This window comes from Arthrobacter sp. ISL-48, from assembly GCF_018613805.1.
In the GTDB taxonomy this organism is placed as follows: domain Bacteria; phylum Actinomycetota; class Actinomycetes; order Actinomycetales; family Micrococcaceae; genus Arthrobacter.
In genome coordinates this window covers 1-56,777 of the sequence record NZ_JAGGPL010000002.1, presented here as the reverse complement: position 1 = coordinate 56,777, position 56,777 = coordinate 1, and the positions used below count along the sequence as shown (strand labels likewise).

The window sequence follows — 56,777 nt, the reverse complement described above, 5'->3', positions numbered from 1 at the left end:
TCATGGCCTTGGCCATCTCTATTTTTGGGTCGGGGATGTGGGCTGTTGCCATGGTCTACCAGGTGATCCATCTCGGCGGAGGTCCGCTGGAGCTGTCCCTCGTGGCGACGGCGGGCAGCGCCGGCCTGGTGGCTTTTGTCCTCGCGGGCGGCATCGCCGCTGACCGGGTTCCGCAGCGGCTTCTGATCATCGCCGTGGAAGGCGCCAACCTGGCGGTGATTGCCAGCATCAGCGGGCTGGCCATGGCCGGGTGGCTACAGCTGTGGCATGTTGCCGTGGGCGCCTTTGTCCTCGGCGTCGGGGCAGCCTTCTTCTTCCCCGCTTACTCGGCGATCCTGCCACGCATCCTCCCGTCGGAGGATCTGCTGGCGGCCAACGGCATGGAAGGGACCATGCGCCCCATCCTCCAGCAGGCAGCCGGACCCGCCGTCGCCGGAATCCTGGTAGCCGCACTGTCGCCGTCTCATGCCGTGACCGGAGTAGCGGTCTGTCACCTGACGGCGTTCATCATCCTGAATTTCCTTGGCCGGCATTCACTGGAAGCCCCCGCTAATGGCGCCGAACAGGCCGGCCCAGCAAGGGTCGGAGAACCCGGCGAACAAGTCATCAGAGCCTCCTTGCTCCACGACCTCCGCGAAGGCATCAGCTACACGCTTCGCACACCCTGGCTCCTCTGGACCCTCGTGTGGGCCTGCATCTCGGTGCTGTTCCTGATCGGGCCCATTGAAGTGCTGCTGCCATTCGTGGTCCGCGACCAGCTGGCCGGCGATTCCCGCATGTTCGGCTTCCTACTGGCCATCATGGGTGTGGGCGGGGCCGTGGGATCGCTGGTGACCGCCTCCCTGAGGCTGCCGCGCCGGTACCTCACGGTGATGATGGTGTCCTGGGGTGTTGGCACCGTGCCGCTGGCCGCTGTCGGCATCATGGACAGCTTCTGGGCCGTCGCCGCCGCGCTATTTGTCTTCGGGGCCACCGGCAGTGTCGGCATGGTCATTTGGGGCACGCTGCTTCAGCGGCGCGTTCCCGCCCACCTCTTGGGCCGCGTTTCCAGCCTGGACTTCTTCGTGTCCCTCGCGCTCATGCCCGTCTCGATGGCGCTGGCAGGCCCGGCGGCCGAGGTACTCCCCGTCTGGCTGATTTTCCTGGTGGCGGGCGGGGTTTGCCCGGTCATGGCCGTGATCGCCATGATCGTCGCCCGGATGCCCGACGACGAATTGGCCCACCCCCTGGACAGGGCACCTGACGTAGAACGCGCGACGGCGGGAGGAGACTGACGCACCGTCGGGCCAGGCCACAGGGGGTCCTGAAACGGCTGAGGTCGGACCGCGGTCGGAACAGTCGATCCGCGGATCGAATTACTTGGGCGTTCAGCCCGGACTGCCGCGCGGCGTCTACTAAGGCGATGGGCGCGTCCGGCTCGAGCCGTTTTTCACATCCGAAACTCGAATTCGTCTGCAATCATCCGGGCAGTTTTTTCGGCTCGCAAATTCGTGTTGTCGATCTTCAGGAAGTTATCCCCAAGAAAAGAATCACCGTCCGAGTTCAGTTGGTATTTCTCATCGTTCTCCAACAAGAGCGCCCGAGAACCCTTGATGTCCCGCTTGGAAGCCTTGTGCGACAACCTGAATTCGGACTCGTTCCGCCTCAGCCGCTCCTCCAGATCGGCTTCCAGCTCAACGAAGTACACGTCCGCGCCCTTACCAGTGAATATGTCACAACTACGCTCTACGAATTCCCGATCGGAGTCGTGGTCGAGCGCCCAAACGTACGTGAAAATAAGTCCCGGAAGATCGCTCGCTGCAACTTCTTCGAACACGCGTTGGCGAAACTCGGAGACCAGGGTCTGGAACTGAGGGTCCCCGAAATCGAAGAAGTTCAGGACCAGCTCAATCGTCATATGGTTATGGAAAAGCCTAAAGCCCGTAATTTTCGAAAGTTCGTGCCCGACGCTCATTTTGCCTACAGCGGGCGGCCCAAATATGACTACGAACTTCATGATTTTTCTCTCGGCCTGACTCCGGGCGCCAGCGCGCTTACGCCCGGGCGCGTACTACGGGGATGCTCGCCGTCGGCGGGCCGCTGGGGAAGACAGTAGGCTCCGGAACCTGAACCGGGTCCAGTGCCACCTGGACGGCGTCCCCGCCCACACTGATCAGTTGCCCGCGGACGTCCACATCCAGCGGTTCACCGTTGCGGACGGTGAGGATGATGGAGCCGGCGTCGAGTTCGACGAGGAGCAGCCGGCCCTGGATCTTGAGGTGGAAGGACAACCCCTCCCACTCGGATGGCAGCCGCGGGTCGAAGAACGGGACCGGGCCCTGGTCGCGGAGACCTGCGAAGCCGCACACCAGCGAGCTCCACACACCCCCAGTGGAGGCGATATGCACGCCGTCGATGGTGTTCCCGTGAGTGTCATCCAGGTCGATGAACACGGCGTTGGTGAAGTGTTCCAGCGCCGCCTTGGGGTACCCCACCTCGGCGGCCATGATCCCCTGCACGCAAGCGGACAGGGTGGAGTCGCCGGTGGTGATGGGATCGTAGAAATCAAACGCCCGGCGCTTTTCCTCGGCCGTGAAGTCCTGCCACTGCAGGAACATGGCCAGCACGGTGTCGGCCTGCTTCAGGACCTGGTGCCGGTAGATCACCAGCGGGTGGTAGTGCAGCAGCAGGGGATACTTGGACCGGGGTGTGGTCCAGTCCCAGGGTTCCAGCGTCATGAAGTCGTTGTCCTGGGAGTGCACCTGCATGCGGTCGTCGAACGGAAGCTGCATCCGGGCGGCGGCGGCTTCCCACAGCTGCCGCTCGTCGTCGCTGATTTCAGCATGGTCCAGGGCAGCGGCCGCGCGCAGATTAAAGCGGGCCATGACGTTGGTGTACAGATTGTCATTGACGACGGCCGTGTACTCATCGGGCCCCGTGACGCCATGGATATGGAAAAGCCCATCCTTGCCGAAGAATCCCAGGGATATCCACATTCGCGCGGTTTCGATCAGCAGTTCCGCGCCCATGCCCTCGCTGAAGTCCCCGTCCCCGGTGGCCCACAAGTACCTGTTAGTGGCGAACGCGATGGCAGCGGCAATGTGGAACTGCGCGGTGCCGGCAGCGTAATAGGCACTCGCCTCCAGGCCGTTTATGGTGCGCCACGGGAAAAGCGCGCCGTTCACGCTGAGTTCCTTGGCACGGATCTTGGCGGCAGGGAGCATCTCGTGGCGGAACTCCAGGACCTGACGGGCGCCGTCCGGGTTGGTGTACGTCAGGTACGGCAGGAGATAGACCTCCTGGTCCCAGAAGTAGTGCCCCTCATAGCCCGAGCCACTCACACCCTTCGCAGGGATGCCGGCAACGTCCGCCCGTGCTGTCGCCTGGGCCAACTGGAACAGATTCCATCGAATGGCCTGCTGGAGTTCGGGGTGGCCGCCCACCACGATGTCCGACGTTGCCCAGTACTCGCGGTAGTGCGCCTCGCTTTCGGCAAAGACGTCCTGGACGGGACGGAGTCCGGCCGCGGCGGCTTCCGCAGCATCGTGGCCGGAGTCCTGCACGCCCCGGCCCGCGGCGTAGCTGACACTCTTTTCCAGCAGGAAGGGCTGGTCCGCCCCGACAGCCAGGACATAGCGGACGCTGCTGTCATCCTGGTCCACCAGGGTATCGAACGGCTGGAGCCCGGCTGACGTCCAGTGGTCCACAGCGAGTCCCACCATCTGCCTGGATTCCGCCGCTTCCCACGAAAGCCGAAGCGACCCGTCCCCGCCGTCGAGCCTCAACGGCAGCAGGACACGGCCGGCGTGGCGGCCGGCGCGGCGGGGATCATGCGAGGAGTGGTCCTCGACAGGCTGGTCCTGGCGGTTGATGACGGAGGATGTAACGTCGGCGGAGACATCCCGGTCCGCTGACACCTCGAGGGAAATGCCCAGGCTGCCGCGCGACGCGAAGCCTACGGCACGGCGCTCGGTAGTGGTCACCGTCGCGCCGGAACGGCACTGCCATGTGATGCGGCATTCATAGATCCCGGTCGAGAAATCAACAGAGCGCCGGTAGTCCAGCACCGCGGATTCCGCCAGGCTGAGCGTCTCGCCGTCGATGATCACTGTGAAGTTGTTCGCGTCGGGGACGTAGATGATCCGCTGTCCGGTGCGGGCGAAGCCGAAGGCGTTCTCGGCATGCTTGATGTCCCAGATTTCGTGCAACCCATTGATGAAGCTGCCTGGGAGGTCGGCGTCGGCAGCGGCCCAGTGCGCGCCACGGATGCCGAAGTGCCCGTTGCCCAGGGCAAACAGGGTCTCCAGGGTGCCGGCAGTGTCCGGCTCGTGGCGTGTTTCCACGAGCTGCCAAGGTGAGTTGGGGAACCGATCGCGGTCCGCGGTGATGAGAGCCATGGTGTTGGGGTCCTTTGGCATTGTGCTGTACAGCTGTGGGTAAGGCAGCTTGGGTGAGGCTGGAGAGATGAGGCTGGGCGTAACGAGGTTTCTGGGCTAGCGAGGGGTGGAGCGGATAAAGCGAACAGCCGGGGAGCTGGCGCTAGAGGAGTTCGTCGAGGTCCTTGACCACCAGCGTGGCTCCGGCATTCAGCAGCGTCTGCCTGCCGGCGCCGCGGTCCACCCCGATCACGGAGTGGAACTGGCCCGAATGTCCGGCCTGGACGCCGGATACGGCGTCCTCAACGACGATGCACTCCTCGGTGGGCAGATCCAGCAGCTGCGCGGCGTAGTCGTAGGTGGCCGGGCTGGGTTTGCCGGGCAGGCCTTCCGCGGCGGCCACCACGCCGTCCACCACGACGGGGAAATGTGCGCTCAGGCCGGCAGCCTTGAGCACCGCCGGCGCGTTCCGCGAGGAGGAGACGACGGCGACCTTCAGTCCCCTCGCCAGCGCTGCTTCGAGGAACCGCACAGAGCCCTCGAAAGGCTCCACGCCGGCGCTTACTATGTCATTGAAGATGCGGTTCTTCCGGTTGCCGAGCCCCTGCACCGTGGTGTTGGCGGGATCGTCGTCCACCGGGCCCTCATTGAGCACGATGCCGCGGGAAGCCAGGAAGTCCCGGACGCCGTCGAACCGCGGCTTGCCGTCGATGTGGTCGAAGTAGTCGCTTTCGCTGTACCGGGCCACCCCGGGATGGGATGAAAGGTAGCCCTCAAAGAGTTCCTGCCAGGCCTGCTCATGGACAGTCGCTGTGGGGGTCAGCACCCCGTCCAGGTCAAAAAGGATGGCAGAGGCGCCGTTCAAGGACGGGCTGGATGTTTCCAGAAGGTCAGTCATACGCGGTGCGTGTCCTTTCAGACGGGGGCAGCCTTGAGGGAAGGGTGCATGGAGGGGGCGGCTACGGCGTCCGCAGGATCAGCAAGCGCGGCGGGTGGGCGTGGGCGGAAATACCACGGCAGGCCAGAGGGCTGCTGATGAAAGTCTTCTTCCATCATGGGCGCCATCCCGTGCGCTGACAACCCGCCTGAACGGAAGCGGCGGCGCTGTGCGGACAGCAGCATGGGACCTCTGCACGCTTCCAGCCTTCCTTTCTGCCCAGCTCAAAGGCCGGTGGACCGGCCGAGGTTGAGTGTAAGCGCTTGCAAATTAGGCGCGCAACTGTTTTTTCAACCGGCGCGAGTGTGACGTAATTCTCGACATCAGACGAGGTTCGCCGACCAGCGCGGAAGAGGCCTCAGCCGAGAACGTAGTGGCGAAGGAAGGCGCTGACATCCACCATTTCGGCCTTGCACATGGCGTGTCCCATTCCCGGGTACGTCCTGGCCGTGAGCCGGGTATTCGCGTTTAGCCACTCCTCGGTGTACGCGATGGCCTCATCATTGATCACCATGTCTGCCTTGTCCCTTCCCCAGAAGAAGGGTGGCGGGGTTTCAAAGGATTCACTCAGGGCCAGCAGGTCATTCTCCAGCACGAAGCCGGACAAGCCCACAGTCGCTTCATAGTTCTTGGGATGCAGCCGCAGCAAGGTGCTGGCCATGGCCATCCCTTGCGAATATCCGAGCAGGCTTACACTGCTGTGCTGCCCCTTCACCGAACCGATCCAGGTATGGACTGCGTTGGTGGCAGTGATGACGTCCGCAAAATCGTTCACGAGGAAGTAGTCCAGCAGGAACCAGCCATAGTGGTCCCCGATGACCATGGGGGCACGCAGCGCCGCGCAGGTGAATTCTGAAGGCAGGTGGTCAAAAAGCCGCACCATCCGGGATTCGTCCGTGCCGTAGCCGTGCATCATGACCAGCAGGGGGGTCCCCGCACGTTCGTTCTCCGGTTTGGACCAGACCACAGTCTCCATCGGAACAGCCTATCCAGACCCCAGCCGCCCCGCCGCCGCCTGCTGGACCGCAGCCGCCTTCGAGGAGAAATCAGCGATGGTCCGCAGCTGCTCGTCGCTATAGCCCTCCAGCAGGGCTGCCAGTCCAGTCATGAAATCCGCAAAGTAGGGCGCCGCTGCGGCACCTTGGTCGCCCACCAGTTCGATCACGACCTTGCGCTTGTCCTCCCCATGCCGGACCCGGCGGGCCACGCCCTTGGCCTCCAGCCGCTGCATCAGGCCGGTCACCGACGCCGGGGCCAGGCCGGAATGCTCGCCGAACTCCCCGGCCGTCATCGGACCGAAGCGCATCAGAATATCGATCGCCTTACCCTCGGTGGCAGACAGACCCCGCAACTCGGAGAGCTTCGTGTGGAACATGACCGCCGCCGTTGACAATTCCCGTCCGGATTCATAGACGGCCTGAAGCAAGTCCTCACGCTGTTTCCGCATGCTCCGAGGCTAACAAACTATTTCGTGAAGCCGAAAGGATTGCGCTAGCGGCTTCTCCTGCATATATTTCTTTTAACCGAACGAAATATATATGGAAGCGAGAAGACCATGCTGCAATGCCTCGTCATCGGGTCCGGAGTATCCGGTCTGGCCACGGCCCTGTCGCTGCATAAGGCAGGGCACGCCGCCGTCGTTTTCGAAGCCTATGGCGGTCCGTCGGACGGCGTCGGCGGCTTCCTCACGCTCGCCGTCAACGGCTTCGATGCGCTGGAGACCCTGGGGCTGAAGGAGACGGCGGCAGAATTGGGGTTCAGTACGCCGCGGATGTCCATGTACCTGGGCAGTACGGGACGCCACCTGATCGACTTCGAGTACGGCGGCGCCCTCCCGGACGGGACGACGGCCCGCACGCTGACCCGCTCCGAGCTTTACGGCCTGCTCCGCACAGAGGCTTCCCGGCGGGGCATACGAATCGAATACGGCAAACGGCTCAGCACCGTGACGGAAACCCCCGACGGCGTCACGGCAGTTTTCGACGACGGCACCTCCACCGGGGGCGATCTCCTGATCGGTGCGGACGGGCTGCGCTCCGCCGTCAGGACGCTTATCGAACCCCGCTCTCCGTCGCCCCGCAGCATCCCGCTACTCAATACCGGCGGCATTGTTCCGGCCCCGTCGCTCCCCCCGGGCACGGCGGACACCGCGCCAGGGCAGATGAAGATGATCTTCGGTAAGCGCTGCTTCTACTGCTACATGCAGGACCCGGAAGGCCGGATCTGGTGGTTCGCCAATCCCCTGCAGCAGGCCACGGAGGACCCGTCACAGCTGGGCCCCGGAGAACTCAAGGACTGGCTGACTGGCCTGGTGGCAGCCGACAGGACTCCCATGGCCTCCATCATCAGCGCCACGCCGGACATCATCAGGCCGTACTCCACCTTCGACTTCCCCAGCATTCCCCGTTGGCACCGGGGCCGGATGGTCCTGGTGGGCGACGCCGCCCATGCCGCGTCCCCGTCGTCGGGCCAGGGCGCCTCGATGGCCATCGAGGACGCTGTAACGCTCGGCCGGGCGCTGCAGGGCGTCGATGCCAATGCCGCCAACGCCAATACCGTCGGAACCGGCACCATCGGGGCGGCGCTCATGCGGTACGAGGCCGAGCGTCGGGGGCGTGCCGAGGCAGTGGTGGAGTGGGGCCGGCGCAACGCGGCACCAAAAGTCCGCGGACAGTTCAAGCGGGTGTTCGAGGACCTGATCCTGAAAGCCGTATTCCGCTCACTGTCGCGCAAGGCGGCAAAGGACTTCGACTGGCTCTACCGGCACCACATCGACTGGGAGTCCAAGGACAGCGCCGGATTCGAAGCCCCGGTTCTGCCCCGCGCCGGGACAGGTGATGTAGCCTGACATTAGACAGCATGCTTACCAAGCTGTCCAGGAACGTCACTGGCACAACAGATCGGGCAGTCCGCACACTTTAGGAGCAAGTCATGAGAATCGGTTCCTCCATTTTCCTCATCGCACTCGGCGCCATCCTGGCCTGGGCAATCAGCCCCGGGCTCATCCCCTACGTAGACCAGGCACTGATCGGCTACATCCTCATGGCGGTAGGCGTTATCGGACTGATCGCCTCGCTCATCCTCGCCTCGCCGGGACGAAGCCGCAGGGTCAGTGAATCGCGCACCATGATGGACCCCAACACCGGCGAACGGATCACGCGGCACGAGAGCACCGACGGCGGGATCTAACACGGAGACACCACGACGGCACTTTTTCATTCATCCCGGAGCCGGGTCGACCAACAGTCGGCCCGGCTTCGGCGTTTGACGGCATCCGAAGAATCTTTGTTCTTGTGGTTTTCATTGACAAACCAACATGAACAAAGATAAAGTCAAGTAATTCAACATCATGTGATGCCAATCACCTGATGGACTCCCAAGACGGGATCGCCAGACTTTACGCAACGGAGGGTATGTGTTCGCCGAGGAGCGCCAACAGCAGATTGCCGAGCTTGTCGCCGGCAGCGGCCGGGTCAGTGTGACTCTCCTGGCCGAGCGCTTCCGCATCACCACCGAAACCGTCCGCCGGGATCTGGCCACACTGGAAACCGCAGGCACTGTCCGCCGTGTCCACGGCGGCGCCGTGGCAGCTGACCGCTTCAGCACCACCGAGGAAAGCATCAACGAACGGGCCGTCCAGCGCCCGGACCAGAAAATGCGCATCGCCCAGGCAGCCCTGGCCATCATCCCCCAGGCGTCATCGGGAAGCGTCCTGATCGATGCCGGCTCCACCACCGAAGTCCTCGCGGAGCTGCTGTCCCGCCGCGCCGCCGTCGATCCTTCCGCTTCAGTGGAACCCCGAACGGAACTCGTGGTGATCACGCACGCCATCCCCATCGCCGGAAAGCTGTCCAGCACCCCCGGAATTGCGCTCCAGATCCTGGGCGGCCGGGTCCGAGGCCTCACCCAGGCGGCTGTGGGACAGGCAACCGTGGACGCAGCACGACGGATCCGCCCCGACATCGCGTTCATCGGCACCAACGGCATCCACGCGAGCTTTGGCCTCAGCACTCCCGATCCTGAAGAAGCCGCCGTCAAGGCAGCCTTCGTCCAATCGGCCCGCCGCATCGTGGTGCTGGCCGATTCCTCCAAGCTGGACGCGGAAACCCTGGTCCAGTTCGCCTCCCTGAAAGATCTGGACACCTTGATTACAGATAAAGAGCCCAGCCCCGAACTGACAGCCGCCCTCACAGAGGCCGGCGTCGACGTGGTGATCGCATGATCGTCACACTCACCGCCAACCCCAGCCTTGACCGGACCGTGGCGCTGCCAGGACCGTTGGAACGCGGCGAAGTCCAGCGGGCCGTTTCCGTCAGCCAGGAGTCCGGGGGCAAAGGCGTAAACGTCTCCCGTGCCCTGGTGGCCTCCGGCCTGGAAACAGTCGCCGTGCTCCCCGGAGCTGACAGCGATCCTGTTCTGGCCGGACTGCACGACAGCAAAGTTCCGTTCGCTTCCCTGGCCATCGGCGAGCCGCTGCGCACCAACGTGGCCCTCACCGAACCCGGCGGCGTCACCACCAAGATCAACGAACCCGGTCCGGTCCTGAGCGAAGAACAGCAGGAAGCGCTGATCGCGCTGCTGCTGGACCGCTCGCGGGGCGCCAGCTGGGTGGTCCTGGCCGGCTCGCTGCCGCCAGGCTTCCCAGCCGATTTCTACGCCACCGTCACCCGGCGGCTGCGTACCCTCGACGGTGACGGCGGACCCCGTATCGCCGTCGACTCCTCCGGTGAACCCCTCGCCGCCGCCATCTCCGGCACTTCATCGGATGGCGTTTCGGGAAAACCGGACCTCCTCAAGCCCAACGCCGAAGAATTGGCGGAACTTGCTGCAGCAGCCGGCTTCGCCACGGCGTCCACCGCTGACGAACTTGAAGCGGATCCGGCGGCTGCAGCGGCAGCCGCCGCCGCCGTCGTGCGTTCCGGTGTGGGTGCTGTTCTGGCAACTCTCGGATCCAAGGGAGCTGTTCTGGTAACGGCCGACGGCGCGTGGCTGGCCACGCACCCGCCGGTCGCCGCGGTCAGTACTGTCGGCGCGGGCGATTCTTCGCTGGCCGGCTACCTGCTCGCTCACGGCCAGGGCGCCGCCCCGGCCGATTGCCTCCGTCAGGCTGTGGCACACGGTGCCGCAGCCGCCGCCCTGCCGGGTTCCACTGTCCCGGCAGTCCACCAAACCACCCCGGACGCCGTAACCATCACGGCCCTTCGAAAGGATTGACAGTGACTCAGCTCATCACCACCGAACTGGTCGAGCTCGACCAGAACCTGGGCAGCTCGCCCGAGGACGTGATCAGGCACCTGGCCAGCAAAGTAGCTGCCAGCGGCCGCGCCACCGAAGCGGAAGGCCTCTTCACGGACGCCTTTGCCCGAGAACAGAAGACGGCCACAGGGGTTCCGGGCGGCATTGCCATCCCGCACTGCCGCTCCACCGCCGTCACCGTGCCCACGCTGGCCATGGCCCGGCTTTCCGAGCCCGTTGACTTCGGCGCCAAGGACGGCCCGGCGGACCTCATCTTCTTCATTGCCGCTCCTGAAGGCGCGGACCAGGAGCACCTTAAGCTCCTCTCCAAGCTCGCCCGCTCCCTGATCAAGAAGGATTTCACAGGAGCCCTTCGCTCCGCTTCTTCGCGCGAGGAAATCGTGGAACTGGTGGACGGCGCGCTGGCGGACAAGCCGGCGTCGCACGCCGCCGGCGTGCCTGCGGACGCCGTGCCCGCTGCGGTTTCGCCGGACTCAGCACCGGCAGGCCGTGGTCCCAAGCGCCTGGTGGCCGTGACCGCCTGCCCCACCGGCATCGCCCACACCTACATGGCCGCGGACTCGCTCGTTGCTGCTGCCCAGGAAGCAGGCGTGGACCTGCAGGTTGAAACGCAAGGTTCCTCGGGCGCCAAGCCCCTTGACCCCGCGGTCATCGCCGCGGCCGACGCCGTCATCTTCGCCGTCGACGTGGACGTCCGTGGCAAGGAACGCTTCGCCGGCAAGCCCGTCATCAACGCACCAGTCAAGCGCGGCATCGACGAACCCGCCAAGATGGTGCAGGAAGCTCTCGCCGCCGCTGACAACCCGAACGCGCGCCGCGTCCCTCACTTCGGGGCAGAGGAACAGGCCGAGAACGCAGCCACCGAAAAGGGCGAGCACATCGGCCAGAAGCTGAAGAAGGCCCTGCTGACCGGCGTCAGCTACATGATCCCGTTCGTCGCCGGCGGCGGCCTCCTGATCGCGTTGGGCTTCCTGCTGGCCGGTTTCGACATCGCCCTGGGAACAAAAGCCAACGACATCCTGGCCAACAACACGCTGTTCAACCTGCCCGACGGCAACCTCGCCCTGTACTTGGGCACGGTGATGTTCAAGATCGGCGCCCTGTCCATGGGCTTCCTGGTTCCTGCCCTGGCCGGCTACATCGCGTATGCCATAGCCGACCGTCCCGGCATCGCGCCAGGTTTCGTTGCCGGTGCCGTATCCGGCTTCATGGGTGCCGGCTTCCTCGGCGGCATCGTCGGCGGCCTGCTGGCAGGCTACATTGCGCATCTGATCGGCACGTGGTCCGTTCCGCGCTGGCTGCGCGGCCTGATGCCGGTAGTGATCATTCCGCTGCTCGCCTCCATCGTGGCGTCCGGCCTGATGTTCCTGATCCTCGGCGGACCTATCGCAGCCCTCACCACCGGCCTCAATGGCTGGCTCTCAGGCATGAGCGGAGCATCCGCGATCGTCCTCGGCATCATCCTTGGCCTCATGATGTGCTTCGACCTCGGTGGCCCGGTCAACAAGGTCGCCTACGCCTTCGCCGTCGCAGGTCTCGGTGCGGGAAGCGCCACCAACCAGGCGCCGTGGCAGATCATGGCAACCGTCATGGCTGCCGGCATGGTCCCGCCACTTGCAATGGCCCTGGCTACCGTCCTGGACAAGAAGGTCTTCAGCCTGGCTGAGCGCGAGAACGGCAAGGCAGCGTGGCTGCTGGGGGCATCCTTCATCTCCGAAGGCGCCATTCCGTTCGCGGCAGCAGACCCGTTGCGCGTCATCCCCGCCAGCATGCTGGGCGGCGCCCTGACCGGCGCCCTCACCATGGCCACGGGCGTCACCTCCCAGGCACCTCACGGCGGCATCTTCGTCTTCTTCGCCATCGGCAACCTGCTGATGTTCGTCGTCGCCATCCTGGCCGGCACCGTGGTCAGCGCGTTGGCCGTCATTGCCCTCAAGCGCTCGGCCGCCGCCAAGGCCGCCAGGACCGCTGCTACCGTGGAACCCGTTCCCGCAACGGTCTGACCCGCCTCACCCACTACCTATCCACGGCGCTGAACCAACAGCCAGCCGAAAGACAAAAGGAGCAAAAATGTCAGAACGCACCGCAACCGTCGCCAGCCGCGTGGGTCTTCACGCCCGCCCTGCCGCCATCTTTGCCGAGGCCGCCGGCGAGTTCGATCTGGACATCACCATCGCCCGGGAAGGCGAGCCGGCCGATGAAGCGATGGATGCCGCCAGCATCCTGTCCCTTATGAGCCTGGGAGCATCCCACGGCGACGTTGTGGTGCTCCGCGCCGAGGGCACCGGAGCGGACGTTGCCCTGGAGCGCCTGGTCCAGATCCTGGAAACGGATCACGACGCCGAATAGGGCCTACTGCCCACGGCCGCCGTCGTGCCCCACCCGTTCAGGGGACGGGTGCGACGGCGGCCGTTGGTGCTTAAGTTGGTGTTTGGGGCGCGCCAGCCCTTTTAGTGGGCCCGCTCGGCGATTCCCTTGACGTCGGCCACGAGCATGTCCCACATGCCCTGTGAGTGTTGGGCAGCCTGTTCGCTGGCGTTGTTGTCCTGCGACAGTGTGAGGCGTGTTTTCCCGCCTTCGTCCTCGAGGATCCAGGTCAGCGTGTGGTAGTTCTCGGGCGTGTCTTCCTCGCCGCCCAAGGGGCTGAAATGGGTGTGGACCAGACGCTGCCCGGGTACTAACTCCAGGATCTTTCCCTTGTCCTGGTACTCCTTTCCCTCCCACTCGCCGCGCCATAGCATTGGCCCGCCCACGGTCCACTCCGTCACCAGCTCGGCGCCAAACATGAATTCCTTGACGGCCGCCGGGTCGGTGATCACGTCCCAGACGCGGTCCGATGGGGCGTCGATGCTGACGGTTGAGGTCGCCACGTACTGTCCTGCCACGGAACTCTCCTTCGGGCTGTGTGGGCGGGCCATCCGCCTGCCACCGAGACTACTCCGGGGGAAGACGTGGGCCTAGCTCCAGAACCCGCCGCTGCTGCTAGGTCCAGGGTTGTCACGGCGCCGTACCAACCACGACGGCGGTGACCCGTCCCAGGCTTCCGTCCACCATCACGCTTTGCCCATCCACCAGGCTGGTGGTCCCGTAGCCGGTGCCCATCACGGCGGGAATTCCGTACTCACGGGCGACGATCGCGGCATGGGAGCCGATCCCGCCCGCATCCACCACCACGGCGGCGGCCCGCTGGAACAAAGGGGTCCAGGACGGATTGGTATACGGGCAGACCAGGATCTCGCCGCTGCGGAGCAACCCAAACTCCTCCGGACCGCGGATGATCCTTACCATTCCCGTAGCTTGGCCCCGGCTGGCCGGCATGCCGGATACCAGCACCCCTGGTGTCCGGCGTACTCGGGTGAACAATGCAGTGGGCTCCAACAGCGGGATCCCCTCCAGCTCCTTCCGCTTGGCTGCCCTGGCCAGCACCAGGCTGCGGTACTGCTCCCGCTCAGCGGGAGGGAGCGAGCCGCCGTCGAGCATTGAAGACAGTTCTTCGAGGCGCAGGTGGTTGACCTCCATTGGATTGGCGAGCACACCGGCCTCGCACAGCCGCCGGCCCAAATCCAGCAGCGCGCGGCGCAGCGGCGGCAGCACCATGGTGGCGTAGAAGTGGCTGTCCTCGCGGAACGCCATGCCAGCCTTGGCTGCCTCGACGGCGGTCAACAGGTGCCGACGCACGGCTGCCAAACGCATGGCCGGATGCTTCAGCACGTCCGCGAGCGCTCCGCCGGTCTGGTCGGCGGCCGGGCGCCGGTCGCCCATCATCGAGGTGATGAGCCCAAGCACCACCTCGGGGGCGTCGGACCAGGTCGGCGCGCTGCTCAGCACCACACTCACCGTTTCGCGGTGCCCGTACTCGGCCAGGAACGCCTTGAAAGCGGAGTGGAAGTCCTCAAACTCCTGGCCGTGTTCCAGCCGAGCCAGCAGTTCGCCTGGTGCCAGGCCGGTGAAAGCCCGCGCCAGGGCGGCATCTGACAGGACCCGATCGCCCAGAGCCTCCAGGGCCTTGTTGGCCTGGCTGGTGCGGGTTTCTGCGCCTGCGATGAGTGCCGACGCGAGGTTCCGCCTGCCCAACAGCAGAAGCATAAGGCGCAGCTTCAGCTGGGGCACAAACGCCCCCGGAAGGTAGGAGATCCTCAGCTCAGTGATCCCGCGCATAGTGGCGAAGGCGTCTTCAACGAGGCCGATCACGCCCTGCCACGGCAGGGAGCGCGGGTCCTGTTCGCCGAGCCGGCCCACGTTCTCCAGAAAAGCCGTGAACCTGTTGTCCTGGGTCCACCGGGCAGGGTTGTACCGGCGGACCCGCCGTGCCACGGAGACCGGTGCACCCAGCGTGCGCAGCGTGGGGCGGGGAACCGGTGGCACCAGCCGGATCACCACGCCGTCCTCTTCGGGCAGCAGCTTCTCCACCGGTGGAAAGACGACACCTACACTGCCGGCCATGCCGTGAAGCATCGCGAGGATCCCTCGCTGCATCCAGCCGGACACGTCCAGCGGATAGGGGCGCTCCTGGAACATCTCCACGAAGAAAGGACCTACCAGCCGCTGGAACCGGTTGAGCCGCAGCGGCTGCGGGGGCAGGGCTGTCATGGGCCGCGCCTGAAGCAGAAACACGCGGCCGCCTGCGAGCGCCCATTCCATGTCCTGGGGCCGGCCGAAATGATCCTGGACCCGCAATGCCAGCCGAGCCAGTTCCGCCAACTGTCCGCTGCTCAGCCCTGGGCTGGAACTGGCCATTCCGGGGCTATCCTCCGTTCCGCCGCCGGCGCCCGCCCGGATCACCACCTCGTGGCCACCGGCTGTGAAGGCACGTGTCCGCCCGCTGGCGTCCAGCACATAGTGTTCGGGTGTAACCCGTCCAGAAACCACAGCCTCGCCCAGGCCGGGGCTGGAATCGATCACAATTTCTCCGCGTTCACCGGTCACCGGGTTGGCGCTGAACATGACTCCAGCGGTATCGGCCGGCACCATCTCCTGGACGACGACGGCGATGGCCACCTGGCGCGGGTCGATCCCCTGCCTCTGCCGGTAGGCGATAGCCCTGTCCGTCCATAATGAGGCCCAGCAATCGACCACTGCCCCCAGCACTGCCGCCTCGCCGACAACATTCAGATACGTGTCCTGCTGCCCGGCGAACGCGGCACCGGGCAGGTCTTCGGCCGTAGCACTGGACCGCACCGCCACCGGGCCACTGCCAAGGGCGGCATAGGCCGCGGCGATGTCAGCGCAGATGTGCTCAGGGAGAGCCGCTGCGGTGAACAGTGCCCTGATCATTGCTCCTGCCGCTCCCGCTTCCAGTAATCGGGCCAGTTCCGCGGCCAATCCCGATTCCTCCAGCATCGCGGCATAGGCTCCGGTGGTGACGACGAAGCCCGCCGGAACCGGGAGCCCCCCGCGTACCAGTTCGCCAAGGTTGGCGCCCTTGCCGCCGGCCGAGGCGAGGTCAGAGGCCCCGAAGTCGGCCAGCGCGCCTGTTGTTTTCTCCTTCACTTGGACGCTCCTCCGACGTTCTGTGGTCCCACGTTCCCTACAAGCTAAGCCACCGCTTCGGTGGAAGCAACGAGGCTCCGCGCGGCACAGCACCGGTGATCCATACGGACCCGGCAATCCTTGTTTTCACGCGGTGCCGGAATTAGCGTGGAACCCTGACCTGACGTCAGCACCGTAGAGCGGTTTAAGGGAGGACGACATGCCGGCCAAGAAGAAGAGCGACCTTATCTCCGCCCTCCGGAACTCCTAGGCGGCGGCCATTACCGGACCAGCCGCGGGACCGCGAACCGGCTCAGGCACCCTTGCGTGCCCGGGTGGTGGACGCCTTGGCGGACGCGGCAGGCGCAGACTTCGCTGCGGGCTTACGGGTGGTGGACTTGGCCGCAGTGGACTTCGCAGTAGTGGACTTCGCGGGGGTGGACTTGGTGGTGGCTGCGGTTTTTGCAGCCGGCTTGGTGCCGGCCTTACTTCCGGCCGCCGGCTTCGACGCGGAGCTCTTGGCTGCGGCAGTCTTGGCCGGCGTCTTGGCAGCCCGAGTTCCGGACGTGGCAGGTGCCTCGGCGTCAGTATCGTCGGCGTCAGCAGAGGCCTCTCCCGAAGCAGCGCCACGCTTCCGGTCCAGGCTGCGTTTCAGCGCCTCCATGAGGTCGATCACCTCTCCCTTGCCGCCCTCGCCGGACTCGACTCCGAAGGTTTCCTCGGTGTCCAGCGAGTCGCCCTTCTCCAGCTTGGCGTCGATGAGCTGGCGAAGCTGGACCTGGTATTCATCGGTGAAGTGGTCGGGTTCGAAATCATCGGCCATGGAGTCCACCAGGGCGGCGGACATTTCGCGCTCCTGGGGCGATATCCGGATGGATGCATCAAGGGCAGGGAAGTTCGCCTCGCGCACCTCGTCAGACCAGAGCAGGGACTGCAGCACCAGCACGTCACCCCTGATCCGCAGTGCGCCCAGCCTGGTCTTCTCCCGCAGCGCGAACTGGACGATGGCCACCCGGTCCGTATCCTCGAGCGCACGCCGCAGCAGCACGTAAGCCTTGGGAGATTTGGAATCCGGCTCCAGGTAGTAGCTCTTCTCGAAGGTCATCGGATCCAGCTGCTCGGACGGCACAAATTGGACCACTTCGATCTCGTGGCTGTTCTCCGCCGGGATGGACTTGAGTTCCTCCTTGGACAGAACCACCGTCCTGCCTTCGTCCTCGTAGGCCTTCTCGATGTCCGAATAGTCGATGACTTTGCTGCACACCTCGCAGCGGCGCTGGTACCTGATCCGGCCGCCGTCGGCGTTGTGGACCTGATGGAGGCTGATGTCGTGGTCCTCGGTGGCGCTGTAGACCTTAACCGGCACGTTGACCAGGCCGAACGCGATGGCACCTTTCCAGATGGCTCTCATCCCTCAAGTGAACATCAGACTTGGCCGGAGGTGAAGACCTATGGCCGGCCCTAAGGAGCGTGTCCGCGTTGCCGGACGGGAACTCACGCTCACCAGCCTGGACAAAGTCATGTATCCGGAGACCGGCACCACCAAGGCGGATGTCCTGGCCTATTACGCCGCGGTGGCACACGTCCTGATCCCCGCAACCGCCAACCGGCCGGCAACCCGGAAGCGGTGGGTCAACGGCGTGGGCACGGCGGAGAGGCCCGGAGAGGTGTTTTTCCAGAAGAACCTCGAGGACTCAGCCCCGGGCTGGCTCCCACGCGCTGCCATTACGCACAAGGACCGGACCATCTTCTATCCCCTGGTCAACGATCCGGCCACGCTCACCTGGTTCGGCCAGATCGGCTCGCTTGAGGTCCATGTGCCGCAGTGGCAGGTTGACTCCCACGGCCGGCAACTGAATCCGGACCGCCTGGTGCTGGACCTGGATCCCGGTGAAGGCGCTGGGCTGGAGGAATGCGTCGAAGTGGCCTTCCTGGCCCGCTCCATCCTTAAGGATGTGGGGCTGGATCCGGTTCCCGTGACCAGTGGCAGCAAGGGCATCCACCTCTACACCGGCCTCGACGGAACCCAGACCTCGGAACAGATTTCCGACTTTGCCCACGAGCTGGCCCGGGCCCTGGAGGCCGACCATCCCGACCTGGCTGTCAGCGACATGAAGAAGACACTGCGCAAGGGCAAGGTGCTGGTGGACTGGAGCCAAAACAGCGCAGCCAAAACCACCATCGTGCCGTACTCATTGCGCGGTCGCCCCACCCCCATGGTTGCCGCCCCGAGAACCTGGCGCGAGCTCAGCGCAGCCAACCTCCAGCAACTCGACTACAAAGCCGTGATGCGCCGCGTTAAGGCAGGTAAGGACCCTTTTGCCGCCGTCACCGGCGGTTCCGGGCACGCAGGGAACCTTGGAGAAACGACGCACGACGACGCCGCACATCAGCGGCTGGAACGGTACCGTTCGATGCGCGATCCGCACGCGACGCCGGAGCCTTTCACCGGAGCCGAGGGCACCGGGAATTCGTTCGTAATCCAGGAGCACCACGCCAGCCGCCTCCACTTCGATTTCCGGCTGGAGCACGAGGGCGTGCTGGTGTCCTGGGCCCTTCCCAAGGGCGTTCCCGATTCCGGAGGGAAGAACAATCTGGCAGTCCAGACTGAGGACCATCCCATGGACTACGCCACGTTCGAAGGAACCATTCCCAAGGGACAGTACGGCGCCGGGGAAGTCACCATCTGGGACCACGGAACTTACGAACTCCACAAATGGATCAACGGCAGGGAAGTCATCGCCACGCTGACCGGCTCGGAAGGCGGCGGGCTCGGTGGAACCAAGAAGTTTGCCCTGATCCATACCGGAAGGGGGCAGGGTAACGAGGCCGAGGGGCAGTGGCTGATCCACCTTATGGACAAGGACTCCGGCCACCGCTCAGGCCACCGGCACCCGCAGTCCTCGGCTGACGGGCCTACAGAAGACGGGGAACCAGAAGACGGAGTAACCGCAGATCAGGGTCACGCAGCTCGGGGAAACCCGGATAGGGCAACCGTCTCCACTTCGTCAACGCCGGGTGCGCAGGCTCCGGCGGCTGAGGATTTTCTTCCCATGATGGCCACAGCGGGGACAGTTGCGGATCTCCAGGGCAGCGACTGGCAATTCGAGCTTAAGTGGGATGGTGTCCGGGCACTGATCGTCGCCGATGAGAAGAAGGTCCGTATCTTCAGCCGCAATGGCAACGACGTGACGGCCACCTATCCGGAGCTGACGGTCCGCGGATGCTGGCCGGCACGGCCATTCGTCGCCGACGGCGAGATCATCGCCGTCGGGCCGGCCGGCAGGCCCGATTTCGGGCTCCTGCAAGGGCGGATGAAACTGACCCGACCCGCAGACGTCCAGAAGGCGCGTGCCTCCATCCCGGTCCGGCTGATGCTTTTTGACCTCCTGCACGACGGCGGCGAGGACCTCCGCAGGCTGCCTTTGGAGAAGCGGCGGCAGCGGCTGGAAGAGTTCTTCAGCCCTTCGGATTGCCCGGTTCAGCTATCTCCCGTCCTAAATGAACGGATAGACCACATCCTGGAGAGCGCGCAGGAGCTCGGTCTGGAGGGGGCGATGGCCAAGCGGAGCGACAGCCGGTATGCCAGCGGACAGCGGACCCGGACCTGGATCAAAATCAAGCTTGAACAGACCCAGGAAGTGGTGGTGGGAGGCTGGCGTCCCGGCAAGGGCGGCCGGCAGGGCTCAGTCGGTTCGCTGCTGGTGGGCATCCCCGACGGCAAGAACCTGCGCTATGTGGGCCGGGTGGGCAGCGGCTTCAGTACCCGGGAGCTGGCTGAGCTGCGGCAAAAAGTGGATGCCCTGGCGCGGAGGACCTCACCTTTCGATGGCGTTCCCCGGGAGGATGCCGCGGACGCGAACTGGATCACCCCGCTGCTCGTGGGTGAAGTGACGTTTGGCGAATGGACGGGCAGCGGAAAGCTCCGGCACCCCGTCTGGCGCGGCTGGCGGCTGGACAAGGATCCCGAGGATGTAGTGGCAGAGGGATAAACCTCCCGGCGTCGGGGAAGGGCACCGGGACGCGCGAACGGCCTGGCGACACCGGAATTCGGATGTCCCCAGGCCATTCGCCTTTCGTCGGGCTGTTTGCGTGTCCTTACGACGAGTGCGGCATCTGCGGGCGGCCGGTACGGTGGACGGCTGTTACTGCTGCCTCATGTCCCATCTGTCCGTGCTCCGCCCCGCGTTCCTTGGAGTGCCGCCTCTTGCCGTTGCCGTCGGGCCATTGCTGCTCCCCGACCACCGTTGTTGTCATAGCGACCGTGGCCGGCCCTGGCATTGATTGAGTATCCATGGCTGCCGCCAGGTGACTCGCAACCTCCGGTTCGATCTTTGCTTCTACATGTTTTTCAGCCATTGTTCTTCCTTTCCGCAGTGAAATGAAGTGTCCTCGGACAGCACATCGGCCGTACCTTCCGGCGCCGGACTTACCAGCGGACCTTCTTTTCGGCCGGGCCCTGTTTGCCGCTGGCGTGAGTGGGTTTGTGGCTTTTACCCACACTCGTCAGGCCCGCGTCCCCGCCCCGCGACTTGCTGGCGAGCATCGCCCTCTGGGCTTCCGTCAGCCGCGATTTGACGCCGTTGGACGCCGGCTTGCCATTGGACTCCGGATTATCGGCCTGGGCGCGAGCTTCCGGGGCGTTCCCGGCCTCGGGCTCGGGCTGGTTTGACGATTCGTGTTCAGTCATTGGATGGAACCTTTCTGAGGATGGTCAGCATGTCTGGCGATATCAGGAGGACCGGGCCGGCGGAGCAGGCCGCAGGCGTCCGCCTACTCAAAAATCAGTGTTCCCATGGCACAACAATAGGCAGCAATCCAGAGGGTTGTGAACCCCAGCTTCCGAACCCAGGAAGTTGCGCATTCTCGGCGTCTGATGGTCCGTGGCCCCCGTCACTTTCATGCCCCAACTGGACGCAGAAAGCCCGCAAAGCGTGGCGTGCAAGAAAAAATTGCATAACGATGTGCCCTGCCGGCCCGGATCCCAGTAACGGCGGGCGCAGCGGGGTGAAAACACATGCGGTCTGAGCGGCTAAAAACGGCCTGAAGAGCGCGATCCTACGCCATCCAGCTCTGAGCCGCCACGGAATTCGCGTAAAATTGAAGGCCTGCCCAGAGCGGGGCAGCTACAAGTCGCAAGCAAATCACCTCCACAGGAGCTGCCGAAATGCCCACAGACCGAAGCATGACCGACTCTTCAGCAGGCGTGAATAACGCCAGCGGAACCTACGAAGTTGCGCCACCAGGCACGACACCAAGCGCGAGAAAACCAAAGTTGCTGGCACGGCGCCGGCTCAAAGAGTCCGACGTCAACGTCGTCAATCAGCCGATGCTCAAGAAAGCCCTCGGGGGAACCATTGTGGGTAACACCATGGAATGGTTTGACGTCGGCGTGTTCGGCTACCTGATTACCACCATGGGGCCCGTCTTTCTCCCCGAGGCCGACAAGTCGGTCCAGACGCTGTTCCTGCTGGGAACGTTCGCGGCCACCTTCATCGCCCGCCCCCTCGGCGGCGTCGTGTTCGGCTGGCTCGGCGATAAGGTCGGCCGCCAGAAAGTCCTTGCCGCAACCCTGATGCTGATGGCCGCGAGTACTTTCGCCGTCGGACTGCTGCCAGGTTATGCGCAGATCGGCATCTGGGCCGCGGGCCTCCTGGTGGTGTTGAAGCTCGTGCAGGGCTTCTCCACCGGCGGTGAGTACGCCGGCGCCACCACGTTCGTCAGCGAATACGCGCCGGACAAGCGGCGTGGCTTTTTTGCAAGCTTCCTGGACATGGGCAGCTACCTTGGCTTTGCCTTGGGTGCGGCGCTGGTTTCTGTCCTGCAGTTGACGCTGGGTCAGACCACCATGGAGGAATGGGGCTGGCGTATTCCGTTCCTGGTTGCAGGTCCCTTGGGCCTCATCGCCATTTACTTCCGGAACAAGATCGAGGAATCCCCTCAGTTCCAGGCCACCCTGGACGCCCAGGAATCCATCGGGCAGGACGCCGCAGCAGCTGACGTTGATGCGGCCAAGGGTCCCGTGGGAATCGTGAAGGCCTACTGGCGCTCGCTCATCGTGGCCATGGTCCTTGTAGCCGCTGCGAACACCGCCGGTTACGCCTTGACGTCTTACATGCCGACGTACCTCACGGAGTCCAAGGGCTACGATCCCGTCCACGGAACCCTCCTGACCATCCCCGTGTTGGTCATTATGAGCCTGTGCATTCCCCTGACCGGGAAGCTGTCTGACCGGATAGGCCGCCGCCCCGTCTTGTGGATCGGCGCCATCAGCACCGTGGTGTTGGCAACCCCTGCGTTCCTGCTGATCGGCGTCGGCGAGGTCTGGTCCACGCTGGCAGGCCTCTCGCTAATCGCCTTCCCCGTGGCGTTCTATGTTGCGAACCTCGCCTCGGCTTTGCCGGCCCAGTTCCCGACAGCCAGCCGGTACGGCGCCATGGGTATCGCCTACAACTTCGCCGTTGCCATCTTCGGGGGCACCACCCCGTTCATCGTTGCCGCGCTGATCACGGCCACCGGCGATGACATGATGCCTGCCTACTACCTGATGGGCACCTCCCTCATTGGTGCCGTAGCAATTTACTTCCTCAAGGAATCAGCCAAGCGTCCCCTGCCCGGCTCCATGCCCAGCGTGGGCACCCAGGCAGAGGCGCGCGAGCTGGTGGCCACCCAGGATGAGAACCCGTTGATCGATCTGGATGAAATGCCGTTCGAAACCCAGGACGTCATCGCCGCCAAGGCGGAAGATGACAAGGTTCCTGCGCAGGTGTAGCCCTGTAGCAACAGCCTGTCCGGGTACGTCTTGTAGCCCGCGCTCATGAGGCCCGCCTGCGTGATTTCCTTGGGGGAAGCACGTGGGCGGGCCTCGGCCGTGCCTGGCGTGATACTTTCCGTAAGGCCCCGACTCTGGGGGAACGTGAGCTGATAGGTGGTGTGGTCCGTGAAGCCCGTTCTGCGGCAGGTCCGCGCCCTCCACAGGCTGGATCCGGCGAACAATGACCATCTTGCTGCGTTCCGGGTTGCCATCAGCGTTGCAGTCCCGTCCCTCATGCTCTTGTGTGCCGGCCGCGCAGACCTCATCATCTACGCCGTCTTCGGCGCCCTGACCGGCATGTACGGGCGGTCAGAACCGCACCAAGTCAGGCTGAGGCATCAGTCGCAGGCCGCACTTGTTCTGTTAAGCGGTGTGGGCGTTGGAATCTTCCTGTCCGTCAACCACCTCCATTCGTGGTGGCTGGTGGGTGTCGAGGCGCTGCTGGCCGGAGCGGGCTCGCTGTTTGCGGACAAGGTACGGCTTAAGCCCAACGGCCCCTTCTTCGGAATCCTGGCCCTGGGTGCCTGCGCCTCCGTCGCCACCCATGTCCCCTGGTACGTTGCCCTGCTGATCTCTGCAGCCTCGGCCGCCTTCTCCCTGGCCATAGGCTTTGTCGGCTGGGTGCGCGGCAGGGCCTGGCAGACCGGCGCCGCACGGGATGTTGTGCCACTGCGTGGGACAGCAGGGCGGCTGGCGTTGGTCCACGCGGCCCGGTATGTCCTGGCCGTTGGAGCCGCCGGGGCCATTGGCGTGTTCAGCGGCAGCGGCCACCCGCATTGGGCAATGGCCGCAGCGGCGGTGCCCCTTGCGGGAGCGGATCTGCCGAGCAGTGTCCGCCGGGGTGTCCACCGCATCGTGGGGACGTTCCTCGGTCTGGCGGTCACCGCCGTCGTTCTTGTTTTCGGGCTGTGGCTGCCTGCCGAATTCTTTGCCGAACATCACGCTGCCGTGCTGGCAGTCCTGGTTATCGTTTTCCAGTTCACCGCCGAGCTGTTCATGACCCGGCACTATGGACTCGCGATGGTGTCCTTCACCCCCGTCATCCTCCTGATGACCCAGCTGGCGGCGCCCATCGAGCCTGCCGTGCTGATCCTGGAGCGCGGTGTGGAGACCCTGGTGGGTGCGCTGGTGGGGATCCTGGTGGTGGTTGTGGTGCGGCGGCGGAGGGTGCCTACCTGACGCCCTACTTGGCCCGGCGCGCCGGGCCCGTGACTAGCCTTCCGGGGAGCACACGGGCAGCAACCGCCAGCAGCTTGTACCGCTTCGACGGGATGGAGACTGCCTTGCCGCGAAGGTTGTCCGCGAGGCCTTCACGCACCACGCGCTCCGGTTTCAGCCAAGTCCACGACGGGGCAACCGACTTGTCCATGCCCATGCGGTCGTGGAACTCGGTGTGCGTGAAGCCTGGGCACAATGCCGTGACTTTGACGCCCCGCGCCCCATAGGCCAGGTTCGCCCACCGGCTGAAGCTGAGCAGCCAGGCTTTCGCGGCGGAGTAGGTTCCGCGCGGCAGGAACGCCGCCACGCTGGCCACGTTGATGATCCGCCCGGAACCACGCTCCAGCATCCCCTGCAGCGCGGCGTGCGTAAGTTCCAGCGCCGTCTGGTCGTGCAGCTTCAGGTGCCGCTTCTCCTCCGAGATGTCGTTCTCCTCGAAGTTGTGCAGCAGGCCGGTTCCGGCGTTGTTCACCAGGATCCCCACCGGGCGCTCGGCATCGGAGAGACGGACGACGACGGCGCCCACACCGTCGTCGTCCGTCAGGTCCGCGGGGAGCACCTCAGCCCTGATTCCGTAACGCTGTTCCAGGTCTGCCGCCGCTGACTCAAGGCGGGACCGGTCACGGGCCACCAGCACCAGATTGTGGCCTTGGCTGGCGAGTTGCCGGGCGAATTCGGCGCCCAGGCCCGCGCTGGCACCCGTGATGAGGGCGGTGGTTTTGATGTCAGTTGGCGTCATGGCCCCAGCCTAGCCGGATCACTGTCCCTAGCCGCGGGGACCCACACGTGCGAACGCGGCGAGCGGGTTGACCAGCCGGCCCGCCTTCTGCAGCCCCCCTGACGGGTCGGTCAGGTCCAGCATCTGCTGGTTGTTCCGGAGCTGGAGGCGGTTCAGGCAGGACAATTCAAAGTCAGGAGCAAAGAGGTCGTGGCGGGTGAACTGGTCGGCCAGCTCAGGGTGCTCCGCCTGGTAATCGAGGATGGTCCCGGCAGCGGTGGCCCAGAACTCCTCCTGGCTGAGTTTTCCATCCTCCGCCAGCAGGGCACCGAGGAAACGGAAGATGCAGTCGAAGACGTCCGTGAAGATGGCCAGGACCTTTTCGGCGTCAGGGATCTCGGCGCGAATCCTGGCTACGTCCTCGGGCAGGTCCAGCCTGTCCCCCATCACCACGATTTCCTCGGCGATGTCCTTCATGACCGCGCGTACCGGCACGCCGTCATCCAGCACCAGGATGACGTTCTCCCCGTGCGGCATGAATGCCAGCTCGTACCGGTAGAGGCAGTGCACCAGTGGGACAAGATAGGCCTCAAAGTAGCGGCGCAGCCATTCCGTGGGTGCCAGTCCGGAGCGTTCCATCAGGGCGGAAACCATCGGGGAGCCGTCCGAATCAACGTGCAGCAGCGACGCCATGGTGACGAGCTGCTGGCCTTCCTCGAGCAACGGCAGCGGACTTTCCCTCCACAGCGCGGACAGCATCTTGCGGTAAGACGAGCCGCTCGCACAGGCGGCCTCGTAATAGGCGTTGTGGTAGCCGATGGCCGCAATCTCGCTGATCATGGCCAGGCCGCGCTTTTGGAGGGCTTCGTCGGAGCCGATGAGCTCCCGCAGCCAGTCGTTGATGGCTGGCGTTGCCTTCATGTACTGCGGCGAAAGCCCGCGCATGAAGCCCATGTTGAGTACAGACATGGCGGTCTTGACGTAGCTCTTGGCCGGTTCGCTGGTGTTGAAGAAGGTACGGATGGACTGCTGCGCCTGGTAGCTGTCCGCGCCACCGCCCAGGTGCACGATATGCTGCTGGGCGATCTCCGCCGCGAAGGTGACCGTGAGCTTGTTTTCCCACTGCCACGGATGCACGGGCATGAGGAAAAAATGGTCCGCTTCGAGGCCGCGGGCCCGGAGGTCGGCATCAAAACCGGCCAGTGCAGGGCCACCAAGTTCGGTTTCGAGGTGCGCGCGGTAGTCCAAGCCTGCGCTGGACGTGAAGACAGCCCGGCTCCTGTGAACCGCAATCCATTCCAAGTGCACCCTTGCCCCCGCCTCGGGGGCAAATGCACGGTATTCGCTGATCCCGAACCCCAACCGGCCGTTGTTGGCTACGAAGCAGGGATGCCCCTCTGTCATGCTGCGCTCGATGGCCTGGAAGTCGGCTGCCGGGTCGCTTCCACCCGTCACTCCGGCTGCGAGTTCACGGGCCGAGGGCTGACCCACCCACTGCTTGAAGGCGTGGCTGGCGAGCGTACTGCTGATCTCCTCGAGATACACGGGGAGCATCTCATCGCGGATCCCCAGGGTCTTCCGGAATTCGATGATGAAGAGCAATGCGTCCGGGCTGGCCGCGGCGCCGTTCCGGATGCAGCGGATGGAGCCGGCGTCGATAGCCCAATGATCCAGCGCCAACACAGCGGCGGTGAAGGAGTATTCCACGGAGGCGTCGTCGCTACGCACCCGGTATGACCCGGGTGTTGTGAGACGTTCAGCGGTGAGGATCCGTTCGTGCAGGAACTCGGCGAGCGCCTTGCGTACCACGTGCCGGTTGGCGTTTGCCCAGCGCTCCGGGGTGAGATGCGGGGCCGGGTTTTCTCTGGCAGCGGCGTTTGGCGGAGCAGCGGCCTTCAGCGGGGCAGCGGCGTTTGGCGGGACTTCGGTGTTTCCCGGGGCGGCGATTCCCTCGATGACAGTGGAATCGAATTCGACGATGGTCATTGTGATGCTCCCTGGCGGATCGGAGACGAATGGTTCTGTGGCGGATGAAGAGCCGCACGCGCGGCGAGGTAGTCGGAACGGGAGCAGATGCTCAGCAGTGCCTGTTTGTCGGGAAGCCCGACCACTCCGGCCGGCTGGAAACCGAGCCGTAGGTTGAGCGCGTGGATCTTGACGTTCCGGGCGTCGGGTTCCACCACCACCCGTTCCACGCCGGGTTTCCGGAAGAGGCGGTCCAGCACGGCGTCCATAACAGCGGCGGTGTACCCGGGCCGGCGTCCTCCCGACGGCGGTGCCACCAGCAGGTGCATGCCTATGTCCCCTGGCTGAACTGCGTATACCCCTGCGAGAGGCGAGGAGGCCGGCAGGTACTCTTCCATCAGGAAGGCCGGCACACCGCCGTCGAGTCCCAACAGGGCGTGGTGGTGCCCGCTGGCCTGGATTTTGGAGTATTCCTCCACAACCGTGTCGATAGTGGCGGACAGCATGCCCCAGAAGGACGCGTAGGGCTGGGTCACCCAGCTGTGGAGGAGTAGTGCATCTGCCCGGGCGTCCAGGCAGCGGAAGGTGAAGCTCATGCCGGGACGTCCTCCCTGCAGGTACTGCCAAGGCCTGGGCCTGCCCCCGTATCTGAGTCCGGAGCGGGGCCTGGCGCGCCGAAATGCTGGAAGGCGATGCTCCGCTCCAAGGGGTACACCTCGCGGCCGGTGATTTCCCGGAGGATGCACGAGTTGCGGTAGGCGCCCATGCCCAGGTCCGGCGTGACAAAACCGTGCGTGTGGAGCTCCGCGTTCTGCACGAAGATCTCGCCAGGTTCGACGCCGGTGCTGTAGTTACGTGCCACGGCGAACCGCCCGGACGGGTCCCGCGCGATTCTGTCCTCCACACCGGCCAGGAACCCTGGTTCCCGGTAGGCATAGCCGGTGGCCAGGACCACCGCTTCGGTGTCCAGGGTGTAGGAGGTGCCCTGTTCCTCATGCCGCAGCTGCAGCGAATGCAAGCCGGTGGCCGGGTCCCATCCCGCACCGGTTAATGAGGAGTGGGTCAGCAACCGGGTGTCCACCATGCCGGAAAGGCCCTTCGCGTACAGGAGATCGTAGATGGCGTCGATCAGCTCGGAGTCGATCCCCTTGTAGAGATTTTTCTGGCTCTTGATGAGGCCGTCGCGCCGGTCCTGCGGGAGTGCATGGAAGTAGTCGACATACTCGGGCGACGTCATCTCCAGGGTCAGCTTGGTGTACTCAAGCGGGAAGAACCGGCCGGAGCGGGTGACCCAGTTCAGCTGGTAGCCGTGGACGTCGCTTTCCTGCAGCAGCTCGTAGTAGATCTCCGCGGCGCTCTGCCCACTGCCCACGATGGTGATGCTGCGCCGGCGTTGCAGTTCACTCTTCCTCGACAGGTACTCCGAGTTGTGGAGGACCACTCCCCCGTGGCCTGCGGCAGCGGCGTCCACTATCCGTTCGCACGCTGCCGGCACGGAGGGAATGGTTCCCGTGCCCAGCACCAGGCGCCGCGCCAAAAGCACCTCCGGCCCAGCCGGACCTCGGACCGAAAGGCGGTAGACGCCGTCGTCGTAGCCCATATCCAGCACGGTCGTGTTAAAACGCACCGAAGACAGTTGGCCGGCAACCCACTGGCAGTACTGGTTGTACTCCGCCCGGAGCGGATAGAAGTTCTCGCGGATGTAGAAGCGGTAGATCCGCCCTGTCTGCTTGAGGAAGTTCAGGAAGGAGTATGGCGAGGTGGGGTCCGCGAGCGTGACCAGGTCCGCCATGAACGGGACCTGCAGATGGGCTGGCTCCAGCATCATGCCGGGGTGCCAGTCGAACGAGTCATGGCGCTCCAGGAACACACCATCCAGGCCGTCAATCGGTTCGCTGAGCGCAGCGAGTCCCAGGTTGAAGGGGCCGAGGCCGATTCCTGCGAAGTCGTAGACCCGGCTCATGCGGCCACATCACTCTGCAGCAGGCCGTCCTGCAGGAGGTCGGCACCCGTGCGGCGCAGGAGTCCGAGAATCGCGCCGATGTCCTCCAAGGTTGCTTCGGCATTGAGCAGCGTGAATTTCAGGTAGTGCCGGCCGGCCACGGTGGTGCCGGCCACCACGGCTTCTCCGGACGCGAAGACCGCGGCGCGGATTGCCGGGTTGAGGGCATCGGCGGCGTCCTCGGAAAGGCGGCCGCCGCCGTCCGTTCGCGGCCGGTATCGGAATACGAGCGTGCTCAGCTGCGGTTCGGCCGCGAGTTCGAAGTCGTCGTCCGCCCCAACCAGTGACCCCACCCGGGCGGCCAGATCGATGGCCTCGTCAAGGAGCGCACCGATCGCATCAGCACCCATGATGCGCAGGGTGAGCCAGAGCTTGAGGGCGTCGAAGCGGCGCGTCGTCTGGATGCTTTTGTCCACCTGGTTGGGGATCTCGGCCAGGGCGGCGCTCTCGGGATTCAGGTAGTCCGCGTAGTAGGTGACGTGACGGAGCATTGAGCGGTCTCGGACCAGGAGAGCGCTGGAGCTTACCGGCTGGAAGAACGTTTTGTGGAAGTCCACGGTGACGGAATCGGCCAGCGCGGTTCCGTCCAGCAGGTGACGGTAGCGGCCGGAGACCATCAGGCCGCCGCCATAGGCCGCATCGATGTGGAACCAGGCGCCGTAAGCGCGCGCCAGGGCGGCGAGCTCTGTGAGCGGATCCACGGCCCCGAAGTCAGTGGTTCCGGCGGTGGCCACCACTGCCATGGGTAACAGTCCGGCGCCGCGTGCTTCCGCCATGGCCTGAGCGAGGACGGCAGGATTCATCCGGTGATCGCCCGTGCACGGGACGGAGATGACGGCGTCGAACCCCATTCCCAGGATGGACGCGGACTTCTGGATGCTGAAGTGGCTGTCCGCCGAGGTGAAGATGCGCAGCTTCTCCAAAAGGGCCGGAAGCCGGAGGCCTGCGTTGGACGGCTGCTGCCGGAGCCCGGCGACAGCGTGGTTGCGCGCCACCAGCAGGGCCTGGAGGTTTGACTGGCTGCCTCCCGAGGTGAAGACGCCGTCGGCGGCGCCGCCCAGCTCCAGCCGGTCGGCGGCCCAGTCGATGAGGCGGCGCTCGATCATGGTGGCGCCGGCGCTCTGGTCCCAGGTGTCCATCGACGAGTTCAGGGCAGACAGGATGGACTCTCCCACCAGCGCGGGGATCACCACCGGACAGTTGAGGTGGGCGGCGTACTTCGTGTCGTGGAAGTAGACGGCGTCGCGCAGGTAGACGGATTCCAGTTCTTCCAATGCGGAGGCGGTGTCCGGCAGTGGCTGGTCAAGATCGATGGCACCGACGCGCGCCTTCAGTTCGGCGGGCCCGACGCCGGTGAATGGCCGGGTGGTCCGGTCCAGCTTGGTGGCGACGGCACTGACTCCCTGCAGCACCTGGGCGACGTAGCGCGGCGAGTTGCGGGCGTTGAACAGGTGGTTGGTAGCGGACAGGGCGAGCTCTACCCGGGAGCCGAACTCCCTGGCTGACGGGTCCTCGCGTTCGCGCGGTTCTTCCAGACACGTCTCTTCATCACGCATCTGTTCACCACAGATCTGTTCAGCACGGGGCAGCAGCGGCACGGTGGTCATCCTTCGGTCGACGTTTTGAATCTCACAGCAAGGCAAGCCTTACTTAGGACACCCTTTTCGTCAAACTTCTGTGATGTATTATCGTCGCGATGAGGATTCGGCCACTTTTGCGGCGCGCGGCGAGTCATTGACTGGCGTGGCTCCTGGACGCCGGGCACAATATGCACGCGCGAGCAGTCACCCTTGCCGCTTCATCCGGCTAGGGTTTTGATACAGCAGCATGAGCCGCACGAATCATCAGGGGGAAACGTGGAGCAGGCCGAGGCGAACCAGATTAGATTCCGCGAACTGGACCAGGACGGGAATCCAGTGGATCCGGAAGCAATGATGGAGCCGCTGGACCCATCCGGCAGCGCGCACGATGCTCAGGCAGGGTATCCATCAACCCGTTCATCGTGGTCCTGTGGGTCCTGGCCATAGGCCTGGCAGGTGGGGGCGTCTGGCTCCTCATCAACGCTTTCTTGAATCCGGGTCCGATGTCCGCCTCCGGGCCCATGCCGCTGGCGTATATCCTGATGAACTTCGCACCCTGGGCCGTCCTCGCAGGCACGCTGACAACGATGGCCCTGCTTTTCTGGCACGCGGCACAGTGGCAGCGCAGGAGGGGGGATCCAAGCCGCCCACGGGAATCGACGCGAACAGGCAGGTAATCCCCTCAGACGCGGACCCTGTGGGCTTTAAGTGCCTTTTCGCGGGTAGCGCGCTTAGCGGCGGCAGCACGGGAGGGCCGCACAGGGTGAGGTGGATCTGTCGGTTGGTTGGGGTGCTCCAGGAGTGCAGCCTCGGCCACGTCGAGCCGCGCTGCTGCCAGGTCCTTTGCCGAGTGAATAGGGCATACCGGCAAGTACACGGGTTCAACGATGGACAGGTGGAACTCGTCAGCTTCCTCCAGGGCGGCGGAGGCCGCCAGCCCCATTTCGTGGTGGATGGCCGTGTGCTGCCCGGACCGGTGGGAACCAGGGCTGGCAATGTGGCGCAAATGGGCAAGGACTCCCGCGTCCAGATGGATGGCCCGCTGAAGGTTGAGGGCAATGTCAGGACAGGAGGCCAGGCGTCGCGCACGGAGGAGAAGGTGGAGCAGGGCCGGGAAGTTGGACTGGGTCAGGCAGCCGCCTACATCGACGGTGATGTGGCCGGGGTCGAGATCGACGTGGACGACGATGCGGAGCTTGTGGTGGGAAAGTTTGTGGCTCAAGGGAATCTCCACGAAAGTACCGGTGGGCCGGCTGCATGGCCCTCCACCGACTTTACGAAAATGTAGCGCAGGTCACAACCTCAAGTTGCAACGTTACGGCGCGCCTCATTGACATCCCCTCGAAGAAGCCGCTGGGCGGGCCGGACCTTTATTTGCGAGCAGCCATAGACTTAGTTATGGACAAATCAGCACTCGGCAGCGCACTCCGGTCGGAGGCCGCGGTGGCAGCCCAGCTGCAGAACCTCGTGGTGGACAGCAAGGACGTCAACGACTTCCTGGGCGAACTCTGCGACTATGCCGCCCGCGCAATCTCAGGTTCCATGGAGCTTCCTGTCGTATGCGCAGTCACGTTGAGCCGGCACCGCAGGACGACCACCGCGGCTTGGAGCGCGCCACAGGCGCGTCTAATGGACGAGATCCAACAGAATTTTGGCGACGGGCCGTGCCTTCACGCGATGAACACTGGGACAACGGTGCTCGTCCCGGACACCCGGAAGGACTCCCGCTGGCCGGAGTACGGGCAGGCTATCGCGGGAATGGGTCAGCTCAGTGTTCTGGCTGTTCCCCTTACGCTCGATGAGGATGCCAAGGCCGCGCTGAACATCTTCGCCCCCATCGTGAATGCGTTCGACTCCGGCGCCCTTGAGAGCGCGGAACTCTTCGCAGCGAATGCCCAGAGCGCCCTCCGGCTGGCGGTACGTGTCGCCACCGGACAACAGTTGGCCGCGGACCTCAGGGCAGCCATGGAGTCCAGGACTGCTATCGACCTGGCCGCAGGAATCATCATGGGCCAGAACCGGTGCCCGCAGGAGGAAGCCTTGGCCATCCTGGTCAAGGCGTCCAGCGGTCGGAACCAGAAGCTGAGGGTGGTAGCAGAGCAGATTGTCGCGTCGATCTCATCCGCGTCGATCTCATCAGAGAGCCGTCCTGTCACACACTTCGACTAGAACGTCGACTGGAACGCGAAGAACTCGTTGATAACCGTAACGGTCAGGCTTCGGGCCAGTCGACGTACTGTTTGTATCCCTCATGCTGGCGGACGTAGGGGGCCACAAACGGGTCATGGGGGATGATCCGCTTTCCGGAGGCCACCACGTCATCCAGGGCAAAGTGGACCAGCACCTTGCCCAGGCCTTGGCCCTTGAAGTCCTCAGTGGTTTCCGTGTGGGTGAAATCCACGTGCCCGGGCTTGTCCCGGAAGAAGGACCGTACGGCGATCTTCCCGTCCACCTGCAGCTCATAACAGTGGTGCGCATCATTCCTGGCGAGTGAGACGTCCGGGTTGAATTTGTCCTCTGCGGAAATCATGTTCTCAGTCATGGTTCGACACTGGCACTACTTCGCCCCGGTGGCAATACCCGGCCCGAGGGGCTGATCCCGGCACCTCCCACTGCCCTTCCCTCTGTCCCTCCCGGCCGCCCGCCAGCCTTCCCGTCGGGCCGCCGGGCAAGTGCTGACGCCTGTACCGGCACCCGTCCGGGCATCCGCCCAAGGAGCAGGACAGCGAGCATGAAACACGCCGCGCCGCCTCCCAGCAGCCCCAGCGTGAGGCCGTTGAGGGCGGCGTCCGCCACCGGAATGAAGACGACGACGACGGCAGTCACCACGGCGGCGGCGGGCCGGCCGCGGGTGTGGGCAGACGCCTTCGGACGCTCCTCAAGCCTTCCGAAAAGGGCAAGGACGGGAAGCAGGAGAGCGACCACGCCCATCAGGACCAGTGGCCGGGTCCACCACCAGGCGGCGGTGCCGGCGGCTGGTTGCGGGATGTCCGTGAGGAGCAGGAGCCCGGACATCGCCACGAGCAGCGGAAGGTGCCACAGGTAGACGGTCATCGAGCGGCGTCCAGCAACTGCCACTGCGGCACGGACGCAGCGCACCGCGGAGACCCAGCCGAGTCCGGAGCGGAACAGCTGAAGGGCGGCGGCCTGGGGCACGGCGAGCAGGAGCAGGCAGAGGTTCGGCGGGTTCAGGTTGACGAGCATGTTCCCCGGGTACAGGCCGAGTCCGGTTACGGCACCCAAAAGCAGATTTGCCCCAACGATCAGCGACAGGAGGCCGGAGCGGGAGAGTCGCGCAAAGTAGCCGTCCGCCATGAGGAAGCCGAGCTGCTGCACTGCGCACCACAGGAACACCAGGTTCGCGTAGGCGAGCAGCGGGAGGGCCCCGCGGACGCAATCGATAGTCACCACGAGGCCCGCCAGGGCGGCGAGGGTCAGCCAGGGGGCGCGGGCATGGAACCGGGCCAGCAGCGGAATGTTCAGCTGGGCTGCGAGGTAAGCCGCCAGGAACCACAGCGGCATCCCGGCCCCCGTGGTCATGAGCTGGACCACCTGTCCGTCGACGCCCAAAAGCAGCGCCGCCCAGAGCCCTGAAAACATGCAGGCCAGAAGTGCCGCCGCCGGCCGGACCAGGCGCAGGAGCCGGGCCTGGGCGAACTCAATGCCGGTGCCGCCTCCGGATTTCAGCCGCTTCCAGGACTGGAGGCCCGTGGTGCCGCCGGTGACAAAGAACAGCGGCATCACCATAAAAATCCAGATGACAGGCTCGAACCAATCCTGCTCTCCGAGGGTGTTTTCGCTGGTCACGGTTCCGTCCTGATCAAGGACGGGGCTCACCATCATGCAGTGACCCACCACTACCAACGCGAGGCAGAAGAAGCGGACCAGGTCAACAACCAGGTCGCGCTCATACGCTGGCCCGCGCGCCGGGCCAGGCGCCTGTTCCTTCAGACCATCCACGTGCGGATCCCTACAAAACGCCGGACGTTGCTGTTACCTCTATTGTCCGCCCGGCAAGCGGTGCCGGGGCGAATGCCGCGCTGCGTCTCCGCTGGTGCAGCGCCTTAGAGCGCAACCCCCACAATTCCCAGTACCACGGCGAGCAACGGCGCAGTGCCCTGGGTGGCGGCGGCCCGGAGGTACTTCTTCCCGCTCAAGGCCAGCACCAGGGCGGCGAGCAGCATGGAGCCGCAGCAGCTGAAGATCAGGGTCCAGCCCGCCACAGCCTGGGCCGAACCTTCAGAGGCAAAGGTGACGAACCCAATCCCGAGGAAGGCTCCCAAAGACAGGAACAGGTTATAGAAGCCCTGGTTGTAAGCCAGCGGCCTGGTGGTGTCGGCGTCGGCTTGGGACGCCACGCTGAAACGCTTCCAGGTGCCTGGGTTGGTCCACGTGAGCGACTCCATCGTGAAAATGTACACGTGGAGCAGTGCGGCAATGAACGCAAAAAGGAGGGAGGCCAGGATCATGGCTTGATCCTAGCCTCCCCCGCCCGGAGTTTTTCCCATCTATGGCGACTTACGGGGAAGTCTTGGAAGCAGGCGGGGCAGTGGTCCCGCGGATCACCAATTCAGTGGCCACCTCCAGGGCCACCGGAACCGCAGCCCCCTGCTGCTCGGTCACGATGCCAACGGCCATGGACGCCAGCTGTGCCAGCGGCTGCCGGACGGTGGTGAGAGGCGGCGACATCAGGGCAGCCTGGGCGATGTCGTCAAACCCCACGATGCTGAGGTCACCGGGAATCTTCAGTGATCGCTGGGCGGCTGCGTTCATGACCCCCAGGGCCTGAAGGTCGCTGCCCGTCACAATCGCTGTCGGAGGCTCGGGCAGATCCAGGAGGTCACCACCCAGGCGGAGGCCCGATTCGATACTGAAGTCACCGTCGCGCACCAGCTCGGGCAGGACGGGGAGCCCGGCGTCATGCAGGGCGGCGACATACGCTGCGTAACGGGCCAGGCCGTGCCCCGGGCTGTGCCCCCGGCCGGTGATGATGCCAATCCTGCGATGGCCCAGCCCTAGCAGATGCCCCACCGCTGCGAGGGCTCCGGAGAACGACGCCGGGCTGACGCTAGGGATGGTCAGCCCCTCACTCACCTCGGGGTCTATGGCGACTGCCGGAATATTAAGGCTCCGCAGCGTGATAACCAGCCGCGAGCCACTCCGGGGAGCCAGCAGCACCACGCCGGCCAGACGGTTGGCGGAAGATTCGCGGAGTTTCCGCCAACCTTCGGCGGTGGCGTGATCCGCCCTTGTGTAGGCGATGGCATAGCCCAGCCGGGAGGCGGCAGCCTCCACGCCTTCCATGGTTTCCAGAACCCAAGGCGAATCAAAATTGTTGACCACCAACTGCAGCAGCCCGGGCTGCGCCGCCGGGATGTTCCGCTTGGTGTAGTCAAGCTCCTCCAGAGCCTGGCGCACCTTGGCCCGTGTGGCCTCGGAGACATGTGAACGTCCGTTCAGGACCTTGGACACGGTGGGCACTGAAACCCCTGCCGCTGCGGCCACATCTGCGATCTTGGGGCGCGGAGTGGCGGTCAACGGGACGGTCCTTGCGGTCATGTGGAGGCGGCGGAGGCAAAGTGCGGAGACGCTGCCCGGCGGACCGGCGCAGTATCAACCCGCACGGGACCAACGATAACACTGCCTCCCTCCTGCGAACCGAGCGGGGACGTGGCGAACAGGCCCAGTTCCGCGCCGATCCATTTGCCTTCCACAACATCAAAATTCCAGCCCTGCACCTCCCACGGAAGGCCCGGCCCGGCACGCCAGGCAAAGGTGGAGCACGGCGTCCCGTCCGTCCGGATCTGCAGTTCGATCCGGGGGCCGTCCAGGGGCACCGGACGTCCAAGTGCCTGCTCGTGCGGACCTTCTCCGCCGGCACCGCTGCCCAACACATACCCGTCAGCGGTGCGGATAATTCCCAGCCAGGCATACTTCTGGCCCAGCACCACGACGCCGGCCCGGGTCCCCACCGGAACATCGTCAAGTTCCAGGGTTGCAGTGAAGGTGGACGGAGTACCCGGCAGGATCTGGCCCAGTACGTTGGGCAGCTCCCGCAAATTTACTGGATCATTGGCCTGCGGACGCAGCACCAGTTGCCCTCCCCCGCCCTGGAACGACCACGCTTCGCGAGGGTTCGCCTGCCAGTGCCACTGGGGTCCGAGCCACGGTGATGTGAAGCTGTCACTTGTTGGCGGAGCCACGTCCTCCGGAAGGGTACCCTCCGGGTAGGGGTGGCTGATCACCGGAACTCCAGGGCCGCCGTCGTCAGCGGGCTCCCCCATCCACGGCCAGCCATCGGCGTCCCAGCCCATGGGCTGCAGATGGACCACGCGGCCGTAAGGGCCGCGGTCCTGGAAATGCAGGAACCAGTCCTGGCCCTGAGGTGTGGAGACCCACGCCCCTTGGTGCGGCCCGTTGACTCCCGTGCTGCCCTGCTCCAGGACGCGCCGCCCTTCATAAGGGCCGAACGGGGACCGGGATCGGAACACAGACTGCCAGCCTGTGGCCACTCCGCCGGCCGGTGCAAAGATCCAATACCACCCGTCGCGTTTGTAAAATTTGGGCCCCTCAAGGGTGGTGTAGCCAGGGATGTCGCCGCCGTTTATCACGTGCGTGCCATTGTCCAGCAGGCGGCTGGCATCGGGGCTCATCCGGTGTACGGTGAGCCGGTTCTTGACACCGATCCTGCTCTGCGCCCAGCCATGCACGAGGTACGCCTTGCCGTCGTCGTCCCACAGCGGGCAGGGGTCTATGAGTCCTCGTCCTGCATACAGCAGATGCGGCGGGCTCCAGGGTCCCTCCGCTTTTTCAGCGCTCAACACAAAGATGCCGTGGTCCGCATCAGGGTAGAAGATCCAGAACCTTCCGTCGTGATGTCTCAGCGACGGCGCCCATACTCCGCTGCCATGGCGGACCAGCGAATAATGGCTGCCCTGCGGCAGCTCTGCGAGCGCGTGGCCGGCATGCTCCCAGTCCACGAGGTTGCGGGAGCGCAATACGGGGAGCCCCGGCACCCTGTTGAAGCTCGAGGCGATGAGGTAGTAGATGCCGTCCACCTGCACGGCATCAGGATCCGGCCAGTCACCGTTGAGGATGGGGTTGCTGTAGAGGGCCGTGGAGTTCCGGGCTGTCATGATGTCCTGTCGCGGGAGCTGAGGCGGTTGAGTCGGGGGTGCTGCTGGAGAAGTTCAAGGGCTCGGGCACCGGTGTCCACCGGGCCGTCATGGATCACGGCGTGCAGGCTCAGCCTCAGCGGGTGTGTGCGGTCTGCCCGCGCCGGTTCGGCCCATGCCACGGCGGGTCCCGCACCCAAGTAGCCGTCTGCCCGGATGAACCACGGAAGCAGACGGCCGGGTTCTTGCGCCAGGATGACGCTCACGGGCGCACTGTCGATCACCATCGTTACGGACAGCCAGCGCGACCGCGAGCCGTGGGCCGCTGCGTGGCCTGCACCGGCAGCGGAGAGAATAAGGGGATCGTTGCACCCCCGGACGAATCGCCAGAAGATGCCTCCGTAGCCGGCGCCTGTCCGGCCCTTGACGGCCGACGACGACACCACCAGGTGGTCCACGCGCGCAGTTGGAACTATCACGGAAGTCAGGGAAAGGCTCCAGCTGCCAGGTTCCGGATGGGCAAGGCTGTGGAAGCTCCGGCGCTCGACGGCGAGTTCGGCCCCGGTCTGCGACCGCCAGCTGACATTTCCTGCAGCTTCACCCTCGGAGTATTGCCAGCCCCACGGCACCTGGGTGCCATGGTTAGGAAGGAGCACAGGGCCGTCGCGGGCCGTAAAGGTGGATCCGCCCCAGAAGTTCGTTCCATTGAGGTCCGAGAAGGCTACCGACAATCCGAGGTGGTGCGGATGATCAGCGGGTTCGGCCTGAGTGACCGTTACGCCACGGAGCGACACCACCGGATGCATAAAGGGGCGCGGAGCACTGCTGACTGGCTGCGTGCGGCCGGCGTGGTGCGTCGCGAGCGGCCGCCCGCCAAGGGAAAGACCGGGGGCCGCAGTGGCCGGCGTGGTGTGGATGGCCAATCGGAGCCTCCTGTTGATGGATGTGCCTGGTTTCGTCCACGGTGGGATCAGCATAGCCAGAACAGAAAATGTCGGCAAGTGGTAAAGAAACTTTCTTTCGGGTTCTGAGTGGTCTTTTCGGGAATGTGTTGACAGTCACAGGGTTTTCTTGCTAGAAATCGTTTACTCGGAACTGAACACGATGCTTCTCCTGCTTCCTGAATCCAGGACACGAGCAAAGCCGATCAATATGTACAGAAACTTTCTGCGGATCGTCCTACCACCGCAATAATCCAAACCAGCCGTGCTACCCCTCAGAGAGGCGTCATTCGATGAAGAAGACAGCGAACACTCACATCCCACGCAGGATTGTCCTGGGCGCGGCACTTACTGCCGCGGGCCTGGCCCTTAGCGGCTGCGGCGGAGGCGCATCACCTGCCAGTGCTGGCGACGTCGAACTCAACTTCGTGTTCTGGGGTGACGCGAATCGGGCCAAGGTGACCGAAGAAGCACTGCGGATTTTCGAACAGAAGAACCCTGGCATCAAGGTCAAGACCGAGTACCAGGACAGCGGCCCGTATGCAGACAAGCTGGCCACCCGCTTTGCGGGCGGGAATCCGCCGGACGTACTCGCGATGGCGAACCGCAGTCTCCTTGAATACGCCCAGCGCGGCGCGCTGGCTGACCTCAAGAAGCTTCCGGAGCTCAAGCTCGACGCCGTGCCGGAGACCGTGCTCAGCCGAGGAACTGTCGACGGCAAGCTCTACGGCCTCGCTACCGGCGTGACCACCATCGGAATGGTGGTCAACAAGACCATTACCGACGAGGCCGGGGTGACCATTCCCGATGACAAGACTTGGAGCTGGGATGACTACGCCAAGTTCGCAAACGAGGTGACGCAAAAGACCGGCGGCAAGGTCTACGGGGCGGGCTATGACGTCGCCACCGAAACCGGACCGATCCTCCTCGCCCGCCAACGGGGCGAGGATTTTTACACTAAGGACAACAAGCTCGGCGTCAGTGAGGAAACCATCCGGGACTGGTTCCAATACAGCGTGGACCTCCGCAAAACGGGCGGATATCCGCCTGCCGGCTTCTTCGAGCAGATCGGCGGATCACCCGCCCAGTCTTACCTCGCCAAGGGCACCGTGGCCTCGCAGATCATTCCCATCAATAACTTCAAGGGTTACAACGACGCGGTGGAGGGCGACGTCGTCCTGCTGCGGATTCCTGGCGAAACCAGCGCCGAACGGAGGGGCTATTCCGCTGACCCCACCATGCTGTGGTCCATCGCCGCTAAGTCCAAGCACCCCAAGGAAGCTGCAAAGCTCGTCGACTTCCTGACCAACGACAGCGAGGGGGCGGCTCATACGCTCACCCAGCGAGGTGTGCCGATCAATCCGTCAGTGGCGGAGTCGATAACGGCCAAGCTGAGCACGGACGACAAGGCATTCGTGGACCTGATGGCCGCCATCCAGGAGGACGATCTCCCGCCGGCCTACGTCTACCCCAAGGGCGCCAGCCTAGTGGCGGACACCCTCAAGCAACTGGCTACGGAAGTGGAGTTCGGCCGAATCAGCCCAGCGGACGCGGCAAAGACCTTCCTTGAGAAAAGCAATGCAGCCATCAACAAGTAACCGAGCCGTCCTCCCGATTGGAGCCTGACACCATGTCAGTCCTGACCAAACAGCCCAAGGTCCTGCCGACGGGCCCCATGATGAACCAGCCGGGCCGGGGCGCGCGGAAGGTATCCCGGCGCAAACGCCAACGGTCCGGCTATCTCTTCCTGCTGCCGTGGTTCATCGGGATGCTGTTCACGGTCATCCCCTTCTTCGCATCGCTGTACCTTGCTTTCACTGACTACAACCTCTTCAACGAGCCCACCTGGGTGGGCCTGGCCAACTTCCAGGCCATGTTTGAGGATCCGCGGCTGTGGCAGTCGCTGAAGGTCACGTTCATCTACACCTTTGTATCGGTGCCCATATCGCTCGCCGCAGCACTGGCAGTGGCCCTGGTACTGAACCGCGGCATCAGGGGCCTGCCGATCTACCGGTCCGTCTATTACCTGCCCTCCCTCCTTGGCGGGAGCGTGGCGATCGTTATGCTGTGGCGCTACATCTTCGGCAACGACGGGATCGTGAACAGTTTCCTGGGGCTGTTCGGCATCCAGGGGCCGTCCTGGGTCACGGACCCGCAATTCTCCCTGACCACCCTGATCGTCCTTAACGTCTGGACCTTCGGTTCGCCCATGGTGATCTTCCTGGCCGGGCTCCGCCAGGTCCCGGCGATGTACTACGAGGCCGCGTCCATTGACGGGGCTTCGAAATGGCGCCAGTTCCGGAACATCACCATCCCGTTGATCAGTCCGATCATCTTCTTCAACCTAATCATGCAGCTGATCGGATCGTTCCAGACCTTCACCCAGGGCTATGTCATGAGCGGCGGGACCGGCGGCCCGGCGGACTCCACCCTTTTCTACAACCTTTACCTGTACCAGAAGGGCTTCACCGAGTTCGAGATGGGTTACGCCTCCGCCATGGCCTGGGTGCTGCTCATGATCATCGCGATTTTCACCGCGATCAACTTCATCGCTTCCAAGTTCTGGGTCTTCTACGACAATTAAGGCAACTGACATGGCTTTGCTCGATCTCCCTCTGACACGCAAGCAACGGACGCCTTCGGTCCCGGATGAGGAATCCGACGGCACTCCGGCCAAACGCTTCGCCAAGCACCTCATCCTCTGCCTGGTGGGGCTGGTGATGCTGTACCCGCTGCTGTGGCTCATCTCAAGCTCGGTAAAACCCAGCGAGGACATCTTCCGGCAACTCGGACTCTGGCCGCAGCACTGGAACTTCGCCAACTACGCTGAGGGCTGGACCGCCCTGGACCAGCCATTCCACGTCTACCTTTTCAACTCACTCATCATCGTGGTGCTGTCCATCGCGGGAAACATCTTCTCCTGCGCCCTGGCCGCCTACGCGTTCGCCCGGATGGAGTTCACGGGACGAAAGCTGTTCTTCACTCTGATGCTGGGAACGCTGATGCTGCCTGGACACGTACTCCTGGTGCCGCAGTACATCATCTTCTCCCAGCTTGGCTGGCTGGACACCTACCTTCCCTTGGTGGTTCCGAACTTCCTGGCCACCAACGCGTTCTTTATCTTCCTGATGGTCCAGTTCATGAAGTCCCTGCCCGTGGAACTCGACGACGCCGCGCAGATCGACGGCTGCGGACCCTTCAGGACGTTCCTCAAGGTGATCCTGCCTTTGTGCGTGCCGGCGATGGCCACCACCGCCATCTTCACCTTCATCTCCACCTGGAACGAATTCTTCGGGCCACTGATCTACATCCAAAACCAGGACCTCTACACCGTCCCGCTGGCGCTCCGGGCCTTCATGGACTCGGAGGGCCAGAGCATGTGGGGGCCCATGTTCGCCATGTCCGTGGTATCCATTGCCCCCATCATCGGCTTCTTCATCGCCGGTCAGAAATACCTCATCAGCGGCATCGCCACCACCGGGCTGAAGTAGGCCAGCCGCACCGTTTCTCCTATCGCATGACCGACTGGACACTGCCTGGCTAAACCCTGCCTGGCTATTACAAAACAAAGGAGTTTTGCATGAGCTTGCGACGACTATTAGGCGCGGCAACCGCCGTCGTTGTCCTGGGCGGCTTAACAGCTGTCCCTGCCCTCGCGGCACCCGCCGCTTCCCGGGCTGGTTCCCTGTCTCGGCCAGCGGCCTCAGAGGTAGCCGGAAACGCCGAAGCGATGTGGAAGCAGACCCCTGACGGGTTCGCGTCCCTTCCCGGGTACGGGCTGGACGGAACCACGGGCGGGCAGACAGGCCGCATCGTCAGTGCCTCCACCATCCAGGAGCTGACGGACTACGCGGCCTCCGGCGAACCGCTGGTAATCTTCGTCCGGGGCAGCCTCAAGGCTCCCCAGTATGTGAAGATCCCGGTGGCCGCGAACAAGAGCTTCATCGGGGTTGGCGCCGGCGCCGAGGTGGTCAACGCCGGCTTCAAGCTCATCAACGTATCCAACATCATCTTCCGCAATTTCACCGTCCGGGACTCCTACATCCCCGGCGACTGGGACGGCAAGCGGCCGGACAATGACCGGGACGGGATCCAACTGGACACCTCCCACCATGTCTGGGTGGACCACATGAAGTTCGAACGCCTGGGCGACGGGATGATCGACACCCGCAAGGACTCGGATTTCCTGACCTATTCGTGGAACGTCTTCGCAGACCACAACAAGGCCCTGGGGGTCGGCTGGACGCCCAACGCCGTAACCCACATGACCATCCACCACAACTGGATCCGCAACACCACCCAGCGCAATTTCAGCCTGGACAACACAGCCGCCGCCCACGTCTACAACAATTTCCTGCAGGACGTCGGCCAGTACGGCATGATGGGCCGCAACGCCGCCAAGGTAGTGGTTGAGGCCAATAACTTCTCGGCAGTCCAGGACCCCATCGTGGCCAAGGACCCCGCCACCGAAGTGGTAAACCGGGACAACATCTTCAACGGAACCCGCGGCCGCAAAGACAACGTGGGCGCAGCCTTTGACCCCACCCAGAATTACGCATACCAAAAGGACGACGCCGCCCGGGTACCGGAGATCGTGGCGGCCGGAGCGGGCCCCCGGGAGGACAGCGCACCCAACACTGCAACGGAAATCACGGTGGCCCTCGATGGTACCGGCGACTTCGCCAGCATCCAGGCAGCCATCGGCTCCATCCCCAGCGGCAGCACCCTGCCCCGAACCATCACAGTCAAGCCCGGCATCTACCGGGAATCCGTGAACATCTGGGCAGACCGGCCCAACCTCACCGTCCAGGGAGCCACCGCCAACCCCTCCGACGTCGTGATCACTTACGATCTCCCGGCAAACGGCGTGAAGTTCTTCGGCGGGACCTGGGGGGCGGGCGGCAGCGCCACCCTGAACGTCCTGGCTGCGGGCACGACGGTGCGGAACCTTACCGTTGAGAACGGCTATGACGAGGCCGCCAACGGTGGCAGCCAGGCTCTCGCGGTCCGGAGCGTGGCAGACCGGGTGACCTTCGACGGCACCCGGTTTCTGGGTAACCAGGACACCTACCTCGCCGACACGACCGGCCGCGACGCCACCGCAAGGACCTACCTCAAGAACTGCTACATCGAGGGCGACGTGGACTTCATCTACGGCCGTGGCACGGCGGTCTTCGATGGCTGCACCATCCATTCCCTGGACCGCGGAAGCGCCACCAACAATGGCTATATCGTGGCCCCCAGCACCAAGAACTCCAACCCCTTCGGCTTCCTGATCGTCGACAGCAACCTCACCTCGGACGCCGCTCCGGGAACCGTCAGCCTGGGACGGCCGTGGTTCGCGAGCAGTGATCCTGACGCCCACCCGATGGCCGTCATCCGCGACTCCGCGCTCGGCAGCCACATCGCTGTCCAAGGCTGGTCCGACATGAGCGGCCACCACTGGACGGAAGGCCGGTTCGCCGAATACAACAACCGCGGCCCTGGCTCTTACGTCAATGAATTCCATCCCCAGCTCTCGCCGGAGGATGCCCTCAAGTTCACCAAGGAGAAGTTCCTTGGCGATTGGACCCCGGAAGGACGTGGCTGAAATGGCACAGGCACATGAAGTGAACATTCGACGGCGGACCGTGCTCGCCGCAGGCCTGACGGCGAGCGCCCTGATGACGTCCGGCCTGCTCGGCCCGGCAGCGACCGCGGCGGGTCCGCATGGCTTGGACGCCGCCGTCGGCCCAAACGGCTTCGCTGAAGCCGGCCTGCCCATCAACCGTGCCCTTGGCGGCAGGGCCTGGACGGACGCACCGGAGGGGTTCGCGGGCGTCGCGGACCACGGTCGTTCCGGCACAAGTGGTGGTGAAGGCGGCCTCCTTGTCCATGCCAGCACGCCGGACCAGCTCAGGGTCTTCGCCAAAAGCGCCGAACCGCTGGTAGTGGTCCTGCACGGTGTGCTGGTGTTCCCGCAGTACGAGAAGCTGACGGTGACCGCCAACAAATCCTTCCTGGGAGCCGGCGAGGGCGCCACTGTGGTGAACGCCGGCTTCAAGCTCATCAACGTGTCCAACGTGATCTTCCGGAATTTCACGGTCCGGGACTCTTATATCCCTGGAGACTTTGTCGGCAAGAGGCCGGACAACGACAGGGATGGAATCCAGATGGATACCTGCACGCATGTCTGGGTGGACCACATGCACTTCACCCGGCTGGGTGATGGCCTGGTGGATATCCGCAAGGACTGCGACAACGTGACCCTCTCCTGGAACGTCTTCTCGGACCACAACAAAGCGCTGGGTGAGGGCTGGACCCAGAATGTGGTTACCCGGCTGACGATGCACCACAACTGGATCCGCAACACGCATCAGCGCAACGCGAGCCTGGACAACACCGCCGCTTCGCACGTCTACAACAACTACCTCGAAGACATCTCCAGCTACGGGATGCTCGGCCGGAACGCTGCCCTGCTGGTGGTCGAGGGAAACTACTTCCGGGACGTGAGGAATCCGCTTCACCACCAGGGCCCGGGAGGTGAGCTGGTGGCGCGGGACAATACCTTCGATCACTGCAGTGGCAACACTGGTGTGGAACGGGGAGCGGCTTTCGACCCGGCCGCGGCGTACTCCTACGAACTCACGCCGACGGCGGCCATTCCCGCCATTGTCCGCGGCTTCGCTGGCCCGTTGGGCGGAACCGTGCCGGAAGACCGGAGCGTCATCACGGTGGCGCTGGACGGCACCGGCGATTTCGCCAGCATCAGGGCGGCCGTGGGGTCGATCCGCTCGAACAACCCGGGTCCCGTCACGGTCCTGCTCCAACCGGGCACGTACCACGAGCCCGCCGTGATCTGGGGCGACAGGCGGAACGTGACCCTGGCCGGCGCCACAGGGCATGCTGCCGACGTAATCCTGACCAACAGCGAGGGCGTCACGTTGCTGGTTGCGGCTAACGGTTCTGCAGTGCGGGATCTCACCGTCACCTCGGACATGGTTCAGGACGGGAACGTGCTGAAGACCACGGGCCGGAACGTCAGCTACGCCAACGTCACGGTGCTTAACGGCACCCAAGGCTAGGCAGGAAGGGTCTGGCCAAGGCTCCTGAAGTCCTACTAGTCTCAAAGAACGGCCCGCAACCGGGGACTCGAAGGCGATCACGAGGAGCGAAGTTGTCCAACCATACGTACAGCATTTCTGAAATTGTCGGTACCTCCGAAGAAGGTGTCGACGCGGCAGTCCGGAACGGTATCGCCGAGGCCGCCAAGACCCTGCGCAACCTTGACTGGTTCGAGGTGAAGGAAGTCCGCGGTCACCTTGAAGACGGAAAAATCGCGGACTGGCAGGTGACGATTAAGATCGGTTTCCGCCTGGAACGGTGACCCACGCTCTAACTGGACAATGATGGCCGCGCCCCAAGGGCGCGGCCATCATTGCGTTCGTGCCAGGTGCTGTTCAGTTGGACGAGACGATGCCTGCGGTGCGACGGCGCCAAACCGTAGCGACGCCGTCGAATGCAGGGAACACGTGCCCTTCGAAGAAGGACTCAACCACACGGGGATCAGAGTCGGGGCTCCAGAGCCCGGAGACCGGGCAGTGCGAGCCGGTGGTTGTGGCCGGGCCGGTGCCGGCGGCAGAGGCCTGGCGTTCCTTGAGCAGGGAGATGCGTTTCATCTTTGAGACCATCCTTGGCAGAGAAAAGTGTGTCCCTCCAGCCTAGGAAATCGCGGGACGCCGCCCAATGGGCTGATGGCCAGAATCACCAGGACCGGCTGGCCAATCGCACAGACCCCAGAGCGGATGGGGTTTCCCCACTCCCTTGTCCCGACGGAAATCTGCCAATGATCTGCCAGGGCCAGGCCCTAACACTGGCCTTGGGCGCTGGCTCGCACCTACACTCAAGGTTTCAGCCCGGCTGGCAAGGAGGCCCGGATGCCTGCACTGTTGATCGCCCGGTTCCGTGGCGACGTCGACGAGTTGACGCGCGCCTATGACCGCGTCCACAAAGTGATCATGGACGCAGGTGGGGCACCGGGCGAGCTGCGCCACCATTGTGCGGTAGGAGACGACTCCCTGTATCTGGTCGGTGTATGGGAGTCCGAGGAACTACTCGCGGCACGCTTCGCGAGTGAAGGCTTTCAAAGAATCCTCGCAGAAGCCGGCTTCCCCTCCACCGAGGATGCGGAGATCACAGTGCTCCACCTTCATGCCATTGAGCCGCCGCTGTGAGTATGGTCTAACCCGTCCTGTGCACCACTGGACTGCCTCCCAGCGAACCCCCAAGATGCCCCGCTATCGTTCGGGCTAGTTGCTTTAGTCAACTTCCGGCACTTTGGTCGGATTGATTCCTAGATTTGGAGCATGGTGGGGATAAATTACGCTCAGTTGCTGGAAGCCGGCCGGGCCAGGCTGCCCGCCTTACCGGAGGCGTTGCCGCCGCTCAGGCCGCGGCAATGACTAATGGAAGGCAGTGACGTGTGAGGGTCCGGCCTGCCCGGGTTAAGGGCACGAAGCTCATGCTCGCTTGGATGGTTATATCGTTCCTCGCCTCAGTCTCCTTTCTTGCTGGTGCCGTCAGCCACCCTGGGGTCGGCACTCTTTGGGTCGCCAGCCTTATCTGGGGCGCCACCGGTGTGCTCGCGGGGTTGAGGGTGTGGGTCCGGCGCAGGGTCGCAACGGGCGACCGGAGACCGGGGACCACATGATCGTGGCGCTGGAGGACATCGGCGCAGCAGTGCGCAGCGCACGCGAGGAACTGAAGCAAGACCAGCCCGTCGCAACCGTCACTTGGCGCCGGGCAGGAACGCTCGTCAACGTCGCCTGGGTGGTCTTCGATCTGCTGATCCTCAGTGTGATCGTCCGGGCCGCCCTCTACAAAGGCCCCACTCCGAAGGGCTGAACGTTCTCAGCCGTCAGACGCGGCCGGCGGAAACGCTTCGGCAGCCAACCGCTGCTGTTCCGGCTGGGCATCGGCTCCGAGGCTGCCCAGCAGAGCCAAGGCATCCGACGACGGCGACCCCGGCTTGGCGGAGTAGACCCGGAGGAACTGATCCGGGTCGTCCGGGAGGACGAGGTTCTCAAAGTTCAGTTCCAGATCGCCGACGGCGGGATGATGGAGCCGGACGCTGCCTGCGGACCGCGTTGCCACCCTGTGCCCTGCCCACCACTGGCGGAAATGCTCGCTGTGGACTGCAAGCTCACCCACCAGCTGGTTGGCCTGCGCGTCATTGGGGTGCCGCCCCACGTCGAGCCGGAGTGCACCCGCAGCTTCCGCGGCGACGGTCTTCCAGTCCCTGAACAGCTCCCGTGCCTGGGGATCCAGGATCAGCCAGCGGGTCAGGTTTCGCTCCCGGGCGGGAAGCTCCAGGAAATCCGTGAACAGCAGGGAAGCCATTCGGTTCCCGGCCAGGACGTCCGTGCGACGGCCCAGGACCAGCGCCGGGACGTCCCCCACCGCTTCCAGGAGCTGGCGGAGGGCAGGGCGCACGGCCTGGGCAGTGCCGGGAGACCGCGTCGTGACGGCACAGTTTTCCAATAGGTCCATCATGTGCGCATGCTCACTGCCGTCCAGGCGGAGCGCACGGGACACGGAATCCAGCACTGCCCGTGACGGATGAATGTTCCTGCCCTGTTCCAGGCGGATGTAGTAGTCAGTGCTGACGCCGGCCAGCCGGGCAACCTCCTCACGCCGGAGCCCGGGAACCCGGCGCGCGCCGGAAGTACCCTCAGCTCCTGCATCCTCGGGACTCAACCGGGACCGCATGGCTTTCAGGAATTTTCCGAACTCTGCGCTCTGACCCATGCAGCCTATTCTGCCTGCCTGCAGGTTCGGTTGCCACAGTGAAGGTAGGACTGCCAGTCCTAGGAAAAACAGGGACAGGCTCAGCTGCTGACTCGAGCGGCAAAAGTGCATAGGCTCAGGACAGAGCCTGTACGAAAGCGTTTTCTCATGAGTGAAGTCACGGTACGAAACAGCACCATCCGTAAGCAAGGAGCACACCATGTCAGAACTGACACTGAACAACGGCGTCACCATTCCCCAACTGGGCCTCGGCGTTTTCCAGGTCCCGCCGGAAGACACCCAGCGGATCGTTGAGGATGCGCTGGCCGCCGGATACCGCCACATCGACACGGCCGCGGGCTACCGCAACGAGGCAGGAGTCGGCGCAGCCATCGCCGCCTCCGGAATCCCGCGTGAGGAAATCTTCGTCACCACCAAGCTCCGCAACGGCGAGCAGGCCCGCGCCCAGGAAGCGTTCCAGAACAGCCGCAAGGCGCTGGGCCTGGACTTCGTCGACCTGTACCTGATTCACTGGCCGGTCCCTTCGCAGGGCCTGTATGTCCAGGCGTGGAAGGAAATGGAACGCCTGTACGCCAACAACCAGATCCGCGCCATCGGTGTGTCCAACTTCCTCTCTGAGCACCTGGACACCCTGCTGGAATCGGCGGAAGTTGTTCCGGCCGTGAACCAGGTCGAACTGCACCCCAGCTACCAGCAGGCGGAATTGGCAGCCAAGTGCCGCTCCCTGGGCATAGCGGTGGAGGCCTACAGCCCGTTGGGCCAGGGCGGTGACCTCAACGGGAATGCCGTTACGGCCATCGCCCAAGCCCACAACGCCACAACGGCGCAGGTGGTACTTGCGTGGCACCTGGCGGCCGGGACCATCGTCATCCCGAAGTCGGCAGATTCAGCCCGTCTCCGGGAGAACTTCGCCGCGTCGTCACTGACCCTCACCGACGCCGAACTCGCCTCCATCACCGCGCTGGAGTCCGGGGCGCGCATCGGCTCCGATCCCGCCGTCGCTTCCTTCACCCAGCTCTGATCCTCCACAACCCAAAGGATGAACCAAATGCAGTACACGCACCTTGGCCGGTCCGGCCTCAAGGTTTCCCGCCTCTGCCTCGGCACCATGAACTTCGGACCTCAGACGGAGGAGGCCGATGCCCACTCCATCATGGACTCTGCCCTGGACTCGGGCATTAACTTCTTCGACACCGCAAATGTGTATGGCGGGACCGGGCACCGCGGCTGGACGGAAGAGATCATCGGCCGCTGGTTCGCGCAGGGCGGCGAGCGCCGCGAACGGACAGTTCTGGCCACCAAGCTCTACGGCACCATGACGGACCGGCCCAATGAATCCAAGCTCTCGGCCCTGAACATTCGCCGGGCGCTGGACGCAAGCCTCAAGCGCCTCCAGACGGACTACATCGATATCTACCAGTTCCACCACATCGACAGGGACACTCCGTGGGACGAAATCTGGCAGGCCATCGAAGTCGCCGTGCAGCAGGGCAAGATCCTGTACTCCGGCAGCAGCAACTTTGCCGGCTGGCACATCGCCCAGGCCCAGGAGGCTGCGCGGCGCCGCAACTACACCGGCCTGGTCAGCGAACAGTCCATCTACAACCTGTTCCGCCGGGAACTGGAACTTGAAGTCATTCCGGCGGCGCAGCAGTACGGGCTGGGGCTCCTCCCGTGGTCACCGCTTCAGGGCGGGCTGCTGGGCGGAGTGCTGAAGAAGGAACGCCAAGGAGTCCGCCGCGCTGAGGGCCGGGCACTGGAAACGCTCAAGAAGCACCAGGACCAGATCCGCCAGTACGAGGAGTTGGCTGACGACCTGGGCTACGAACCCGGCGACATCGCCCTCGCCTGGCTGCTTCACCAGCCCGCCGTCACCGCGCCGATCGTGGGACCGCGCACACAGGAACAGCTCGACGCCGCCATCCGCGCCTTGGACGTCACGCTCGACGCCGATACCCTCAAGCGGCTTGACGATATCTTCCCGGGACACCGCACAGCACCGGAAGATTACGCGTGGTAACCCCACTAGTTTTGGAGGCCGACACGGTGGCGCCGAGGGACATTCTCTTCATCGGCGGCACCGGGGTCATCAGCGCGGCGGCGGCAGAGCGCGCCGTCGCGCTGGGGCACCGGTTGACTATCCTCAACCGGGGCAAGTCGACGGACAGGCCAGTGCCGGATGGGGCCGAGGTCCTGCAGGCGGACGTACGCGACGCTTCCGCTGTGCGGGAAGTACTAGGTGGAAGGGAGTTCGACGCCGTTGCGGACTTTATTGCCTTCACTCCTGACCACGCCCGGGCCAGCATGGAACTGTTCCGGGGCAGGACCGGCCAGTACGTGTTCATCAGTTCAGCCTCCGCGTACCAGAAGCCTCCCATCCGGCTGCCTATCCTCGAATCCACTCCCCTGAAGAACCCGTTCTGGCAGTACTCACGCGACAAGATCGCGTGCGAGGACCTGCTGTTCCAGGCCTACCGCTCGGATGATTTCCCGCTCACTGTGGTGCGTCCCTCCCACACCTACGACCGGACCAAGATCGCCATGGTGGGCGGCTGGACGGACATCCACCGGATGCGCACCGGGCTGCCGGTGATGGTGCACGGAGATGGCACGTCGCTCTGGACCCTGACCCACAGCAGGGACTTTGCCAAGGCCTTTGTCGGGCTCCTGGGCCGGCCCCAGGCCGTGGGCGAGAGCTACACCATCACCTCCGACGAATACCTGCCGTGGAATCAGATCTACGGCCTCTTTGCACGGGCGGCTGGCGTTCCCGAGCCCGAACTGGTCCACGTGGCCTCGGAAACCATCGCAGCCCACAGTGACGAACTGGGGCCCAACCTGCTGGGTGACAGGTCCCACTCCGTGGTGTTCGACAACACGAAGATCAAGTCCCTGGTGCCGGGTTACACGGCCACCATTCCGTTCGCGGACGGCGCGCGGGAGATCGTGGCTTGGTATGACGGCCATCCTGAACTGCAGGTGGTGGATCAGCGGTTCATGAAGCTGAGCGACCAGCTGCTCAGCTGGGCACGCAAGCCCATCTAACCGGGCGAAGCCCTAATTCCGGGCGATTCGAGGCCAGGACTGTCCAAACCGGGAGACACTGTTGAAATGACACTTGCACCGCTCATCAAACTCAATGACGGCCACGCCATCCCACAGTTGGGGCTGGGCACCTGGCCGCTGGACGACGATCAGGTGGCTACCGCCGTCGTACATGCCGTGGAAGCCGGGTACCGGCACATCGATACCGCCGTGAAATACGGCAACGAGGAAGGGGTGGGAAACGGCATCCTTGCCAGCGGAGTGGACCGCGGTGAACTGTTCGTCACCACCAAACTGGATGGCCAGTTCCAGGGGCAGGACCGGGCCGTGGAAGGGCTGGAAGGTTCGCTTAAACGGCTGAAGCTGGACTACGTGGATTTGCTGCTGATCCACTGGCCGCTTCCCCAGCGGGACGAATTCATTTCCACCTGGAAGACGTTTGAGCGGCTGCAGGCGGAGGGGAAGGCAAGGTCCATCGGCGTCTCCAATTTCAAACGGGCCCATCTTGAGCGGCTGATGGCCGAATGCGAGGTGGTGCCGGCGGTGAACCAGATCCAGCTCAGCCCGGCCATCACCCGGGTGGCTGAACGGGAGTTCCACACCAGGCACGGCATCGTGACCGAGGCGTACAGCCCGCTCGGCGGCTCGGGTGCCAGCCTGTTGGACGCGCCCGTCCTTGCCCAGCTCGGCGAAAAATACGGCAAAACACCCGGTCAGCTGGTACTGCGGTGGCATATCCAGCAGGGCATTGTGACCATTCCAAAATCGGGTAATCCTGACCGGATAGCGGAGAACCTGGATGTCTTCGATTTCGCCCTGGATCCCCAGGATCTAGCGGAAATTGCCATCCTCGAGGAGGGTCCGGGCGCCGGAAATGATTCGGACGTGACGGGGCACTGAACTGACTCTGCTGCCCGTAACCTTCGAAGAGCCGAGTGGCGAAAATAAAGTAAGCATGATTACTATTGAGGCGAAAGGACGAAGCGTGCCCGGGATCCGGGTACCTCCTTTAGAGGAAGAGGGAACGACAAATGGGTTTTTTTGCATTTCTGATTCTGGGCCTAATTGCTGGTGCGATCGCTAAGGCGATCCTCCCGGGCCGGCAGGGTGGCGGCATTTTCATCACCTTGCTGCTGGGCGTCGTAGGAGCATTCCTCGGCGGCTGGATCGGCGGACTGATCTTCGGCACCGGACTGCAGGAGTTCTTCTCCCTGCAGACCTGGCTGCTCGCGATTGGCGGCGCCATCATCGTGCTGCTCGTCTACGGCATGATCACCAAGCGGAGCGTCCGCAGCTAACTGCGGCACTCGGCCAGGAAACCGGCCCAGGGGCACAATCCCTGGGCCGGTTTTCCATCTCCCGGCCGCACGGCCGGGCTTGAAACCTTCTCACAGAGCAGGAGTTCATCATGAAATCGAAACTTCTTTTGGGCGTTGGAATCGCGGCGGGCTACGTCCTGGGATCGCGGTCCGGGCGGGCAGCATATGACAAGCTAAAGGCCAGGGCGGCGGGGATCTGGGACAGCAAGCCTGTCCAGGACAAGGTTGCCGCGGCCACGGAGGTAATCAAGGAAAAAGCCCCCGAGGTAGCTGACCAGCTGGGTGAGGCAGCCCGCCGAGCCGGCACCGTCATTGGCTCGGCAATACACCACGACGACGCCTCCAGTAACGGCAAGATCAACAAGACAGAGACGTCCGACGCCGGCGCCACCTTGGGTGCGTCTGGTGCCGGCTCGGTCGGCACTGGCTCCGCCGATGACCACATTCCGGCCCACAGCACCCACCCGGAAACCCTCAACCTCGGCACGTCCGACGAAGCAGGGGCAACTCCGGCAGGTGGCACAAGCATGGATCCCAAGAGGGACTGATCTCGGGTTCTGCGAACGGACGTTACGGGTGCGCCCGGTCCTGACCGGAAGCCAACTCTTGGACTGTGCTAAAACTGAATGGCCTTGCTGGCCGTCGCGATCCTTGGGGGACGCGGCGGCCGGCGTCGTCTTGGCCACCTTGACGATTGCGTTTAGCGCGAGACGGGGGCCGCTACCTGGCTGAAGAAGCCCGGTCCACCTGACTGTGACCTCTCAGGTAGGGTGAGGTCATGGTGCGTGGTCTTGCCAACATCGGTGCGGAAAGCGTTTTGCTCGTGGGAGCAGGCCGTGCCATTTTGATGCAGATCGCCAACCCTGCGGTAGGCCACGGCGTCGCCGAGCACAGCAGCTTCGCCGAACATCCCCTCGACCGGCTCCGGGCCACCATGACTTACGTCTATGCAGTGGTTTATGGCACGGAGGATCAGCTCGCTGCCGCGCGCCGCAGGGTGAATCGCGCGCATGCCCGCGTGCGCCGTGAGGCCGACTCCCACTCCCAGGGGTATAGCGCCTTTGACGCGCAATCGCAGCTTTGGGTGGTAGCAACTCTGTATGACACGGTCGTGACCGTCTACGAGAAGATTTATGGCGATCTGGATGAGGAAACGGCAGACCGCGTCTATCGCGATTATGCGCGAATCGGGACAAGCTTGCAGCTCCCGGAGGAGTTGTGGCCGGCCGACCGTGAGGCGTTCGGCGCTTACTGGAGCGAATGCCTGCAAATGCTTGGAACGGACGCCGTAACTCTCCGCCTTGCCCACGACCTGCTTCACCCCCCGGGCGGGCCGCTCTGGCTTCGCATCATCATGCCGCCGGCCCGCTTCATCACCGCCGGGCTGCTGCCTGACCAGCTTCGCGAGGGCTTCGGGCTGCCCTGGAGCGCCCGTCACAGGCGCCGCTTCGACCGCACCATGCGAACCTTCGGGATGGTATATCGGCCGCTGCCGCAGCGGATCCGGCACTGGTTCAAAAACTACTACCTGGCCCAGCTTGAAACAGCCTAGGGCTCGCCCCTGGCCTCAACCAGCGCCTTGTCGGAGAGCAGAGGACGAATGCGCGGCTTCACATCCCTGGAGCATTCCATCGACCAACGTGCTCACCGGTTTCTGGACAACGCCCCGGCAAGCGGGATCCGTTCCGGATTCATCGCGTTTGTTGTCTTCGGCCTCAAGCAGGCCTGGGCGTGCATCTTCGGCGCGCTGCTCCTAGCAGTCATCCTTGCGGCACGCCTTTGGTATCCCGCCGACGCAGGGATGGCCAGAAACGATTTCCTGACGCTCGCCGCCGTCGCCATCCAAATCCTAATGGTTGCCTCACGGCTGGAGACTCCCCGTGAGCTCCGGGTGATTGCCCTCTTTCACTTGGTGGGAACGGCCATGGAACTGTTCAAGACCGACGTCGGGTCGTGGTCCTATGACGCAGAAGGTTTCCTGCGCATCGGGGCAGTTCCACTTTTCAGCGGGTTCATGTATGCGGCGGTCGGTTCCTACATGGTGCGCGTCTACCGGCTCTTCGACCTGCGCTTCACCAGGTACCCGCGACGTTGGATCACGGCGATCCTGGCCGCGGCCATCTACCTGAACTTCTTCGCCCACCACTACATCCCGGACGGTCGCTGGGTCCTGCTGGCCGCCGTCGTCATCATCTACGGCCGGTGCGTCATGCACTTCCGCGTGTTCCGCAGGCAATTCCGGATGCCCTTGATTCTGGCGTTTCTGCTCGTAGCGCTCTTCATTTGGATTGCCGAGAACATCGCAACATGGTCGGGGGCCTGGCTTTATCCCAGCCAACTGAACGGCTGGCACATGGTTTCCTCCGACAAACTGGCCTCCTGGTTTCTGCTGATGATCATCTCTGTGGTGCTCGTGGCATGGGTCTATAAACCGTTTCCACCTGAAAAGACCGGAATGACCGGCACCCAGGCGACGGGAGCCAGTGAGCCGCCAAAGGTTCCGGCGTCGACAACGGAAGGGAAGGTTTGAGAAGCTTCATCCTGAACCACCATCCCCGCCGTTCAGGCGAGAAGGGCACACAAAGATGAGCAATCCCACCCACGGTCCAACCCCACCTCCTGCCTGGCACCCCGACCCGGCTGGCTCAGGACGGCTCCGCTGGTGGGATGGCGCGGCTTGGACCGACCAATTCGGTGCACAGTATCCGCCCGCATACTCGCCCGGCCTCCAAGTACCTGGCTCTTACGCGACTGCACCCTACGTGCCTGAGCGCCCCCTCATCAGCAACGAGACGCCGGTCTACAAGCCGCTGATCTGGATCATCACGCTGCTCCCGCTGGTGTCGATAGTCCTGTTGCTGGCGTGGAACCCCCAGTTCCGCATCGTCTATATCGGCAGCCGCGGCACGCCCACTGTCGACCCGGCGTCGATCTTCACGCCCGTATATTTCCTTCTCGCCTTTTCCGGCTTCGTCATTTACGGCGTCTCGGTGCTGCTTGCCTATTTCGACAGTGAACAGCTCAAGCGCGACGGCGTGCTCAGGCCGTTCCATTGGGCCTGGAGCTTCCTCGGCGGCTCGGTTTACGTCATTGGCCGCTCGGTGATCGTCCATAAAGTCGCGCCAGGGCGCGGGCTCGTGCCCATCTGGGTGCTGATCGGCGTTATCGTCCTCAGCATCGTCGTGTCGACCATCAAAATGTCAGCACTGATGTCGTCGATGATTTCGTCTATCCCGAGCTGAACGCACTTAGCCGACGAACTGCGGTATCCTCTCCACCGCATGCTGTGGGAGCCCTCCCATAAATCGCAGCCCCGTTATTGTCAGACCCTCCTGACAGAGTATTCCTATGGAAGCCATTGGGGGTCAGCTTGCGGAGTTCGGCGGCTCTACCGCCGTGCTGAGGCGCACTGCCGCTGGTTTTGACCATGGTTCGGGGTCCGACCTCAGTGGGGCGGCGCCTGTGAGTTTCGCGCAGGCCGTTTCACTCGTGAACGGCGCCGCCGGGTCTGCTGCTGATGAGCTGGCGCTGGCCGGCTACGTCGAGGCGGCGGATTTCGCCGGGCTTGTCGAAGAACTCTCCCGGACCGTGGACTACCTGCAGATCCTTGCCGCCGGAGCGGTGGACCGCACCCGCACCAAGGCCATCACCGCAGCGGCAGCAACCCGGACCAGCCGGACAGGCGGCCACACGGGCTGGATCACCGGCTGGAACAACGGAACCGAAACCCTGGACGAAACCGACGCCGCCTGGCCCGCCACCGGTCCCAGCACCACCGCTGACACCACCAGGGCCGTTCCGCACTCACCGGCGGATGACGGGTGCCGGAACACCGCCGAGTTCCTCCGGACCAGGCTCAGGATCGGCATCACCGAAGCCCGCCGCCGCCTCCACCTCGCCCAGCACACCCTGCCCGCCACCACCCTCACCGGGGACCGGACCCCGCCAGCCCTGGAACACCTCGCCGCAGCACTCACCCCGACGCCTCCGGACCCCCACGCCCCCGATGCCGGTGACGATGCCGAACCTATGGCGGTCGCAGCCCCCGAAGTCACCGCCCCTACCGTGTCTTCCAGGGCCGGGACCATCATCACCACCACCCTGGACCGCCTCAAACACCACACCACCCCCGAAACCCTCGCCCGGATCGAAGAGCACCTCACCCGCACCGCCACCACCGCCGACCCAGACTTCCTCGCCCGCGTCGGACGACGCTGGGCCGACACCATCGACGCAGACGGCACCGAACCCACCGAA

General features: G+C 64.3%; 53 protein-coding genes and 1 pseudogene (1 of these 54 running past the window's edge). 30 read left to right on the top strand and 24 right to left on the bottom strand.

All coding sequences use genetic code 11. The features are described 5' to 3' along the window. On the top strand, nucleotides 1-1,274 hold the 3' portion of the coding sequence (locus J7E83_RS02560; protein ID WP_214958868.1) for an MFS transporter. 55 nt of this gene lie to the left of the window's left edge; 1,274 of the gene's 1,329 nt are visible here — the last part of the coding sequence; its start codon lies off the left edge, out of view; it ends in the stop codon at nucleotides 1,272-1,274. A gap of 155 nt (nucleotides 1,275-1,429) precedes the next feature. Here J7E83_RS02560 and J7E83_RS02555 read toward each other — a convergent pair whose 3' ends face one another. The 5 genes from J7E83_RS02555 to J7E83_RS02535 all read right to left on the bottom strand — a co-directional run bounded on the left by J7E83_RS02555 (nucleotide 1,430) and on the right by J7E83_RS02535 (nucleotide 6,739). Next, nucleotides 1,430-1,996, bottom strand: a complete 567-nt coding sequence (locus J7E83_RS02555; RefSeq protein ID WP_214958867.1) for an AAA family ATPase — start codon at nucleotides 1,994-1,996, stop codon at nucleotides 1,430-1,432. A 37-nt stretch (nucleotides 1,997-2,033) separates the two neighbouring features. After that, complete coding sequence (locus J7E83_RS02550) at nucleotides 2,034-4,376, bottom strand: glycoside hydrolase family 65 protein (protein WP_214958866.1); 2,343 nt, start codon at nucleotides 4,374-4,376, stop codon at nucleotides 2,034-2,036. 142 nt (nucleotides 4,377-4,518) lie between these two features. Beyond that, a complete protein-coding gene (locus J7E83_RS02545) occupies nucleotides 4,519-5,253 on the bottom strand; it encodes an HAD family phosphatase (protein ID WP_214958865.1) in 735 nt (244 codons plus the stop codon). Between the two features lie 397 nt (nucleotides 5,254-5,650). After that, complete coding sequence (locus tag J7E83_RS02540; RefSeq protein WP_214958864.1) at nucleotides 5,651-6,268, bottom strand: alpha/beta hydrolase; 618 nt, start codon at nucleotides 6,266-6,268, stop codon at nucleotides 5,651-5,653. Nucleotides 6,269-6,277: 9 nt separating this feature from the next. Beyond that, a complete protein-coding gene (locus J7E83_RS02535; protein ID WP_214958863.1) occupies nucleotides 6,278-6,739 on the bottom strand; it encodes a MarR family winged helix-turn-helix transcriptional regulator in 462 nt (153 codons plus the stop codon). Between the two features lie 108 nt (nucleotides 6,740-6,847). On the opposite strand from J7E83_RS02535, the gene J7E83_RS02530 reads away from it, so the two are divergent. From J7E83_RS02530 to J7E83_RS02505, 6 genes are all read left to right on the top strand, one after another. Beyond that, complete coding sequence (locus tag J7E83_RS02530; protein WP_214958862.1) at nucleotides 6,848-8,140, top strand: NAD(P)/FAD-dependent oxidoreductase; 1,293 nt, start codon at nucleotides 6,848-6,850, stop codon at nucleotides 8,138-8,140. A gap of 83 nt (nucleotides 8,141-8,223) precedes the next feature. After that, entirely contained in the window at nucleotides 8,224-8,481 is a 258-nt protein-coding gene (locus J7E83_RS02525) for a DUF6458 family protein (RefSeq protein WP_214958861.1), read from the top strand. Nucleotides 8,482-8,707: 226 nt separating this feature from the next. Then, nucleotides 8,708-9,514 carry a DeoR/GlpR family DNA-binding transcription regulator gene (locus tag J7E83_RS02520; RefSeq protein WP_214958860.1) on the top strand — a complete coding sequence of 269 codons (807 nt, stop codon included), beginning with the start codon at nucleotides 8,708-8,710 and terminating at the stop codon, nucleotides 9,512-9,514. Further along, nucleotides 9,511-10,506 (top strand): 1-phosphofructokinase family hexose kinase, encoded by a 996-nt coding sequence (locus J7E83_RS02515; RefSeq protein ID WP_214958859.1) that lies wholly within the window; start codon nucleotides 9,511-9,513, stop codon nucleotides 10,504-10,506. Before J7E83_RS02520 ends, J7E83_RS02515 begins: the two co-directional genes overlap by 4 nt. 2 nt (nucleotides 10,507-10,508) lie before the next feature. Next, nucleotides 10,509-12,551, top strand: a complete 2,043-nt coding sequence (locus tag J7E83_RS02510; protein ID WP_214958858.1) for a fructose-specific PTS transporter subunit EIIC — start codon at nucleotides 10,509-10,511, stop codon at nucleotides 12,549-12,551. A 67-nt stretch (nucleotides 12,552-12,618) separates the two neighbouring features. Continuing rightward, nucleotides 12,619-12,897, top strand: a complete 279-nt coding sequence (locus J7E83_RS02505) for an HPr family phosphocarrier protein (protein ID WP_214958857.1) — start codon at nucleotides 12,619-12,621, stop codon at nucleotides 12,895-12,897. Between the two features lie 101 nt (nucleotides 12,898-12,998). Here the strand turns inward: J7E83_RS02505 and J7E83_RS02500 are convergent, their stop codons facing one another. The 3 genes from J7E83_RS02500 to J7E83_RS02490 all read right to left on the bottom strand — a co-directional run bounded on the left by J7E83_RS02500 (nucleotide 12,999) and on the right by J7E83_RS02490 (nucleotide 17,428). Continuing rightward, nucleotides 12,999-13,433 (bottom strand): SRPBCC domain-containing protein, encoded by a 435-nt coding sequence (locus J7E83_RS02500; protein ID WP_214958856.1) that lies wholly within the window; start codon nucleotides 13,431-13,433, stop codon nucleotides 12,999-13,001. A 112-nt stretch (nucleotides 13,434-13,545) separates the two neighbouring features. After that, a complete protein-coding gene (locus tag J7E83_RS02495) occupies nucleotides 13,546-16,038 on the bottom strand; it encodes a PEP/pyruvate-binding domain-containing protein (RefSeq protein WP_214958855.1) in 2,493 nt (830 codons plus the stop codon). A 292-nt stretch (nucleotides 16,039-16,330) separates the two neighbouring features. Beyond that, the gene (locus J7E83_RS02490) at nucleotides 16,331-17,428 is read right to left on the bottom strand and encodes a Ku protein (protein ID WP_214958854.1); all 1,098 of its coding nucleotides are present in this window, start codon (nucleotides 17,426-17,428) and stop codon (nucleotides 16,331-16,333) included. Nucleotides 17,429-17,468: 40 nt separating this feature from the next. On the opposite strand from J7E83_RS02490, the gene J7E83_RS02485 reads away from it, so the two are divergent. Next, entirely contained in the window at nucleotides 17,469-20,009 is a 2,541-nt protein-coding gene (locus J7E83_RS02485; protein WP_214958853.1) for an ATP-dependent DNA ligase, read from the top strand. 106 nt (nucleotides 20,010-20,115) lie between these two features. Here J7E83_RS02485 and J7E83_RS02480 read toward each other — a convergent pair whose 3' ends face one another. Both J7E83_RS02480 and J7E83_RS02475 read right to left on the bottom strand, forming a co-directional pair. Beyond that, the gene (locus J7E83_RS02480; protein ID WP_214958852.1) at nucleotides 20,116-20,376 is read right to left on the bottom strand and encodes a hypothetical protein; all 261 of its coding nucleotides are present in this window, start codon (nucleotides 20,374-20,376) and stop codon (nucleotides 20,116-20,118) included. A 70-nt stretch (nucleotides 20,377-20,446) separates the two neighbouring features. After that, complete coding sequence (locus J7E83_RS02475) at nucleotides 20,447-20,707, bottom strand: hypothetical protein (RefSeq protein WP_214959219.1); 261 nt, start codon at nucleotides 20,705-20,707, stop codon at nucleotides 20,447-20,449. 477 nt (nucleotides 20,708-21,184) lie between these two features. On the opposite strand from J7E83_RS02475, the gene J7E83_RS02470 reads away from it, so the two are divergent. Together J7E83_RS02470 and J7E83_RS02465 are read left to right on the top strand one after the other, a co-directional pair. Beyond that, nucleotides 21,185-22,789 (top strand): MFS transporter, encoded by a 1,605-nt coding sequence (locus tag J7E83_RS02470; RefSeq protein ID WP_214958851.1) that lies wholly within the window; start codon nucleotides 21,185-21,187, stop codon nucleotides 22,787-22,789. 168 nt (nucleotides 22,790-22,957) lie between these two features. Further along, complete coding sequence (locus tag J7E83_RS02465) at nucleotides 22,958-24,010, top strand: FUSC family protein (RefSeq protein ID WP_214958850.1); 1,053 nt, start codon at nucleotides 22,958-22,960, stop codon at nucleotides 24,008-24,010. A 4-nt stretch (nucleotides 24,011-24,014) separates the two neighbouring features. Here J7E83_RS02465 and J7E83_RS02460 read toward each other — a convergent pair whose 3' ends face one another. From J7E83_RS02460 to J7E83_RS02435, 6 genes are all read right to left on the bottom strand, one after another. After that, nucleotides 24,015-24,788 (bottom strand): SDR family oxidoreductase, encoded by a 774-nt coding sequence (locus tag J7E83_RS02460; RefSeq protein ID WP_214958849.1) that lies wholly within the window; start codon nucleotides 24,786-24,788, stop codon nucleotides 24,015-24,017. Between the two features lie 27 nt (nucleotides 24,789-24,815). Continuing rightward, the gene (locus J7E83_RS02455) at nucleotides 24,816-26,753 is read right to left on the bottom strand and encodes an IucA/IucC family siderophore biosynthesis protein (RefSeq protein ID WP_214958848.1); all 1,938 of its coding nucleotides are present in this window, start codon (nucleotides 26,751-26,753) and stop codon (nucleotides 24,816-24,818) included. Continuing rightward, nucleotides 26,750-27,328, bottom strand: coding sequence for a GNAT family N-acetyltransferase (locus tag J7E83_RS02450; protein ID WP_214958847.1), 579 nt, complete (start codon nucleotides 27,326-27,328; stop codon nucleotides 26,750-26,752). Before J7E83_RS02450 ends, J7E83_RS02455 begins: the two co-directional genes overlap by 4 nt. Further along, entirely contained in the window at nucleotides 27,325-28,695 is a 1,371-nt protein-coding gene (locus tag J7E83_RS02445; protein ID WP_214958846.1) for a lysine N(6)-hydroxylase/L-ornithine N(5)-oxygenase family protein, read from the bottom strand. Before J7E83_RS02445 ends, J7E83_RS02450 begins: the two co-directional genes overlap by 4 nt. Beyond that, nucleotides 28,692-30,290, bottom strand: coding sequence for an aspartate aminotransferase family protein (locus tag J7E83_RS02440; protein WP_214959171.1), 1,599 nt, complete (start codon nucleotides 30,288-30,290; stop codon nucleotides 28,692-28,694). Before J7E83_RS02440 ends, J7E83_RS02445 begins: the two co-directional genes overlap by 4 nt. A gap of 706 nt (nucleotides 30,291-30,996) precedes the next feature. Next, nucleotides 30,997-31,536, bottom strand: a complete 540-nt coding sequence (locus J7E83_RS02435; protein WP_214958845.1) for a hypothetical protein — start codon at nucleotides 31,534-31,536, stop codon at nucleotides 30,997-30,999. A gap of 176 nt (nucleotides 31,537-31,712) precedes the next feature. Here J7E83_RS02435 and J7E83_RS02430 point away from each other — a divergent pair, with 176 nt between their 5' ends. Then, nucleotides 31,713-32,483: a GAF and ANTAR domain-containing protein gene (locus J7E83_RS02430; protein WP_214958844.1), complete on the top strand. Its 771-nt coding sequence runs from the start codon at nucleotides 31,713-31,715 to the stop codon at nucleotides 32,481-32,483. A gap of 43 nt (nucleotides 32,484-32,526) precedes the next feature. On the opposite strand, the gene J7E83_RS02425 is transcribed toward J7E83_RS02430, so the two are convergent. The 6 genes from J7E83_RS02425 to J7E83_RS02400 form a co-directional block, all read right to left on the bottom strand. Next, on the bottom strand, nucleotides 32,527-32,856 hold the full coding sequence (locus J7E83_RS02425; RefSeq protein WP_214958843.1) for a GNAT family N-acetyltransferase: 330 nt from the start codon (nucleotides 32,854-32,856) through the stop codon (nucleotides 32,527-32,529). Then, complete coding sequence (locus J7E83_RS02420) at nucleotides 32,853-34,274, bottom strand: acyltransferase (protein WP_396020471.1); 1,422 nt, start codon at nucleotides 34,272-34,274, stop codon at nucleotides 32,853-32,855. The genes J7E83_RS02425 and J7E83_RS02420 overlap by 4 nt, the downstream gene beginning before the upstream one ends. Before the next feature lie 104 nt (nucleotides 34,275-34,378). Beyond that, nucleotides 34,379-34,783, bottom strand: coding sequence for a DUF1304 domain-containing protein (locus tag J7E83_RS02415; protein ID WP_214958842.1), 405 nt, complete (start codon nucleotides 34,781-34,783; stop codon nucleotides 34,379-34,381). Nucleotides 34,784-34,832: 49 nt separating this feature from the next. Further along, complete coding sequence (locus J7E83_RS02410) at nucleotides 34,833-35,852, bottom strand: LacI family DNA-binding transcriptional regulator (protein WP_251043387.1); 1,020 nt, start codon at nucleotides 35,850-35,852, stop codon at nucleotides 34,833-34,835. Nucleotides 35,853-35,869: 17 nt separating this feature from the next. Further along, nucleotides 35,870-37,450, bottom strand: a complete 1,581-nt coding sequence (locus J7E83_RS02405) for a glycoside hydrolase 43 family protein (protein ID WP_214958840.1) — start codon at nucleotides 37,448-37,450, stop codon at nucleotides 35,870-35,872. After that, nucleotides 37,447-38,352, bottom strand: coding sequence for a DUF6807 family protein (locus tag J7E83_RS02400; protein ID WP_214958839.1), 906 nt, complete (start codon nucleotides 38,350-38,352; stop codon nucleotides 37,447-37,449). The genes J7E83_RS02405 and J7E83_RS02400 overlap by 4 nt, the downstream gene beginning before the upstream one ends. Nucleotides 38,353-38,663: 311 nt before the next feature. On the opposite strand from J7E83_RS02400, the gene J7E83_RS02395 reads away from it, so the two are divergent. The 6 genes from J7E83_RS02395 to J7E83_RS02370 all read left to right on the top strand — a co-directional run bounded on the left by J7E83_RS02395 (nucleotide 38,664) and on the right by J7E83_RS02370 (nucleotide 45,736). Then, nucleotides 38,664-39,968, top strand: a complete 1,305-nt coding sequence (locus J7E83_RS02395) for an ABC transporter substrate-binding protein (RefSeq protein ID WP_214958838.1) — start codon at nucleotides 38,664-38,666, stop codon at nucleotides 39,966-39,968. 32 nt (nucleotides 39,969-40,000) lie between these two features. Beyond that, the gene (locus J7E83_RS02390) at nucleotides 40,001-40,954 is read left to right on the top strand and encodes a carbohydrate ABC transporter permease (RefSeq protein ID WP_214958837.1); all 954 of its coding nucleotides are present in this window, start codon (nucleotides 40,001-40,003) and stop codon (nucleotides 40,952-40,954) included. A gap of 10 nt (nucleotides 40,955-40,964) precedes the next feature. Next, complete coding sequence (locus J7E83_RS02385) at nucleotides 40,965-41,861, top strand: carbohydrate ABC transporter permease (protein WP_214958836.1); 897 nt, start codon at nucleotides 40,965-40,967, stop codon at nucleotides 41,859-41,861. 89 nt (nucleotides 41,862-41,950) lie between these two features. After that, nucleotides 41,951-43,960, top strand: a complete 2,010-nt coding sequence (locus J7E83_RS02380) for a pectinesterase family protein (protein WP_214958835.1) — start codon at nucleotides 41,951-41,953, stop codon at nucleotides 43,958-43,960. Further along, the gene (locus J7E83_RS02375; protein ID WP_251043386.1) at nucleotides 43,929-45,434 is read left to right on the top strand and encodes a right-handed parallel beta-helix repeat-containing protein; all 1,506 of its coding nucleotides are present in this window, start codon (nucleotides 43,929-43,931) and stop codon (nucleotides 45,432-45,434) included. Before J7E83_RS02380 ends, J7E83_RS02375 begins: the two co-directional genes overlap by 32 nt. Nucleotides 45,435-45,526: 92 nt before the next feature. Beyond that, nucleotides 45,527-45,736, top strand: a complete 210-nt coding sequence (locus J7E83_RS02370) for a dodecin (RefSeq protein WP_214958833.1) — start codon at nucleotides 45,527-45,529, stop codon at nucleotides 45,734-45,736. 73 nt (nucleotides 45,737-45,809) lie between these two features. Here the strand turns inward: J7E83_RS02370 and J7E83_RS02365 are convergent, their stop codons facing one another. Beyond that, nucleotides 45,810-46,028, bottom strand: a complete 219-nt coding sequence (locus tag J7E83_RS02365; protein WP_214958832.1) for a hypothetical protein — start codon at nucleotides 46,026-46,028, stop codon at nucleotides 45,810-45,812. A 258-nt stretch (nucleotides 46,029-46,286) separates the two neighbouring features. On the opposite strand from J7E83_RS02365, the gene J7E83_RS02360 reads away from it, so the two are divergent. Together J7E83_RS02360 and J7E83_RS02355 are read left to right on the top strand one after the other, a co-directional pair. Beyond that, the gene (locus J7E83_RS02360; protein ID WP_214958831.1) at nucleotides 46,287-46,583 is read left to right on the top strand and encodes a hypothetical protein; all 297 of its coding nucleotides are present in this window, start codon (nucleotides 46,287-46,289) and stop codon (nucleotides 46,581-46,583) included. 424 nt (nucleotides 46,584-47,007) lie between these two features. Continuing rightward, nucleotides 47,008-47,253 carry a hypothetical protein gene (locus J7E83_RS02355; protein ID WP_214958830.1) on the top strand — a complete coding sequence of 82 codons (246 nt, stop codon included), beginning with the start codon at nucleotides 47,008-47,010 and terminating at the stop codon, nucleotides 47,251-47,253. 6 nt (nucleotides 47,254-47,259) lie between these two features. Here the strand turns inward: J7E83_RS02355 and J7E83_RS02350 are convergent, their stop codons facing one another. Continuing rightward, nucleotides 47,260-48,156, bottom strand: a complete 897-nt coding sequence (locus J7E83_RS02350) for a helix-turn-helix transcriptional regulator (protein ID WP_214958829.1) — start codon at nucleotides 48,154-48,156, stop codon at nucleotides 47,260-47,262. Between the two features lie 199 nt (nucleotides 48,157-48,355). Between J7E83_RS02350 and J7E83_RS02345 the strand changes: the two genes are divergently transcribed. From J7E83_RS02345 to J7E83_RS02300, 11 genes and pseudogenes are all read left to right on the top strand, one after another. Then, entirely contained in the window at nucleotides 48,356-49,177 is an 822-nt protein-coding gene (locus J7E83_RS02345) for an aldo/keto reductase (protein ID WP_214958828.1), read from the top strand. A 27-nt stretch (nucleotides 49,178-49,204) separates the two neighbouring features. Then, complete coding sequence (locus J7E83_RS02340) at nucleotides 49,205-50,176, top strand: aldo/keto reductase (protein ID WP_214958827.1); 972 nt, start codon at nucleotides 49,205-49,207, stop codon at nucleotides 50,174-50,176. After that, nucleotides 50,170-51,201, top strand: coding sequence for an NAD-dependent epimerase/dehydratase family protein (locus tag J7E83_RS02335; RefSeq protein WP_214958826.1), 1,032 nt, complete (start codon nucleotides 50,170-50,172; stop codon nucleotides 51,199-51,201). The genes J7E83_RS02340 and J7E83_RS02335 overlap by 7 nt, the downstream gene beginning before the upstream one ends. Nucleotides 51,202-51,267: 66 nt before the next feature. Beyond that, a complete protein-coding gene (locus tag J7E83_RS02330; RefSeq protein ID WP_214958825.1) occupies nucleotides 51,268-52,101 on the top strand; it encodes an aldo/keto reductase in 834 nt (277 codons plus the stop codon). 131 nt (nucleotides 52,102-52,232) lie between these two features. Beyond that, on the top strand, nucleotides 52,233-52,499 hold the full coding sequence (locus J7E83_RS02325) for a GlsB/YeaQ/YmgE family stress response membrane protein (protein ID WP_214958824.1): 267 nt from the start codon (nucleotides 52,233-52,235) through the stop codon (nucleotides 52,497-52,499). 110 nt (nucleotides 52,500-52,609) lie between these two features. Beyond that, the gene (locus tag J7E83_RS02320) at nucleotides 52,610-53,068 is read left to right on the top strand and encodes a YtxH domain-containing protein (protein ID WP_214958823.1); all 459 of its coding nucleotides are present in this window, start codon (nucleotides 52,610-52,612) and stop codon (nucleotides 53,066-53,068) included. Nucleotides 53,069-53,298: 230 nt separating this feature from the next. Next, entirely contained in the window at nucleotides 53,299-54,072 is a 774-nt protein-coding gene (locus J7E83_RS02315) for an oxygenase MpaB family protein (protein ID WP_214958822.1), read from the top strand. 48 nt (nucleotides 54,073-54,120) lie between these two features. Then, nucleotides 54,121-55,050, top strand: a complete 930-nt coding sequence (locus tag J7E83_RS02310; RefSeq protein ID WP_214958821.1) for a DUF817 domain-containing protein — start codon at nucleotides 54,121-54,123, stop codon at nucleotides 55,048-55,050. 55 nt (nucleotides 55,051-55,105) lie between these two features. Beyond that, nucleotides 55,106-55,216: pseudogene (locus J7E83_RS21490) on the top strand (DUF2510 domain-containing protein); the annotation flags it as partial. Nucleotides 55,217-55,282: 66 nt separating this feature from the next. Further along, nucleotides 55,283-55,762, top strand: coding sequence for a hypothetical protein (locus tag J7E83_RS02305; protein WP_311379573.1), 480 nt, complete (start codon nucleotides 55,283-55,285; stop codon nucleotides 55,760-55,762). A 106-nt stretch (nucleotides 55,763-55,868) separates the two neighbouring features. After that, nucleotides 55,869-56,777, top strand: a 909-nt coding sequence (locus J7E83_RS02300) for a DUF222 domain-containing protein (protein ID WP_214958819.1), incomplete at its 3' end; no start/stop codon positions are given.

Bases quoted from the DNA above. Each gene is read 5' to 3' on its own strand.
- J7E83_RS02555 (WP_214958867.1), bottom strand. From the start codon at position 1,996: ATGAAGTTCGTAGTCATATTTGGGCCGCCCGCTGTAGGCAAAATGAGC.
- J7E83_RS02550 (WP_214958866.1), bottom strand. From the start codon at position 4,376: ATGGCTCTCATCACCGCGGACCGCGATCGGTTCCCCAACTCACCTTGG.
- J7E83_RS02545 (WP_214958865.1), bottom strand. From the start codon at position 5,253: ATGACTGACCTTCTGGAAACATCCAGCCCGTCCTTGAACGGCGCCTCT.
- J7E83_RS02540 (WP_214958864.1), bottom strand. From the start codon at position 6,268: ATGGAGACTGTGGTCTGGTCCAAACCGGAGAACGAACGTGCGGGGACC.
- J7E83_RS02535 (WP_214958863.1), bottom strand. From the start codon at position 6,739: ATGCGGAAACAGCGTGAGGACTTGCTTCAGGCCGTCTATGAATCCGGA.
- J7E83_RS02530 (WP_214958862.1), top strand. From the start codon at position 6,848: ATGCTGCAATGCCTCGTCATCGGGTCCGGAGTATCCGGTCTGGCCACG.
- J7E83_RS02525 (WP_214958861.1), top strand. From the start codon at position 8,224: ATGAGAATCGGTTCCTCCATTTTCCTCATCGCACTCGGCGCCATCCTG.
- J7E83_RS02515 (WP_214958859.1), top strand. From the start codon at position 9,511: ATGATCGTCACACTCACCGCCAACCCCAGCCTTGACCGGACCGTGGCG.
- J7E83_RS02505 (WP_214958857.1), top strand. From the start codon at position 12,619: ATGTCAGAACGCACCGCAACCGTCGCCAGCCGCGTGGGTCTTCACGCC.
- J7E83_RS02490 (WP_214958854.1), bottom strand. From the start codon at position 17,428: ATGAGAGCCATCTGGAAAGGTGCCATCGCGTTCGGCCTGGTCAACGTG.
- J7E83_RS02485 (WP_214958853.1), top strand. From the start codon at position 17,469: ATGGCCGGCCCTAAGGAGCGTGTCCGCGTTGCCGGACGGGAACTCACG.
- J7E83_RS02480 (WP_214958852.1), bottom strand. From the start codon at position 20,376: ATGGCTGAAAAACATGTAGAAGCAAAGATCGAACCGGAGGTTGCGAGT.
- J7E83_RS02475 (WP_214959219.1), bottom strand. From the start codon at position 20,707: ATGACTGAACACGAATCGTCAAACCAGCCCGAGCCCGAGGCCGGGAAC.
- J7E83_RS02470 (WP_214958851.1), top strand. From the start codon at position 21,185: ATGCCCACAGACCGAAGCATGACCGACTCTTCAGCAGGCGTGAATAAC.
- J7E83_RS02460 (WP_214958849.1), bottom strand. From the start codon at position 24,788: ATGACGCCAACTGACATCAAAACCACCGCCCTCATCACGGGTGCCAGC.
- J7E83_RS02455 (WP_214958848.1), bottom strand. From the start codon at position 26,753: ATGACCATCGTCGAATTCGATTCCACTGTCATCGAGGGAATCGCCGCC.
- J7E83_RS02450 (WP_214958847.1), bottom strand. From the start codon at position 27,328: ATGAGCTTCACCTTCCGCTGCCTGGACGCCCGGGCAGATGCACTACTC.
- J7E83_RS02445 (WP_214958846.1), bottom strand. From the start codon at position 28,695: ATGAGCCGGGTCTACGACTTCGCAGGAATCGGCCTCGGCCCCTTCAAC.
- J7E83_RS02440 (WP_214959171.1), bottom strand. From the start codon at position 30,290: ATGCGTGATGAAGAGACGTGTCTGGAAGAACCGCGCGAACGCGAGGAC.
- J7E83_RS02430 (WP_214958844.1), top strand. From the start codon at position 31,713: ATGGACAAATCAGCACTCGGCAGCGCACTCCGGTCGGAGGCCGCGGTG.
- J7E83_RS02425 (WP_214958843.1), bottom strand. From the start codon at position 32,856: ATGACTGAGAACATGATTTCCGCAGAGGACAAATTCAACCCGGACGTC.
- J7E83_RS02415 (WP_214958842.1), bottom strand. From the start codon at position 34,783: ATGATCCTGGCCTCCCTCCTTTTTGCGTTCATTGCCGCACTGCTCCAC.
- J7E83_RS02405 (WP_214958840.1), bottom strand. From the start codon at position 37,450: ATGACAGCCCGGAACTCCACGGCCCTCTACAGCAACCCCATCCTCAAC.
- J7E83_RS02395 (WP_214958838.1), top strand. From the start codon at position 38,664: ATGAAGAAGACAGCGAACACTCACATCCCACGCAGGATTGTCCTGGGC.
- J7E83_RS02390 (WP_214958837.1), top strand. From the start codon at position 40,001: ATGTCAGTCCTGACCAAACAGCCCAAGGTCCTGCCGACGGGCCCCATG.
- J7E83_RS02385 (WP_214958836.1), top strand. From the start codon at position 40,965: ATGGCTTTGCTCGATCTCCCTCTGACACGCAAGCAACGGACGCCTTCG.
- J7E83_RS02380 (WP_214958835.1), top strand. From the start codon at position 41,951: ATGAGCTTGCGACGACTATTAGGCGCGGCAACCGCCGTCGTTGTCCTG.
- J7E83_RS02365 (WP_214958832.1), bottom strand. From the start codon at position 46,028: ATGAAACGCATCTCCCTGCTCAAGGAACGCCAGGCCTCTGCCGCCGGC.
- J7E83_RS02360 (WP_214958831.1), top strand. From the start codon at position 46,287: ATGCCTGCACTGTTGATCGCCCGGTTCCGTGGCGACGTCGACGAGTTG.
- J7E83_RS02350 (WP_214958829.1), bottom strand. From the start codon at position 48,156: ATGGGTCAGAGCGCAGAGTTCGGAAAATTCCTGAAAGCCATGCGGTCC.
- J7E83_RS02345 (WP_214958828.1), top strand. From the start codon at position 48,356: ATGTCAGAACTGACACTGAACAACGGCGTCACCATTCCCCAACTGGGC.
- J7E83_RS02340 (WP_214958827.1), top strand. From the start codon at position 49,205: ATGCAGTACACGCACCTTGGCCGGTCCGGCCTCAAGGTTTCCCGCCTC.
- J7E83_RS02330 (WP_214958825.1), top strand. From the start codon at position 51,268: ATGACACTTGCACCGCTCATCAAACTCAATGACGGCCACGCCATCCCA.
- J7E83_RS02325 (WP_214958824.1), top strand. From the start codon at position 52,233: ATGGGTTTTTTTGCATTTCTGATTCTGGGCCTAATTGCTGGTGCGATC.
- J7E83_RS02320 (WP_214958823.1), top strand. From the start codon at position 52,610: ATGAAATCGAAACTTCTTTTGGGCGTTGGAATCGCGGCGGGCTACGTC.
- J7E83_RS02315 (WP_214958822.1), top strand. From the start codon at position 53,299: ATGGTGCGTGGTCTTGCCAACATCGGTGCGGAAAGCGTTTTGCTCGTG.
- J7E83_RS02310 (WP_214958821.1), top strand. From the start codon at position 54,121: ATGCGCGGCTTCACATCCCTGGAGCATTCCATCGACCAACGTGCTCAC.